Annotated in this window: 46 protein-coding genes (1 of these 46 running past the window's edge); 22 read left to right on the top strand and 24 right to left on the bottom strand. The window is 73.9% G+C overall.

Annotated elements, in window-relative coordinates; all coding sequences use genetic code 11:
- Positions 1–99: 99 nt before the first annotated feature.
- The 3 genes from fdhD (at position 100) to E0L36_RS15180 (ending at position 4,015) form a co-directional block, all read left to right on the top strand.
- Positions 100–981 carry a formate dehydrogenase accessory sulfurtransferase FdhD gene (fdhD, locus tag E0L36_RS15190; protein WP_180929555.1) on the top strand — a complete coding sequence of 294 codons (882 nt, stop codon included), beginning with the start codon at positions 100–102 and terminating at the stop codon, positions 979–981.
- A 256-nt stretch (positions 982–1,237) separates the two neighbouring features.
- Positions 1,238–3,073 carry a long-chain fatty acid--CoA ligase gene (locus E0L36_RS15185; protein ID WP_180929554.1) on the top strand — a complete coding sequence of 612 codons (1,836 nt, stop codon included), beginning with the start codon at positions 1,238–1,240 and terminating at the stop codon, positions 3,071–3,073.
- Positions 3,074–3,178: 105 nt separating this feature from the next.
- Positions 3,179–4,015 carry an aldo/keto reductase gene (locus E0L36_RS15180; protein WP_308416767.1) on the top strand — a complete coding sequence of 279 codons (837 nt, stop codon included), beginning with the start codon at positions 3,179–3,181 and terminating at the stop codon, positions 4,013–4,015.
- Between the two features lie 68 nt (positions 4,016–4,083).
- Here E0L36_RS15180 and E0L36_RS15175 read toward each other — a convergent pair whose 3' ends face one another.
- Positions 4,084–4,389, bottom strand: coding sequence for a 4a-hydroxytetrahydrobiopterin dehydratase (locus E0L36_RS15175; RefSeq protein WP_180929552.1), 306 nt, complete (start codon positions 4,387–4,389; stop codon positions 4,084–4,086).
- A 203-nt stretch (positions 4,390–4,592) separates the two neighbouring features.
- On the opposite strand from E0L36_RS15175, the gene E0L36_RS15170 reads away from it, so the two are divergent.
- Positions 4,593–4,922 carry a YrhK family protein gene (locus E0L36_RS15170; RefSeq protein ID WP_180929551.1) on the top strand — a complete coding sequence of 110 codons (330 nt, stop codon included), beginning with the start codon at positions 4,593–4,595 and terminating at the stop codon, positions 4,920–4,922.
- 337 nt (positions 4,923–5,259) lie between these two features.
- On the top strand, positions 5,260–6,306 hold the full coding sequence (locus tag E0L36_RS15165; RefSeq protein WP_180929550.1) for an acyl-CoA desaturase: 1,047 nt from the start codon (positions 5,260–5,262) through the stop codon (positions 6,304–6,306).
- Between the two features lie 56 nt (positions 6,307–6,362).
- Here the strand turns inward: E0L36_RS15165 and E0L36_RS15160 are convergent, their stop codons facing one another.
- Positions 6,363–8,510 carry a phage holin family protein gene (locus E0L36_RS15160; protein WP_258016171.1) on the bottom strand — a complete coding sequence of 716 codons (2,148 nt, stop codon included), beginning with the start codon at positions 8,508–8,510 and terminating at the stop codon, positions 6,363–6,365.
- 481 nt (positions 8,511–8,991) lie between these two features.
- On the opposite strand from E0L36_RS15160, the gene E0L36_RS15155 reads away from it, so the two are divergent.
- Entirely contained in the window at positions 8,992–9,768 is a 777-nt protein-coding gene (locus tag E0L36_RS15155; protein ID WP_180929549.1) for an MBL fold metallo-hydrolase, read from the top strand.
- A complete protein-coding gene (locus tag E0L36_RS15150) occupies positions 9,768–10,439 on the top strand; it encodes a DedA family protein (RefSeq protein ID WP_180929548.1) in 672 nt (223 codons plus the stop codon). Before E0L36_RS15155 ends, E0L36_RS15150 begins: the two co-directional genes overlap by 1 nt.
- Positions 10,440–10,465: 26 nt before the next feature.
- Here E0L36_RS15150 and E0L36_RS15145 read toward each other — a convergent pair whose 3' ends face one another.
- From E0L36_RS15145 to E0L36_RS15135, 3 genes are all read right to left on the bottom strand, one after another.
- The gene (locus E0L36_RS15145) at positions 10,466–11,635 is read right to left on the bottom strand and encodes an MBL fold metallo-hydrolase (protein ID WP_258016170.1); all 1,170 of its coding nucleotides are present in this window, start codon (positions 11,633–11,635) and stop codon (positions 10,466–10,468) included.
- Positions 11,632–12,813 carry an aminotransferase class I/II-fold pyridoxal phosphate-dependent enzyme gene (locus tag E0L36_RS15140; protein ID WP_180929547.1) on the bottom strand — a complete coding sequence of 394 codons (1,182 nt, stop codon included), beginning with the start codon at positions 12,811–12,813 and terminating at the stop codon, positions 11,632–11,634. The genes E0L36_RS15145 and E0L36_RS15140 overlap by 4 nt, the downstream gene beginning before the upstream one ends.
- 154 nt (positions 12,814–12,967) lie before the next feature.
- A complete protein-coding gene (locus E0L36_RS15135) occupies positions 12,968–13,870 on the bottom strand; it encodes a SigB/SigF/SigG family RNA polymerase sigma factor (protein ID WP_180929546.1) in 903 nt (300 codons plus the stop codon).
- A 401-nt stretch (positions 13,871–14,271) separates the two neighbouring features.
- Here E0L36_RS15135 and E0L36_RS15130 point away from each other — a divergent pair, with 401 nt between their 5' ends.
- Entirely contained in the window at positions 14,272–14,670 is a 399-nt protein-coding gene (locus E0L36_RS15130) for a DUF2795 domain-containing protein (protein ID WP_180929545.1), read from the top strand.
- A 150-nt stretch (positions 14,671–14,820) separates the two neighbouring features.
- Entirely contained in the window at positions 14,821–15,177 is a 357-nt protein-coding gene (locus tag E0L36_RS15125; RefSeq protein ID WP_180929544.1) for a VOC family protein, read from the top strand.
- 68 nt (positions 15,178–15,245) lie between these two features.
- Here E0L36_RS15125 and E0L36_RS15120 read toward each other — a convergent pair whose 3' ends face one another.
- The 8 genes from E0L36_RS15120 to E0L36_RS15085 all read right to left on the bottom strand — a co-directional run bounded on the left by E0L36_RS15120 (position 15,246) and on the right by E0L36_RS15085 (position 24,659).
- Entirely contained in the window at positions 15,246–16,235 is a 990-nt protein-coding gene (locus E0L36_RS15120) for a zinc-dependent alcohol dehydrogenase family protein (RefSeq protein ID WP_180929543.1), read from the bottom strand.
- Positions 16,232–17,164 carry a carbohydrate ABC transporter permease gene (locus E0L36_RS15115; protein ID WP_180929542.1) on the bottom strand — a complete coding sequence of 311 codons (933 nt, stop codon included), beginning with the start codon at positions 17,162–17,164 and terminating at the stop codon, positions 16,232–16,234. The genes E0L36_RS15120 and E0L36_RS15115 overlap by 4 nt, the downstream gene beginning before the upstream one ends.
- The gene (locus E0L36_RS15110; RefSeq protein ID WP_180929541.1) at positions 17,161–18,126 is read right to left on the bottom strand and encodes a carbohydrate ABC transporter permease; all 966 of its coding nucleotides are present in this window, start codon (positions 18,124–18,126) and stop codon (positions 17,161–17,163) included. The genes E0L36_RS15115 and E0L36_RS15110 overlap by 4 nt, the downstream gene beginning before the upstream one ends.
- Positions 18,123–19,478, bottom strand: coding sequence for a sugar ABC transporter substrate-binding protein (locus tag E0L36_RS15105; RefSeq protein WP_180929540.1), 1,356 nt, complete (start codon positions 19,476–19,478; stop codon positions 18,123–18,125). Before E0L36_RS15105 ends, E0L36_RS15110 begins: the two co-directional genes overlap by 4 nt.
- 367 nt (positions 19,479–19,845) lie before the next feature.
- Entirely contained in the window at positions 19,846–20,607 is a 762-nt protein-coding gene (locus E0L36_RS15100) for a DeoR/GlpR family DNA-binding transcription regulator (protein WP_180929539.1), read from the bottom strand.
- A gap of 322 nt (positions 20,608–20,929) precedes the next feature.
- The gene (locus E0L36_RS15095) at positions 20,930–22,924 is read right to left on the bottom strand and encodes a DUF5107 domain-containing protein (RefSeq protein WP_180929538.1); all 1,995 of its coding nucleotides are present in this window, start codon (positions 22,922–22,924) and stop codon (positions 20,930–20,932) included.
- 119 nt (positions 22,925–23,043) lie between these two features.
- Complete coding sequence (locus tag E0L36_RS15090; RefSeq protein WP_180929537.1) at positions 23,044–23,970, bottom strand: arginase family protein; 927 nt, start codon at positions 23,968–23,970, stop codon at positions 23,044–23,046.
- Positions 23,971–24,410: 440 nt separating this feature from the next.
- Positions 24,411–24,659 (bottom strand): DUF1049 domain-containing protein, encoded by a 249-nt coding sequence (locus tag E0L36_RS15085; RefSeq protein ID WP_180929536.1) that lies wholly within the window; start codon positions 24,657–24,659, stop codon positions 24,411–24,413.
- Positions 24,660–25,182: 523 nt separating this feature from the next.
- Between E0L36_RS15085 and E0L36_RS15080 the strand changes: the two genes are divergently transcribed.
- Positions 25,183–26,124 carry an aminoglycoside phosphotransferase family protein gene (locus tag E0L36_RS15080; protein ID WP_180929535.1) on the top strand — a complete coding sequence of 314 codons (942 nt, stop codon included), beginning with the start codon at positions 25,183–25,185 and terminating at the stop codon, positions 26,122–26,124.
- A gap of 180 nt (positions 26,125–26,304) precedes the next feature.
- Here the strand turns inward: E0L36_RS15080 and E0L36_RS15075 are convergent, their stop codons facing one another.
- From E0L36_RS15075 to E0L36_RS15055, 5 genes are all read right to left on the bottom strand, one after another.
- Positions 26,305–28,317, bottom strand: a complete 2,013-nt coding sequence (locus E0L36_RS15075; protein ID WP_180929534.1) for a prolyl oligopeptidase family serine peptidase — start codon at positions 28,315–28,317, stop codon at positions 26,305–26,307.
- Between the two features lie 30 nt (positions 28,318–28,347).
- Complete coding sequence (locus tag E0L36_RS15070; protein ID WP_180929533.1) at positions 28,348–29,685, bottom strand: M20/M25/M40 family metallo-hydrolase; 1,338 nt, start codon at positions 29,683–29,685, stop codon at positions 28,348–28,350.
- Positions 29,678–30,514 (bottom strand): M55 family metallopeptidase, encoded by an 837-nt coding sequence (locus E0L36_RS15065; RefSeq protein WP_180929532.1) that lies wholly within the window; start codon positions 30,512–30,514, stop codon positions 29,678–29,680. Before E0L36_RS15065 ends, E0L36_RS15070 begins: the two co-directional genes overlap by 8 nt.
- A 351-nt stretch (positions 30,515–30,865) precedes the next feature.
- On the bottom strand, positions 30,866–33,517 hold the full coding sequence (locus E0L36_RS15060) for an MFS transporter (protein WP_180929531.1): 2,652 nt from the start codon (positions 33,515–33,517) through the stop codon (positions 30,866–30,868).
- 566 nt (positions 33,518–34,083) lie between these two features.
- Entirely contained in the window at positions 34,084–34,530 is a 447-nt protein-coding gene (locus E0L36_RS15055; RefSeq protein ID WP_180929530.1) for an SRPBCC family protein, read from the bottom strand.
- A gap of 663 nt (positions 34,531–35,193) precedes the next feature.
- Here E0L36_RS15055 and E0L36_RS15050 point away from each other — a divergent pair.
- Entirely contained in the window at positions 35,194–36,270 is a 1,077-nt protein-coding gene (locus E0L36_RS15050) for an Rv2578c family radical SAM protein (RefSeq protein WP_180929529.1), read from the top strand.
- Positions 36,271–36,346: 76 nt separating this feature from the next.
- On the opposite strand, the gene E0L36_RS15045 is transcribed toward E0L36_RS15050, so the two are convergent.
- On the bottom strand, positions 36,347–36,859 hold the full coding sequence (locus E0L36_RS15045) for a pyridoxamine 5'-phosphate oxidase family protein (RefSeq protein ID WP_180929528.1): 513 nt from the start codon (positions 36,857–36,859) through the stop codon (positions 36,347–36,349).
- A 256-nt stretch (positions 36,860–37,115) separates the two neighbouring features.
- On the opposite strand from E0L36_RS15045, the gene E0L36_RS15040 reads away from it, so the two are divergent.
- Positions 37,116–37,772 (top strand): antibiotic biosynthesis monooxygenase, encoded by a 657-nt coding sequence (locus tag E0L36_RS15040; RefSeq protein WP_180929527.1) that lies wholly within the window; start codon positions 37,116–37,118, stop codon positions 37,770–37,772.
- 92 nt (positions 37,773–37,864) lie between these two features.
- On the opposite strand, the gene E0L36_RS15035 is transcribed toward E0L36_RS15040, so the two are convergent.
- Positions 37,865–38,449 carry a HEAT repeat domain-containing protein gene (locus tag E0L36_RS15035; RefSeq protein ID WP_180929526.1) on the bottom strand — a complete coding sequence of 195 codons (585 nt, stop codon included), beginning with the start codon at positions 38,447–38,449 and terminating at the stop codon, positions 37,865–37,867.
- Positions 38,450–38,784: 335 nt separating this feature from the next.
- Here E0L36_RS15035 and E0L36_RS15030 point away from each other — a divergent pair, with 335 nt between their 5' ends.
- From E0L36_RS15030 to pssA, 9 genes are all read left to right on the top strand, one after another.
- Entirely contained in the window at positions 38,785–40,569 is a 1,785-nt protein-coding gene (locus E0L36_RS15030) for a 3-hydroxyacyl-CoA dehydrogenase family protein (protein ID WP_180929525.1), read from the top strand.
- A gap of 104 nt (positions 40,570–40,673) precedes the next feature.
- Positions 40,674–41,468 carry a TetR family transcriptional regulator gene (locus E0L36_RS15025; protein WP_180929524.1) on the top strand — a complete coding sequence of 265 codons (795 nt, stop codon included), beginning with the start codon at positions 40,674–40,676 and terminating at the stop codon, positions 41,466–41,468.
- A 692-nt stretch (positions 41,469–42,160) separates the two neighbouring features.
- Complete coding sequence (gene ccrA / locus E0L36_RS15020) at positions 42,161–43,537, top strand: crotonyl-CoA carboxylase/reductase (protein ID WP_180929523.1); 1,377 nt, start codon at positions 42,161–42,163, stop codon at positions 43,535–43,537.
- Positions 43,534–45,576 (top strand): protein meaA, encoded by a 2,043-nt coding sequence (locus tag E0L36_RS15015; RefSeq protein ID WP_180929522.1) that lies wholly within the window; start codon positions 43,534–43,536, stop codon positions 45,574–45,576. The genes ccrA and E0L36_RS15015 overlap by 4 nt, the downstream gene beginning before the upstream one ends.
- Positions 45,573–46,544 carry a CoA ester lyase gene (locus E0L36_RS15010; protein ID WP_180929521.1) on the top strand — a complete coding sequence of 324 codons (972 nt, stop codon included), beginning with the start codon at positions 45,573–45,575 and terminating at the stop codon, positions 46,542–46,544. Before E0L36_RS15015 ends, E0L36_RS15010 begins: the two co-directional genes overlap by 4 nt.
- Before the next feature lie 5 nt (positions 46,545–46,549).
- On the top strand, positions 46,550–47,071 hold the full coding sequence (locus E0L36_RS15005) for a MaoC family dehydratase (RefSeq protein WP_180929520.1): 522 nt from the start codon (positions 46,550–46,552) through the stop codon (positions 47,069–47,071).
- A gap of 1 nt (position 47,072) precedes the next feature.
- The gene (locus E0L36_RS15000; protein ID WP_180929519.1) at positions 47,073–48,272 is read left to right on the top strand and encodes an acyl-CoA dehydrogenase family protein; all 1,200 of its coding nucleotides are present in this window, start codon (positions 47,073–47,075) and stop codon (positions 48,270–48,272) included.
- 168 nt (positions 48,273–48,440) lie between these two features.
- Entirely contained in the window at positions 48,441–49,109 is a 669-nt protein-coding gene (locus E0L36_RS14995; protein ID WP_180929518.1) for a phosphatidylserine decarboxylase, read from the top strand.
- Complete coding sequence (gene pssA, locus E0L36_RS14990; RefSeq protein WP_180929517.1) at positions 49,096–49,950, top strand: CDP-diacylglycerol--serine O-phosphatidyltransferase; 855 nt, start codon at positions 49,096–49,098, stop codon at positions 49,948–49,950. Before E0L36_RS14995 ends, pssA begins: the two co-directional genes overlap by 14 nt.
- Before the next feature lie 202 nt (positions 49,951–50,152).
- Here pssA and E0L36_RS14985 read toward each other — a convergent pair whose 3' ends face one another.
- Positions 50,153–51,289 carry a glycerate kinase gene (locus E0L36_RS14985; protein WP_180929516.1) on the bottom strand — a complete coding sequence of 379 codons (1,137 nt, stop codon included), beginning with the start codon at positions 51,287–51,289 and terminating at the stop codon, positions 50,153–50,155.
- 161 nt (positions 51,290–51,450) lie between these two features.
- Between E0L36_RS14985 and E0L36_RS14980 the strand changes: the two genes are divergently transcribed.
- Positions 51,451–53,169, top strand: a complete 1,719-nt coding sequence (locus tag E0L36_RS14980; protein WP_180929515.1) for a BCCT family transporter — start codon at positions 51,451–51,453, stop codon at positions 53,167–53,169.
- A 102-nt stretch (positions 53,170–53,271) separates the two neighbouring features.
- Here E0L36_RS14980 and E0L36_RS14975 read toward each other — a convergent pair whose 3' ends face one another.
- The 3 genes in view from E0L36_RS14975 to E0L36_RS14965 are tightly spaced (at most 50 nt apart) and all read right to left on the bottom strand, a layout consistent with a single transcriptional unit that may run on beyond the window.
- Entirely contained in the window at positions 53,272–54,702 is a 1,431-nt protein-coding gene (locus E0L36_RS14975) for an NAD(P)/FAD-dependent oxidoreductase (protein WP_180929514.1), read from the bottom strand.
- Positions 54,703–54,733: 31 nt separating this feature from the next.
- Complete coding sequence (locus E0L36_RS14970; protein WP_180929513.1) at positions 54,734–55,552, bottom strand: inositol monophosphatase family protein; 819 nt, start codon at positions 55,550–55,552, stop codon at positions 54,734–54,736.
- 50 nt (positions 55,553–55,602) lie between these two features.
- Positions 55,603–56,932, bottom strand: partial view of a gamma-glutamyltransferase family protein gene (locus tag E0L36_RS14965; protein ID WP_180929512.1) — the 3' portion only. The gene runs 473 nt beyond the window's last position; 1,330 of the gene's 1,803 nt are visible here — the last part of the coding sequence; its start codon lies beyond the right edge, outside the window; its stop codon occupies positions 55,603–55,605.

Raw genomic sequence — 56,932 nt, 5'->3', positions numbered from 1 at the left:
CTGGCCTGGGACGCTCACCGCGGTGCGGGAGAATGGTGGCAGGCCGGGACGGGCGCGGGCCGCCCCGGGCCCCGGCACACGGAGTGGGGAGTGAGGGCGATGGGACGGGTCACCGAGCGCCGGCGCGTCATCCGGCTGCGGAACGGCGTCGTGAGCGAGCGGCCGGACACCCTGGTCGCCGAGGAGCCGCTGGAGATCCGGCTAGACGGGAAGCCGCTGGCGGTCACCATGCGCACCCCGGGCGACGACTTCGCGCTCGCCGCCGGGTTCCTGGTCAGCGAGGGGGTGCTGGGCTCCCCCGCGGAGCTGAGCGGCATCACCTACTGCGACGGCGCCGACGAGGACGGCCGCAACACCTACAACATCGTGAACGTCCGGCTGGCGCCCGGCGTCCCGCTGCCCGACATCTCGCTGGAGCGCAGCGTCTACACCACCTCGTCCTGCGGGCTGTGCGGCAAGGCCAGCCTGGACGCGGTGCGCACCACGGCCCGCTGGCCCATGCCGGGGGCCGTCGAGGAGCGGGAGGCGGCGGAGCGGCCGGGCGCGCCGGGCGTCCGGCTCTCCCCCGAGGTGCTCTCCGGGCTGCCCGAGGCGCTGCGCACGGCGCAGCGGGTGTTCGACCGCACCGGGGGGCTGCACGCGGCCGGGCTGTTCACGCCCGAGGGCGAGCCGCTCGACGTCCGGGAGGACGTGGGGCGGCACAACGCGGTGGACAAGGTGGTCGGCCGGGCGCTCCAGGAGGGGCGGCTACCGCTGCGGGACACCGTGCTGATGGTGTCCGGACGGGCCTCCTTCGAGCTGGCCCAGAAGGCGGTGATGGCCGGTATCCCGGTGCTGGCGGCGGTGTCGGCGCCCTCGTCGCTCGCGGTGGACCTGGCGCTGGAGTCGGGGCTGACGCTGGTGGGGTTCCTGCGGGGCGACTCGATGAACGTCTACGCGGGCGCGCACCGGCTGGCGCTGCGGGACGCCGCCGGGGCCTGACGACGCGCCCCCGGCCCGCCCCGGGCACGCCCCCGGGGGTGCCCCGGGGGGTCCGCGACACGGAGTGCGGGGTTCCGTGAAGGGGGTTCGGTGAGGAAACCCCGCCGGAACTGCGACGGCCCCGCACCGTTCCCCTGACGACCCCGGCCGGGGCCCTATGAGCTGCGGTGATACCCCTCCCCCCACACGGCGTCATCGGATACGGTCACTCGCGCCGCCCCACGCGGTGGGGGCACGACGCCAAGGAGCACACCCATTGCGCGAGTTGACCGTCCCGGCCATGGTGACCGCGCCCGCCACCGGGGGCCTGGCGGACACCGTCTTCGAGCACGCAGCCCGGGTTCCCGACCATCCGGTACTGGCCCGTAAGGAGCACCGGGACGGCGAGAGCGTCTGGCGCGAGGTGACGGCGGCGGAGTTCGCGCGGCAGGTCACGGCGGTCGCCAAGGGCCTGCTGGCCGAGGGGATCCGGTTCGGCGACCGCGTCGCGATCATGTCAAGGACGCGGTACGAGTGGACGCTCCTGGACTTCGCGCTGTGGACGATCGGTGTCCAGTCCGTCCCCGTCTACCCGACCTCCTCGGCCGAGCAGGTGGGCTGGATCCTGCGGGACGCCGAGGTGACGGCGGCGATCGTCGAGCACGAGGGCCACGCCATGACGGTGGGCTCGGTCGTCGGCCAGCTGCCGAAGCTGCGGCGGCTCTGGCAGCTCGACGCGGACGCCGAGGCCCGGCTCTCCGCCGCCGGGGCGCACATCGAGGACGAGGTGGTGCACCGGCACCAGCTGGCGATCACCCCGGAGACGGTGGCGACCATCATCTACACCTCCGGCACCACCGGGCGGCCCAAGGGCTGTGTGATCACCCACGCCAACTTCATGGCCGAGGTCGACAACATCGTGGCCCAGTTCGAGCCGGTGTTCCGGAAGCGGGCGGGCGACCAGGCGTCCCTGCTGCTCTTCCTGCCGCTGGCGCACGTCTTCGGACGGATGGTGGAGGTGGCGGCGGTGCGCGGCAAGGTGACGCTGGCCCACCAGCCGGAGATGGCGGCCGAGACGCTCCTGCCCGACCTCGCCTCATTCCGTCCCACGTTCGTGCTGGCCGTCCCGCACCTCTTCGAGAAGATCTTCCGGGCCGCGCGGCGGAAGGCGGAGGCCGAGGGCACGCTGGGCCCCTTCGACAAGGCGGTGGAGGTCGCCGTCCGCTACGCGGAGGCCAGGGAGGAGCGGTCGTTCGGCACCGGCCCCGGGCCGAGCGCGGCGCTGCGGCTGCGGCACCGGTTCTTCGACCGGCTCGTCTACGCCAGGTTCCGCGCCGCGATGGGCGGCCGCTGCCGGTACGCGATGTCCGGTGGCTCCGCGCTGGAGCGGCGGCTGGGGCTGTTCTTCGACGGCGCGGGGATGCGGATCTTCGAGGGGTACGGGCTGACCGAGACGACCGCCGCCGCCGTGGCCAACCCCCCGGAGCGGCCACGGTTCGGCACCGTGGGACGGCCCGTTCCGGGCACGTCGGTCCGGATCGCGGAGGACGGCGAGATCTGGCTCCGCGGCGACCAGGTCTTCGGCGGCTACCACGGCGACCCCGAGGCGACCCGGAGCGTGCTGCGGGACGGCTGGCTGGCCACCGGCGACCTGGGCTCCCTCGACGGGGACGGCTACCTCAGCATCACCGGGCGGAAGAAGGAGATCCTGGTCACCGCCGGGGGCAAGAGCGTCTCCCCGCTCGCGCTGGAGGAGCGCGTCCGGGCGCACCCGCTGGTGGCGCAGTGCGTCGCGCTGGGCGACGACCGGCCGTACGTGGCGGCACTGGTGACGCTCGACCCGGACGCGGTCAGCCACTGGCTGATGATGCGTGAGAAGCCCGAGCTGGGCGCCTCGGACCTGGTGCGCGACCCGGATCTGGAGGCGGAGATCCGGCGGGCCGTGGTCGCGGCGAACACCCAGGTGTCCCAGGCGGAGTCGATCCGCACCTTCCGGATACTGGCCGCCCGGTTCACCGAGGAACAGGGGCTGCTGACCCCGTCGCTGAAGCTGAAGCGGCGCGCGATCGAGCGGGCCTACGCGACCGAGATCGACGCCCTGTACCAGGGCTGACGTGGGGCGGCGCGGGGGCCGGGAATGCGAGCCCGGCACAGATCGTCAAGGATGGTGGACGACCAGGACAACGCGTCCAGACGAACGAACGTGAGGACCGAACGCGTGAGCACCGTTCCCACCATCCAGCTCAACAACGGGATCTCCATGCCGCAGCTCGGCTTCGGGGTGTGGCAGGTCCCGGACGACGAGGCGGCCCGCGCGGTGGCCACCGCGCTGGAAGCGGGATACCGCAGCATCGACACCGCCGCCATATACGAGAACGAGGAGGGCACGGGACGGGCGATCGCCGCCTCGGGCGTCCCGCGCGAGGAACTGTTCGTCACAACCAAGCTGTGGAACAGCTCCCAGGGGTACGACGAGACGCTGCGCGCCTTCGACGCCTCGCTGGACCGGCTGGGGCTCGACCACGTCGACCTGTACCTCATCCACTGGCCGGTGCCCAGCCAGGACCGGTACGTCGACAGCTGGCGCGCCTTCGAGCGGATCCACTCCGAGGGCCGGGCCCGCGCCATCGGCGTCTCCAACTTCCAGCCCGCGCACCTCAAGCGGGTGCTGGACCTGGGCGGCACCGTCCCGGCGCTCAACCAGATCGAGCTGCACCCGCACCTCCAGCAGTCGATCCCGCGCGCCTTCCACGCCGACCACGGGATCGTCACCGAGGCGTGGTCGCCGCTCGGCCAGGGCGGGGACCTGCTCCGCGAGCCGGTGCTGGGCGAGATCGCGCGGAAGCACGGCAAGACCCCGGCGCAGGTGGTGCTGCGCTGGCACCTCCAGATCGGCAACGTGGTGATCCCCAAGTCGGTCACCCCGGCCCGGATCGCGGAGAACATCGACGTCCTCGACGTCGAGCTGGACGACTCCGACCTGGCGGCGATCGCGGGGCTGAACACCGACACCCGGCTGGGCCCCAACCCGGACGAGATGAACTGGCTGGGCTGACCGCCCCGGCGGCGGCTCCCGGGGCGGTGGGCGCGCGGCGGGTCTCCCCCGGCGCGCGCCCACCCGGGTCAGCCCGCGCCGTGCCCGGCGGCGATGGCCTCGATCCGGCGGGCCAGGGCGATGTCCAGCTCGGTGATCCGCCCGCCCACGCTGTGCGTGTTCACCGCCACGTCCACGGTGTTGTACCCCAGCGTGAGCGTGGCGTGGTGCCCCAGCTCCTCCTGGATCGCGGCGACGTGCGTCACCAGCGCGGCGGCCGGGAAGTGCCCGGGGAGCCGGTAGTGGCGGGCCACCCGCTCCTCCTCCACACTCCAGCCGGGCAGTTCGGCGAGCGCCTCCTGGACACGGGCGGGGCTCAGTGGCTCGGGGGGCATGCCGGTCTCCTCTCCTCGGGCCGGGGGCCGCCGCCAACCGGCGGTCCACAGGGGGTCATCCGGCCGGTTGTCAGCCTCGCACGGCCGCCCGGCTACCGCCGGGTCCGCGGGCGCCCCGTCGGATGGCGCGCCCGCCCGGGGCGGCGCGCCACGGCGGCGGCGCGGTGCCGGGCGGCGGTCGCCGCGTCCTCTACGGTGCGGCCATGGACCAGGAGAACGCGTCCACCGCGGCGTCCCGGCACCACGACGAGGCCCTCACCCTCCGCGTCGGGCGCGAGGAGCTGGTACTCCGTCAGCGGTACGAGGTCGTCAGCGTCGTCAACGATCTCCTCATCGCCGTCTGGTTCCTCGTCGGCAGCCTGCTCTTCCTCGCGCCGCACGGGACGCGGGCCGGGACCTGGTTCTTCGTGGCCGGCAGCCTCGAACTGATGGTCCGGCCGGTGATCCGGTTCAGCCGTCAGGTCCACCTGCGGCGGCTGCGCTCGCAGCTGCCGGACGGCGGCCCGCCCCGGGACGCCTCGCAGGACTACTGACCCCGCGGGGCCCGCCACGGCCCCGCCCGCTCCCGCCCGCTCCCCGTCTCGGCCCCCGCGGACCGTGTGGTTCCGCCCCGCCGCCGTCATATCCCGTTGCGCGGCGCGGGTTCCGGGCCGTAGAACGGCGGAGCGCGGCCGCACGGCGCCGGACCCGCGCCGGTCACGACACCGGGGGCAACCGGGGTCGCGCGGGGCGGCGGCCGGGGTCGGGCCGGGGGAAGGCCCGAGGCCCGGGGGTGTACCTGGGTACACCCCCGAGGGTGGGACACCCCCCGGGTCATACACCGGCTGAGCGGCTGTCGGCACCCAAGGGGCCGCTGCGAGGCTCACGGGCATGACGACAGTGATCGAGGCCCCACCCCACCTCGCCCGCCAGGGCAGCGACTTCGCACGGCTCGCCCAGCGGGTCTCCGAGGCCGGGCTGCTGCGGCGCAGGCCCGGCTACTACGCCCTCCGGCTCACCCTGGTGGGCCTCGCACTCGTCGCGGGCTGGACGGCGTTCCTCACCGTCGGTGACAGCTGGTGGCAGCTGGCGGTCGCCGTGGCCATGGGGCTGGTCTTCGGGCAGGTCGCGCTGGTCGCCCACGACCTGGCGCACCGTCAGGTCTTCCGGAAGCGCCGGGCCAGCCAGCTCTCCGGGCTGATCGCCGGGAACCTGGGGATCGGGATGTCCTACGGCTGGTGGATGAACAAGCACACCCGGCACCACGCCAACCCGAACCACGAGGAGCTGGACCCGGACGTGGCGCCGGACATCCTCATCTGGTCGACCCGGCAGGCGCGCGCGGCCCGGGGCCTGCCCCGCTTCATCGGGCGGCGGCAGGCCGGGCTGTTCTTCCCGCTGCTCACGCTGGAGGGCTTCAACCTGCACGTCTCCAGCGTCCGCGCGCTGCGCGCCCCGCACATGAAGCAGCGGTGGCTGGAGGGCACCCTGCTGGCGGCGCACCTGGTGGGCTACACCGTGCTGCTGTTCACGGTGCTGTCGCCCGGGCTGGCCCTCGCCTTCCTCTTCCTGCACCAGGCCGTCTTCGGGGTCTACCTGGGGTCGATCTTCGCGCCGAACCACAAGGGCATGCCGACGCTCACCGGTGAGGACCGGCCGGACTTCCTCCGCCGCCAGGTGCTCACCTCCCGCAACGTGCGCGGCGGCTGGTTCACCGACCTGGCGCTCGGCGGGCTCAACTACCAGATCGAGCACCACCTGTTCCCGAGCATGCCGAGCCCGCACCTGCGCCAGGCCCGCCCCATCGTGCGGCGGTACTGCGCGGAACTGGGCATCCCCTACCACGAGACCGGGCTGGTGCGCTCCTGGAGCGAGGCGCTGGGTCACCTGCGGGAGGTCGGCGCGCCGATCCGGGAGGCCGAGCGCGCCCGCGCCTGACGGTCCCTCCCACCCCTCCGTGCCGGGGAGCCCCGGCCGCGCGGACGCGGCCGGGGTCAGCGGCTGGGCACGGGCGGCAGGTCCCCGCCCGGGGCGCTGCCGAACTCGGCGGACCACCCGGCCGGTTCACCACCGGACTCGGCGAGCCAACGGCGCAGCACCGCGTGCACCCGCTCGGCGCCGACCAGCGGGCCACGGCCGTCGGCCTCCGGCGGGGACAGCTGGCGCGGGGACAGCAGGAACGCCTCTCCCTGCTCTCCCCCGAGCCCGCCGTGTGACCCGATCTGTTCCTCGAAGGCGTGCACCGCGCCCGTCGCGGGGTCGACCGCCGAGTTGACCATGATGTCGGCGACGTGCGGGAAGGAGGCGGTGCGGCGCACCGCCTCGGCCGCGCCCGGGCCGAAGGGGGCCAGCGGGTCGGGGCCGATCACCTCGCCTGTCTCCAGCCGGTGCTCCCCGCCGCCGGGGCCGAGCACGACCGGCCCGTGGCGCGCGCCGCGTACCAGGACGAACCCCACGCCCCGGTGGTCGGCGAGGACCCGGAGCAGCGCCGGGTGCCGCCGCTCGATCCGCTCCCGGGAGGCGCGGCCCGGCATGTCGGGGAACGAGACCAGGCCCAGATTGCCGGAGTTGAGCACCACCGGCTCGGCCCCGTGCGCCGGTTCTCCCGCCTCCGGCGGCGCGCCCCGCCCGGCGTCCTCGGCCCACGGTTCGCTCTCCTCGGGACGTCGCAGCGCGCTGCGCGCGGAGCCGCGCGCCTCCGAGCCGCTGGCGGAGCGGCGGGCCCGCCGGGAGACGGGCAGTCCGCAGCCCGCGCGCACCAGGTCCTCCAGGGAGAGCCCGTAGGCGCTGGCGAAGGTCTCCCCGGCGCTCTGGCCGTGGTCGGAGAGGAGCACCACGTGGTACGGGCGGGGGGCGCGCCGCGCCGCCTTGGTGATCAGCGCCACGGCGCGGTCGAGGCGGCGCAGCACCTGGCGGCTGTCCCGGCCCCGGGGCCCGGAGTGGTGGGCCACCTCGTCGTAGGCGACCAGGTCGGCGTAGACGGCGGTGCGCCCGCTGAACAGGTCACCGAGGACGGCGGCGACGACCACGTCCCGCTGGACGACGGTGGCGAAGGCCCGGATGAGCGGGTACAGCCCGCCGCGGGAGACCCGCGGCCCGTCCCGGCGGACCCGGGCGCGAAGGGACTGGCCGATCTCGCGGAGGACCTCCGCGACGAAGGAGGCCGCGGTGCGGGTGGCGTTGGCCGGATCGGAGAAGTAGGCGAAGTATCCGTCGCGGGAGCGGTTGTCCCGGCCGCGCCGTCCAGCGACGGACAGGACCAGCGCCGACTGCCCCGCGCCGCCGCTGAAGAGGTTGCCGCGGCTCGCGCCGTCCAGCGCCAGCAGCCCCCGGTCGCCGGTGGTGGCGACGGCGCGGCGCTGGAGTTCGGCGGCGCTGCTGGGGTGGTTGCTGACCATCACCCGCCGGGTCTCCTTCTCGTACCAGCGGAAGGCGGGCACGTCGGCGTTGCTGCCGTGCAGGATGCCGAGTTGGCTGGCGCCGGTCTGGCTGGGCCAGTCGGTGCGCCACGGGGTGAGCCGGTGGGTGGTGGCGGCCAGGTGGGCGACGGTCGGCATCACCGGCGGATCGTCCTCGCTCCCGGCGATCGCCTCGCGCAGGACCGCGTGGCCCACTCCGTCGAGCTGGAGGAAGAGGGTGCCGGGGGTGGCAGGCGCCCCGGCGGCTCCGGCGCGCCGGCGGTCCCGGTCAGCGAGCCGGGTCAGCCGGCGACGGTAGGCGTCGTCGTCCCGGACGGCGAGGAAGGTGCTGGTCGCCGAGGAGGCGGCGGACATCGCGGCGGCCACGACGACGGCGGTGGTCGGGTCGACGCTTCCCCGCCCGTAAGGGACGAGGTAGAGGGCCAGCCAGAGCAGCGAGCCGTTGAGGAAGAACACCAGCAGCCCGAGGACCAGCGCGGGCACGAGCAGCAGCGCCCGCACCAGCACGGGCCAGACCAGGGCGCTCAGCAGTCCGAAGGCGCCCGCGCCGACGGCCGCGGTGATGCCGACGACGGTGGCGCTGTCCCCGTCGGCCGACTGGAGCCGGAACTCGGGCAGCACCCCGGCCAGGCCCAGCATGGTGAGCGTGGTCACCAGCCACACGGCGCAGACCCGGAGGGCTCCGGAGCCGAGGCTCCGCCACGGTGGTACGCCCCGTCGCAACGCTCCCCCTCACCCCTCTCTGGTTCTCCGGCCCGGTGGACCATCCCCGGGTCCACCGGATTTCACCCACGTTCGCCGGGGTTTCGCCCGCCGCGTACCAGGGGTCCGGCTCTCCACGCCCCCGCACGCCCTGGGATACCTCGCCTACTTTTGCACAGTGCCGCGCCCCGTCCGGAGGCCACCCGTCCGGCCCGCGGGTGGCGCGGCCCGCGTCTCCGGCTGGTCTCCGGCGGGCTCCGGCGCGGCCTCGCGCACGGGCGCTCAACCCCGGACGCCGGTGCGCGGTCTCCCCTGTCGGCCGTGCCGCCGCGTCCGGGCCGGGTGGGCGGCGACCCGGTCCCGCCCGCCCTCCCCGGACGGGGGCGGCGAGTACGCTCGGGGGGCGCGGCGCCCGGGGCGGAGCCGGCGGCGGCGTTCCCCGTCGCGTACGGCCGTGGCGGGCGCGGGCACCGCGCGCCACCGAGAGCCGAGAGGAGCGGTCTTGCCGGTAGAGGTCACGTGGTGGGGCCACGCCACGACGGCGCTGCGGGACTCCGGAACCACGCTGCTCACCGATCCGCTGCTGGTCCGGCGGCTGGCGCACCTGCGCAGACGCCGGGGCGCGCTGCCCCCGGCCGGGGCCCTGAGCCCGGACGCCGTCCTCGTCTCCCATCTGCACGCCGACCACCTGCACGTGCGCTCGCTGGCGCGGCTTGCCACCGGCACCCGGACCGTGCTGCCGCGCGGCGCGGTGCGCTGGGTGCCGGGCCTGCGCCGGGTCGCTGACCAGCTGGACGTGGTCGAGGTCGGGCCGGGGGACGAGGTGCGGGTCGGGCCGCTGCGCGTCCGGGCGGTCCCGGCCGCGCACGACGGCCGCCGTCTGCCGTACGGTCCGCAGCGGGCGCCCGCCCTGGGGTACGTGGTGGAGGGCGCGGCCCGCACCTACTTCGCGGGGGACACCGGGCTGTTCGACGGCATGGCGGGCGAGGTCGGCCCGGTGGACGTGGCGCTGCTGCCGGTCGGCGGCTGGGGCCCCTTCCTCGGCGCGGGGCATCTGGACGCCCGGCGGGCCGCCGAGGCGCTGACCCGGCTGGCGCCGGGCTGTGCCGTTCCAGTGCACTACGGCACGTACTGGCCGATAGGGCTGGACGCGGTCCGGCCGCACGAGTTCCACGCCCCGGGCGAGGAGTTCGCGCGCCACGCGGCGCGGCTCGCCCCGCGGGTGCGGGTCCGCCCGCTGGGTCACGGGGAGACGGCCGCGCTGGGGGCCGAGCGGTGATGGAACCGATCACCCGGCTGGGCGACGTCGGGCGGTACCTGCTCGGTGTGGGCGAGACGGTCGTCGTGCCGGACGAGTCCACCCAGCACGCGCTGGGCTACCCCTCGCTCTTCCTGCTGGTGGTGCTGGGCTCGCTGGTGCCGGTGGTGCCGACCGGAGCCCTGGTGAGCAGCGCCGCCGTGGTCGCGCTGCACCAGAGCGTCCCGCCGCTCTCACTGCTGGTGGTCTGCCTGGTGGCGAGCACCGCCGCGTTCGCCGGGGACACCGCGCTGTTCTGGCTGGGCCGCCGCGGGGTGGGGTCGAGGAACGGCTCGCGCTGGCTGGAGAGGCTGCGGGAGCGCGCGGCGCCCGAGCGGCTGGCGCAGGCGCAGCGGCGGCTGCGCGAGCACGGGATCACGGTGCTGGTGGTGTCCCGGCTGGTGCCCGCCGGGCGTATCCCGGTGATGCTGGCCTGCCTGCTGGCGCGGATGCCGATGCGGGAGTTCGTCCGGGGGAACCTGCCGGCCGCGCTGGCCTGGGCGGTGACCTACCAGGTCGTCGGCGTGGTGGGCGGGTCGCTGTTCGCCGAGCCGTGGGAGGGCGTGGCGGCGGCGGTGGCGCTCGCCCTGGTGCTCGGCGGGGCTCCGGCGCTGTGGCGGCGGATGCGGCACGGCCGCGAGCGCCTCTCCTGAGCGGCGGGGCGGTCGTGTCCGGCGGGTCAGCCGAGGACGCGGGAGCCCCCCACCGGCAGGTCCCACAGCTCCGAGCGGGGGCGGCCGGTCGCGGCCCAGGCGGCGCGGACCCGGACGAGCGGCTCCAGCGGGTCCTCGGCGGAGAGCCGGAAGGTGGACCAGTGCATCGGCGCCATCGCGCGGGCGCCCAAGTCCCGGCAGGCGCGCACCGCCTCCTCCGGGTCGGTGTGCACCGGGCGCAGCATCCAGCGGGGCGCGTAGGCGCCGATGGGCAGCAGGGCCAGGCCGATTCCCGGATAGCGCTCACCGATCTCGGTGAACCAGTGGCCGTAGCCGGTGTCGCCCGCGAAGTACACCCGCTCGCCCCGGCTGTCGGTCAGCACCCAGCCGCCCCACAGTGAGCGGCAGGTGTCGGTGAGGGTGCGGCGGGACCAATGGTGCGAGGGGACGAAGTCGAAGCGCACCCGGGCGCCCCCGGGAGCGGGCAGCTCGGCCCCTTCCCACCAGTCGAGTTCGGTGACCCGGGTGAAGCCGCGCCGCCGGCACCAGGCGCCCACCCCGGCCGGGACGAAGAGCGGGGTGGCGTGCGGCAGCCGCCGCAGCGTGGGGGCGTCCAGGTGGTCGTAGTGGTTGTGCGAGATCACCACGGCGTCCACCGGCGGCAATTGGCTCCAGGCCACCCCGACGGGGGTGAGGCGGGCGGGGGTGCCGAGGATCCGGTGCGACCACACCGGGTCGGTGAGCACGGTGAGCCCGCCGACCCGCAGCACCCAGCTGGCGTGCCCGGCCCAGGTCGCGGCGACGCACTCCGGGCCGGGATCGGGCAACGGGCCCGGCTCGAAGGGGAGTTCCGGCAGACGGCCGCTGGCGGCGCCGGGGCGGGACCCACCCTCACGGGCGATCCGCGCCATGTCGCGTACCCCGGGCAGCGGCGCCGTCAGCCGGTCGGCGAAGGAGCGGGGCCACAGCCGTCGCGCCCCGAGCGGGTGCGGGGCGGTCAGCGGGGGCACGGCCGTGCTCCGGTCCGGCGCGGCCGCCGGTCCCTGGCGTGGGCGCCTCTCCCGTCCGGGGGCGATCCCGGGGCGGCCCGGCGGGACGGCGGGGACCGGTGGCCCGGACGGCGGCGAGGTGGCCGCCCCGGAGGGCCACGGGTCGTCGGAGACGTCCTCGGGGTGCTCGTCGGCACGTTCGGTCATCGCGGGGGGCTCCCATCCGTGAGGGCGGCCAGTACCGACTCCAGCGAGTTCAGCGCCTCCTCCACCCCCGGCTCGCCGAGCGAGCGGGGCTCCCCCGGCGAGCGGCCGCCCCGCCGCCCGCCCGGCGCGGCCAGAAGCCCGGTGTGCAGGCGCACCCGTAGGGCGTGCGGATCGTCACCGAACCGGTGGCCCCCCTCGGCGTACGGGCCGAGGTGCCGCACCAGTTCGGCCTCCAGCCCCGCCGCGTCCACCACCCCGCGTCCGGCCAGCCGGGGTCGCAGCGGTTCCAGGTCGGCGTAGACCGCGGACCCCAGACGCGGCGGGCGGCACAGCGCCCCGGCCGCCGTGGCCCGCTCGTACAGCGCCGTGGCCAGCTCGCCCCGGGTCCGTCCCGCGGCGGCGCGGCGCTCCCGGGCCGGACCGGCCTCGGCGAGCACCTCGGCCGCCGCGTCGGCGCAGGCGACGGGCACGGTGCCGCGCAGCGTGTCCAGTACCGCGCGCACCCGGGCGCCCAGCGACGGGCCGGGGTCCGCCGCCGGGGGGCAGCGGACGATCCCGACCGTGGGACCGCCCGGTTCCGGCTCCTCCCCGAGGTCGGCCAGGACCACGGCGGCGGACTCGTGCGGCCCGCCGTGCAGCATCTCCCCGGGCGAGACGATCAGCGTGTCGTGCGCGCCGTGCGAGGTGTCGCGCCAGGTCTCGTCGCTCACGACGAGAAGCCCCGCGTCGGTCGCCGCCTCGCACACCTCGTGCAGCAGCTCGGGCGGGGCCGCCGTCCCCGTGATGTCGTCCGCGACGGACAGCAGGAGCGCCCCGGGCTCGACGCCGCGTTCGGCCGCCCGGCGCACCGCCTCCGCCAGCGCCACCGGGTCGGGCACCCCGCCGCACTCGGCGGGGACCGGCACCGGCAGCACCGGGCGGCCGAGCAGCCGTGCGGGCGGCGCGTACCAGGCGGGGCAGGGACGGGGCAGCAGTACGCCGCCGCCGTTGCCCGGCAGGGGCCGGCCGGCGGCCTCCCGGGCGGCGGCGTCCGCGGCGAGCACCGCGAGCAGCAGGAGCGGCGCCCCGGGGGCGACGGCCACCTGGCCGGGGGCGGTCGGCATACCGCGCCGCTCCCAGTACCCGCAGGCGGCCAAAGCGACCGGACGGGTACGCCCGTCGTGCTCGGTGGCCCGCATCCGCTTCCCTGTCTCCGCCGTCTGCCGTGCCCGGAGACCCGGGCCCCGGATGATGTAGATCGGACAAACTGGTATCCGGAGCCACTCTGGCAGACGCGGCGGAGCCGCCCGGGGAAGACACGTTTCGGCTACCGCGTTCGTCCGAGCGATCCCGTCACGCGGCGGCGGGTGGGGGAACGGAACCGGCCGCGTCGCCGCCGTCCCCGGGGCGCTCCGCACCGCCGTACGGGCCGGGTCCCCGGGCGCCGGTCTCGCCCTCCACCTCCCGGTACAGCCGGTCGCAGCTGCGGCTGATCAGCCGCGAGACGTGCATCTGGGAGATGCCCAGCCGCTCCGCGATCCGGGTCTGGGTCATATCGCAGAAGAACCGGAGGTAGAGGATCCGCTGTTCGCGCTCCGGCAGTCGTCGCAGCCGGGGCTTGACCGCCTCCCGGTGGACGATCCGGTCGAAGCCCGGCTCGGAGTCGCCGAGGGTGTCCCGCAGCGCGTATCCGTCGTCGGCGCCGGGGAGTTCGGCCTCCAGGGACAGCGCGTTGTAGCTCTCCAGCGCCTCCATCCCGGTCCGGACCTCGTCCCGGGTGAGCCCGGTGTGCTCCGCGAGCCGGTCGACGCCGGGCCGTTCCCCGTCGAGCGTCAGGCTCAGCTCCCGCCAGCCCGTCCGCACGCGGTTGCGCAGCTCCTGCACCCGGCGCGGCACGTGCAGGTCCCACATGTGGTCGCGGAAGTGCCGCTTGATCTCCCCGGCGATGGTGGGCACGGCGAAGCTCTCGAAGGCGCTGCCCCGCTCCGGGTCGTACCGCTCCACCGCCTTGACCAGGCCGAGCGCCGCCACCTGCTGAAGGTCCTCCAGTGACTCGCCGCGGTCGCGGAACTGCCGGGCGAGCCGCTCCGCCATCGGTATCCAGGCGCGTACCACCTCCTCCCGCAGCCGCTCCCGGCGCGGCCCGTCGGGTAGCGCGGCGATCCGGCGGAGGTCGGCGTCGGTGTCGGGGGCGTCGTCGTGCGGGTGACGGGCACGCGGGGCACGGACTCGTCCGGTGATGGCGTGCGTGGTCATGTGCTGCGTCACTCCCCATACGTGGTGGACGGTTTCGGGGATCGACCGCGGGCGCGCGGCACGGTCTCGGCGATCCCGGCCGCCCGGTGAACCCGCGCGGCCGACACGGGACGCCGCTCCCGCGGACGTGCCTTCGCATCCGAAGCGCGGGGGCTCGGATGCCCGTACACACCCGCCCCAAACGTCGGCGCGGTGGGGCGTGCCGGGAGGCCGCCGCCCGCTCTCCCGGGCCGGGGACGGCCGCCGGCGCCCGCCGGTGTCAGCCGCCGGACGGCGGGTACTCGTAGCGCGCCGTACGGAGGAGGCCGGGGCCCCGGTCCCTCCGGTGGGGGGCGGGCGGCGGTCCGTCGCATGCCCGGCGGGTCCCGTCCGCGCCCGGCAAGAGCACGTGGAGGAGCGACATGCAACGTGGCAGCAACAGGTTGAGCCAGCAGCGCGACGACGAGGCGAAGCGGGAGCTGGAGGGCCATCTGCGCTCCGGTCACCCGACCCGCGCCGAGGAGTGGGACGACGTCGAGCCCGGCGCCGACGACGATCCGGAGCTGACCGAACGCCCGGTGCCCCCGGCGGGAGCGCCGACCCTCCAGGAGTCGGAGGACGAGGCGCTGCGGTCGGATCTCGCCCGGCAACTCGGCGGACGTCACGCGTTCCCGAGCGACCGGGAGGGGCTGGAACGCACCCTGCGGGACCGGTACGCGCCGGACCAGATGGTCGGCGTGGTCCACGAACTCCCCTCCGGGCACACCTACCAGAACGTCCAGGAGGTCATGGCGGCGCTGGGCCGCGAACCGCGCGCCTAGCGACGGGAGACCACGCAGAACACGGAGGGCGGAAAGCCCCGGGTCGCGGAGGGCGGAGACCGGGTCGCGGAGGGCCGTGGCCCGGTGTGGCGCGGCGTGATCCGGTGCCTCGTCTGACGGGGCGTCGGCCCGCCAACTAGGCTCGCCCCCATGGATATTCTGGGGACCTCACTGCGCGTCTGCGTCGACGACCTGGACGCCGCCGTACCGGTGTACGAGAAGCTGACGGGCGCCGCGGCGATGCGGTTCGAGAACGGCCCGGTGGAGGTCGCGGCGGTCGGCCCCTTCTTTCTGATGAGCGGGCCCGAGGGCCATCTGGAGGTGCTGCGGAAGATCACGGCGACGCTCGCGGTGCGGGACGTGGACGAGGCGGTGGCCGACCTCCAGGCCGTCGGCGCGCAGATCGTCGCGGGCCCGAAACCGACCGCCGCCGGGCGGAACGTGATCGCTCGTCATCCGGACGGCAGCGTCTTCGAGTACGTCGACCAGCGCGGCGCGGCGGGCTGAGCGGTGCGGGGAGCGCCCGGCACTCCCCGCACCCACCCCGGGGGCATCCCGCCTCAGGGGCCAGCGCCTCAGGGGACCACGACGATCTTGCGGCCCCGCCCGGCGGCGAACCGCTCCAGCGCCTCCGGGTAGTCGTCCAGCGGCAGCCGGTCCGAGATGAGGACCTCCGGGTCGAGGACGCCGCCGGCGAACAGTTCGGCAGCCCGCTCGTAGCTGTGCAGCACCGCCATCGAGCCGGTGATGGTGATCTCCTGGTTGTAGATCCGGTACGGCTCGATCGTCGCCCGCGTCGCGTAGTCGGCGACGCCGAACTGGAGGAAGGTTCCGGCCTTCGCGACCCGGGAGAGCCCGTCCTGGATGGCGGCGGCGTTGCCGGTGGCGTCGACCACCAGGTCCCAGCCGCGCGGCTGGTCCAGCTCCTCGGCGGTGGCGGCGGAGCGGGAGGCGCCCAGCGTGCGGGCGGTCGCCAGCCGTTCCGCGTTGAGGTCCAGGACGTCGACGCTCGCGGCGCCGGTCCGTTTGGCCAGCTCCAGCATCATCAGGCCCATGGTGCCGGAGCCGTAGATCAGTACCTGGGAGCCGAGTTGGCTGCGCAGTACGTCGTAGCCGCGTACCGCGCAGGAGAGCGGCTCGATGAGCGCCGCGTCCTGGGTGCGCACGTGCTCGGGCAGCCGGACGCAGTTCGCCGCGGGCGCCACCGCGAACTGCGCGGCGCCTCCGGCGGTGGTCACCCCGATCGCGGCCCAGCGGTCGCAGAGGTTGTTGTGGCCGGTCCGGCAGTAGCGGCAGGCGTAGCAGTACAGGGAGGGGTCGACGGCGACCGGGTCGCCGTCGGCGAACCCGGTGACCTCGCGCCCCCGGGCGACGATCCGCCCGGCGAACTCGTGGCCCGGCACGAGCGGCAGCGAGGGCGCGAACTCGCCCTGGAGGATGTGCAGATCGGTGCCGCACAGCCCGCAGGCGGCGACCTCCACCACCACCTCGTGGGGGCCGGGCGCCGGATCGGGGACGGTGGTCAGCGAGACGACGCCGGGTGACTCGACGAGGGCTGCCTTCATTTCACGGCTCCTAGCGACAGGCCCTGGACCAGTTTGTCCTGGGCGGCGAACCCCGCGGCCAGCACCGGCAGGGAGATGACGAGCGACGCGGCGCACACCTTCGCCAGGAACAGGCCCTGGCTGGTGATGAAGCCGGTCAGGAAGACCGGTGCGGTCTGGGCGACGACACCGGTCAGGACCCGCGCGAACAGCATCTCGTTCCAGCTGAAGATGAAGCAGATCAGCGCGGTCGCGGCGATGCCCGGCGCGATCACCGGGGCGATGACGCGGCGCAGGATGGTGGGCAGCCGCGCGCCGTCCAGCTGCGCCGCCTCGATCAGCGCGCGTGGCACCTCGGCGAGGAAGGAGTGCAGCATCCACACCGCGATCGGCAGGTTCATCGAGGTGTACAGGACGATCAGCAGCCAGATGTTGTCCAGGCCACCGGTGTGCTTCGCGAACAGGTACACCGGTAGCAGTCCGGCCACCACCGGCAGCATCTTGGTGGAGAGGAAGAAGAACAGCACGTCCCGCCACTTGCGGACCGGCCGGATGGCCAGCGCGTACGCGGCGGGCAGCGCCAGCAGCAGCACCGCCACCGTGGAGACCACCGAGGCGGCGGCGGAGTTGGCCAGCGCGGGCCACGGCCCCGCCCCGCCGTCCCCGCCGAAGAACTCGCGGTAGCCGTCGAGCGTCAGCGGGGCCGTGACCGAGGGCGGGTTGGTCGCCGCGTCCGGCTCCGAGTGGAAGGACGTCAGCGCCATCCAGCCGATCGGCAGCGCGAACAACAGACCGGCCGCCCAGGCCAGCAGTCCCAACGCGGCGTCGGCGGTGCGCCGTCGACGGGGCGGGCGCCCCCGGTCGGCGGGTCGGCGGCCGGACCCCGGCGCGGACGCGGGGGACTCGGGGGGCCCGGGGGCCGCGGGGGACCCGGACGCGGTGGCGCTCATCGGCCAGCCTCCTCACGGAACAGGGACGAGACCACCCGCAGCGCGAGGGTGGCGATGACCAGTGAGCCGATGACGACCAGCACCCCGGCGGCCGACGCCACCCCGTACTCCTGCCCCTGGTAGAAGGTCTGGTAGACGGCGTAGGGGAGGTTCGCGGTGCCGAGGCCGCCGGAGGTGATGGTGAACACCGCGTCGAAGTTCTGCACGATGTAGATCGAGCCGAGCAGCGCCCCCAGCTCCAGGTAGCGGCGCAGGTGCGGGAAGGTCAGGTAGCGGAAGACCTGCCAGGGGCCCGCCCCGTCGATCCGCGCCGCCTCCACCACGTCCGTCGGTCTGCTCTGGAGCCCGGCCAGCAGGATCAGCATCATGAACGGCGTCCACTGCCAGATCAGCGCCGCCTCCACCGCGAGCAGCGGCATCTCACCGATCCAGTCGGGCTGCGGTCCCTCCCCCGGCAGCCAGCTCAGCACTCCGTTGATCAGCCCGTACTCCGGGTTGTACAGCACGTGTTTCCACAGCAGCGCCGCGGCGACCGGAACCAGCAGGAACGGCGCGATCAGCATCGTGCGCACCACCCCGCGTCCGGCGAACCGGCGGTCCAGCAGCAGCGCCAGCGCGAGCCCCAGCACCAGGCTGGTCAGCACCACGGCGGCGGTGAGCACGGCCGTGGTCAGCACCGCCTCCCGCAGGTCCGCGTCGCCCAGCACCTCGCGGTAGTTGGCGAGACCGCCGAACTCGCGGGCGTCCGGGTAGAGCGCGTTCCAGTCGAAGAACGAGATGACCAGGGTGGCGACGAACGGCAGCTGCGTGACGACGATCAGGAAGACCAGCGCGGGCAGCAGCGGCGCCCGGGTCACCCAGGCCCGCAGCCGCCCGGGGGGAGCGCCCCGCTCCGCGCGCGGCCGGGGGCGGGCGGCGAGCGTGGTCCCGCCCCCCTCTCGGGATGTCCTGGTGGTGGTCATCGGCCCCGGTACTCCTCGGATATCTCCTCGGCCAGCTCCTGCGAGGCGCGCAGCGCCGACTCGACTGACTTGCGGCCCGCGATGGCCGCGCTGATCTCGTGCGACACCTTGGTACCGACCTCAGCGAACTCCGGGATGTCGACGAACTGCACGCCGATGGTGGGCCGTTTCTGCACGCCGGGGTCGCGGGGGTCGGCCCGGGTGATGGCCTCCCGGGTCACCTCGTGGAAGGCGCCCGCGGCCCGCCGGTAGCCGGGGTGCCGGTAGGTGGAGGCGCGTTTCCCGGCGGGGGCGTTGGCCCAGCCGCTGACCTTCCCCACCAGCCGTTCGTACCCCTTGCCGGAGGCCCAGGAGATGAACTCCCAGGCCCGGTCCGGGTTCGGGCTGGCCTGCTGGATCCCCCAGGCCCAGGTGTAGAGCCAGCCGGAGGACTCGGTGCGCTCGACCGGCGCGGGCACGTAGCCGACCTTGCCGCGGACCGGGGAGGAGGACGCCTCCAGCGAGCCCGCACCCGCCGTCGCGTCGTACCACATCGCGGTCTTGCCCTGCGTCATGTTGTTCAGGCACTCCGCGTAGCCGGACTGGGCGGCCCCGGACTGCCCGTGCTTCCGCACCAGTCCGACGTAGAACTTCACGGCCCGGGTGAACTCGGGACTGTCCAGCCGGGCGTTCCAGTCCTTGTCGAACCAGGTACCGCCGTAGGTGTTGACCACGGTGGTGAGCGGGGCGATCACCTCGCCCCAGCCCGGCAGCCCGCGCAGGCAGATGCCGCGCATGCCGCGCTCGGCGCCGTCGGCCCGCGCCGCGAGCCGGGCGACCTGCCGCCAGGTGGGCTTCTTGGGCATGTTCAGCCCGTGCTTGGCGAAGACGTCCTTCCGGTACATCAGGAAGGAGGACTCGCCGTAGAAGGGCTGGGCGTAGAGCTTCCCGTCGCTGCCGCTCAGGGACTGCCGGATGGAGGGGAGGACGTCCGCCTGGTCGAAGCCCCGGTCCCGCTTCGCGTACGAGTCCAGCTCGCGGAGCCAGCCGTTCTTGGCGTAGATCGGGGCCTCGTAGTTGCTGATGGTGGCCACGTCGTACTGGCCCGCCTGATTGGCGAAGTCCTGACTGATCTTGTCGCGGACCTCGTTCTCCGGGAGCAGCGTGAAGTTGACCTTGATGCCGGTCCTCGCGGTGAAGTGCTTCTGTGTCAGCTTTCGCAACTCCGTCATCTGCGGGTTGTTCACCATGAGGACGTTGATGGTGTCGCCGCCGGACCCGAGGGCCCCGAACCCGGCGCAGGACGCCAGCAGCACGGTGGCCAGGGCGGCGCCGACGGCCGCCCGCGTTCGGTGGCGGAACTGGCCGCGCATGGATGCCTCCTGCTCGTTGGGGACACGGCGGGCACCCGGCACACACCGGGCGGCACGGCCCGCGAGGCGGAACGGAGCGGCCGGGCGGGCCCGGCCGCCCCGGGAGGCCCGGTGTGAGCGGGAAGTCAGACAGCGGGGAACGGGAACCGGAAACGAAGCGGAACCGCGCGGACCCGGGAGGCCCGGGGCATCCCGGAGCGTCCCGGGAAGCTCCGGTGAACCCCCGGGATCTCGCGGGGAGTTGGGGGCGGCCCGGGGGTCCCGGGAGCGTTCCGCGAGAGGAGGGGGTGGCGCGGGGGTGAAGGGGTGGACACGGGGTGGGTGGGGTGGTCGCGGGACGGCGGGCCGGGCGACGCGCGCCGGGCGGTCAGACGCGGATCACCTGCGGGCCGCGCAGCGAGTAGCGCTGGGCCTCGGAGGCGGGCAGCCCGGTCGTGGTCACCACCGCCTCGAAGTCACCGACCTCCGCGAAGCGGCAGAAGCTCACCGCGCCGAACTTGGTGTGCAGTCCGGTGAAGACCCGCCGCCGGGACGCCCGGATCGCCTGCGCCTTCACCTCACTGACCGCCGGATCGGGGGTGGTGAGCCCGTGCTCCCGGGAGATGCCGTTCGCCCCGACGTACGCCAGGTCGATCACGAACCCGGCGAGCATCCGCGTCGTCCAGTGATCGACGGTGGCCAGGGTGCGGCCCCGCACCCGGCCGCCCAGCAGCAGCACCGTGGTGTTCTCCGCCTCGGCCAGTACCCCGGCGGTCGTCAACGAGGCGGTGACCACGGTCAGTGGGCGGTCCCTGGGCAGCGCCTCCGCCACCAGCTGCGGGGTGAAGCCCTCGTCCACGAAGACCGTCTCCGCCTCACCGAGCAACTCGGCCGCGGCGGCGGCGATCCGGCGCTTCTCCGGGACGTGCATGGTGGTGCGGAAGGCCAGCGAGGTCTCGAACCCGGCGCTCTCCACCGGATACGCGCCCCCGTGGGTGCGCCGTAACAGGCCGTGCGACTCCAGCACCCGCAGATCGCGCCGAACCGTTTCCTTCGCGACGCCCAACTCCACGGCGAGGTCCGCCACATCGACAGAACCCCTACGGCGGGCAGCCCCCACGATCTCCCGCTGACGTTCCTCAGCGCCCACGGCCCACCGCACCTCCCCTCCGTCCGGTCAGCCAACTGCCCGTTCGGGCCCGTGTGGAGAGTTCTACAGCGCCACCCCACCCCCCAACAGGACCGTGGCATCGACGATCACGCCCGTTTTTGCCCGCTTCCCCGGACGACCCTCGGCCGCCGAGGCCCCGCCTCTCGCCCGGAACCCGCCCTTCCGGCCAACACCCGCGCGAAGCCTGCCCGTTGATGCGCCCGGGCCTGCCCGTTTCGGCGCCCGCGCCCGCCTCGGGCACCTCCCGCCCCCACGCCGGTCCGGCCACGAGCGGTCCCGCCGAGGGCGGGCCGCGTCCCGATCAGGCGGGCCGCATCCGGAAGTCGTACCTCTCCGGCAGCGGCTCCGAGGACAGCGCCGCCCACGTCTCGCCCAGCGCCTCCTCGCCCTCCCGGAGATCGTCCACCTCGAAACCCTCCCCGAATATCTCCAGAGCGGCCTCCCGCTCCCCCAGCGCGGCCAGCACCCGCGCCCGCAACAGCCGGAACCGGCCCCGCCCGGCCACCTCCCGTGGCAGCCGCGCCAGTCCGTCCTCCCCCTCCAGCACCGCCCGCGCCTCCGCCGCGCGCCCCACCGCCAGCAGCCCCTCCACCGTCTCCCGCGCCAGCGCGGCCAGCGCCGCCGTCCACCGCTCCCCCGCCCGCCACTCCTCGCCCAGCCGCCGGTACGCGCTCAGCCAGCGCTCCGCCGCCCGCTCCGCGTCCCCCTCCCGCGCCGCCGCCACCGCCAGGCAGCGCTGCGCGGGCCAGTTCGGCGTGTGTCCCAGCGAACGCTCCCAACTCCGCACCGCCTGCGAGCGATCCCCGGCGTGCCACTGCGCCACCCCCAGGTGGTAGTCGAGGACGTACCGGGCGTAGGCGTCGGCGTCCGCCGCCTCCAGCACCTCCCGCCACTCCGGCGCCACCAGCGTCGGCCCCGGCGGCAGCTCCCGGTCCGGCACCGGAAGCACGCCGGTGTGCAACAGCCGCCGCCACGGCTCCTGTTCACCGCCCATCGTCTCCGCGCGGAAGGGCGTCCCCGGCAGCCGGTAGCCGCCCCGCTCCACCTCCAGCGCGCCCCACCCCGAACCGACGGCGAGCGGCGGACCCTCCGGATCGACCTCGGCCACACCCCGCCACGCCGCGTACGCCGCCTCCAACTCGGCCCGGCCCAGGGCCTCCTCCAGCCGCTCCGCCGCGTGCGCGCGCGCCGCCCGCCAGTCCGCGCCGTGTACCAGCTCCGGATCCGCGGCCAGCGGGCCGTACGCCTCCACCCAGGTCAGCTCCTCCCCCGCCGCCAGCGGCAGGTGCTCCAGCTGCGTGCGCGCCAGCCCCGCCTGGATCTCCGCGTACCCCGGGGTGCCCGGCTCCGTCAGCCACCGCTGCCAGCGGCGGCCACCCGGCCCGGACCCCCAGACGAACAGCTTCCGGCCCCGCAGCACGTCGGTGGACGTCTGCGCCAGCCCCCGCCCCGCGCCGTCCAGCGCGGCGATCCACCGGCGCTCCTCGACCGGCAGCTCGTGGAAGAAGTCGGCCGGGAAGGTGCCACGCGAGGGGTAACTCCGGTCCACGCCCTCCCACTCCGGCAACGGCATCCGGCGCAGCGTGCGGTCGTACCCGAAGTGCCAGGTCTCGTCCGCCGGGGCCAGCACCCGGGTGTCCTCCGTCTCCGGCACCGCGGTGTTGGACCACCAGTACACCGGGACCGTGCGGTCGTGCGGATTGCGCACCCGCACCCCCACGTGCAGGAAGTCACTCCCCTCCGGCAGCCAGAGGTCCACCTGGAACGGCGTGTTCCGCAGCCGCTCCCACTCCCACAACCGCAGCATCCGGCCACCGTCGGGCGCCGGGACAATCCCGGCGTGCACCGGCGCGCAGGACAGGGTGGAGTGGCCCGTGGTGCCGATGTTCCACTCGATACCGCCCGAGAACCACGCCCCGTTCAGCGCGAAGTTGGCGGGCTGCACCACCGGGTTCGAGTACAGCAGCTCCCGCTCGCTCGGCTTGTGGAAGAGGGACCACACCCGGCCGCCGAGCCCCGGCAGGACCGTCACCCGCAACCGGTCGCTCTCCAGCACCAGGGCGTCCAGTTCCGTCGGGACCCGGTGACGGCCGTAGCCGTCGAGCACCCGCGTGGGCAGCACGGTGGGGGGTGGCGCGTAGCCCGTCTGCCGGGCCATGTCCGGCGGCAGCTGCGCCCGCTGCCCGGCGTCCACGGTGTGGGTGCGAGCCAGCGGCAGTAGCGGAGGCAGCGGATTCTCCGCGCCGAGCGCCGCCACGGGCAGGGTCACAGTGCTGCGGCGTACGGTCGTGGCCACGGCAACCTCACTCTCTCGTATGGGTGCCGCCGCCTTCCCGGGACCCCCCGATGACCATGGAACACGGTGCACCGCCCGCTTGACCAGTGCTCACGGTGAGTGGGCGGGCGGCTTCGCCGTCAACTCCCCCAGCCATCCCCCAGCACCTCGCCGAGCAGCCCGGCCAGCAGCGCGGCGCACCTACCCTCGGGGTCCAGGTCCGGGTCGTAGATGGTCAGTTGGAACCCGGCGCAACGCGGTGAGCCCAGCAGCGGACGGAGCAGCGCCCGGGTCTCCTCCAGCGTGAGCCCGCCCGGCTCGTCGCTGTCCACCGCGGGCATCACCGTGGGATCCAGCACGTCGGCGTCCATGTGCACCCAGAATCCGTCCCGTTCGCCGTCCTCCAGCCGCCCCAGCGCCTCCCGCGCCACCACGTCCGCTCCGCGCCGCCTGATCTCGGCCACCGCGGTGTTCGCGATGCCGAGACCGGTCAGCTCCTCGGCGCAGCTCTCCGGTTCGTTCCACGGATCGCGCAGCCCGAGCAACCGCACGTCCTCGTCCCGGAGATAGGGCCGCAGTCCCTCCAGATCCGTCAGATCCTCCTGGCCACGGCCGGTCACCAGCGCGACGTCCTCACCGCCCGCCGCCCCGATCCGGGCCAGCGGCGCGTTTCCCGGGTGGCGGAAGTCGTCATGCCCGTCCAGATACGCCAGCCCGTACCGTCCGACCCGGCGCAGCGCGAGGGCGGTGCCGAGCATGATCGAGCAGTCCCCGCCCAGCACCACCACGAAGTCGCCCGCCCGGACGTGCCGTTCGAGCCGGTCCGCCAGCCGCCGGGTGTACGCGGCGATCGCCGCCGCGTTCGCCACCCCGTCCCCCGGCCGCCAGCCGGAGCGGTCGTAGCGCGGCGGCACCACCACCCCGCCGTCCACCGCCCCCAGGCGGCGCAGCAGCCCCTGGTCCCGCAGCGCCCCGGCGAGTTTGCAGCACCCCGGGACGCTGCCCGAAGTCGGTTGACGGAGACCAAGGTTGGACGGCGCGTCCAGCAACACGGTGTTGTTACGCATACCCGCATTCTCACGCGCCCCACTGACACCGCCCCGCCCGGCGGCACCCCCGCCCCGGGATGGGGTGAGACGGATCGGGCGGGGCGGGTTGAGGGGGGCGAGCCGGATCAGCGGGACGGCTCCGAGGCGGTGGGCGGCGGGGTGCCCGGGAGCGGTGGGCGCTGGGGCGCGGCGCGCCGGGGAGGACGGCGAGCGGACGGCCGTCCGGGGCCCGCCGCCCGGCGCCCGCTGACCCGTGCGACCTCCACGGTCCCCTCGGTCCCCTCGGTCCCGGCGCGCGGAGGTCCGACGGACCCCGCGGCGCCGCTACCGCGCGTGCGGTCGGCCGTCGGTGCGGGAGCGGCGACCGGTGCCGGACGTACGCGGGCACGCGGCCGCCCTCGTACGCCCGCCGGACGCCCCAGCCGTACCTCCGGACGGTGGGGCGTGCTCCGCCGGGCTCAGCGTTTGCGGCGCAGCGAGAGCGCCCCGCACAGCCAGCCGATAAAGCCCATCCCGAGGAGCGCCACCCACAGCGGCAGGGTGACCTCGGGGATGAGCAGCCGAATCCGGGTCCTTCCGGTGTTCTCGAAGACGAAGATCAGCGCGAGCACGGTGACCACGGCCACCGTGATCCGGCGGGGCGTCAGCAGACCCCCGTCACCGCGCTCCGCCACACCGATACGGGATCCGGAACGTCTCGGGTTCATGTCCCCACCATGACCAGCCACCGGCGTCCGCGCATCACCGGCACCGCCCGCCGGGTGATCCGCCGGGTGATCCGCGGGTGGCCCGCCCGGGGATCGGGCTCCACGCACCCGCACCCTCCCCTGGACCAACCGCACCGCACGTCCCGCCCCGGTCCGTGACCGCCACACCGGCCCACCCGCCCCCGGCGAACCACGGCCACGAACCCACGGGGCCACATGCCCGGGATCCACGGGCCCCCACCGGCCCACGGCCTCCGAGTCCACGGGCTCACCTGCTCACCGGCTCACCGGCTCACCGGCTCACCGGCCCCAGCGTCCATGGCTCACGCGCCCACCGGCCCCGAACCCACGGGCTCACCACATATCGGGGGGAACGCCGGGGCCGCGCCACGTAACCTCACCCACGTCAGCCCCCCCCGGCCCCTCGCACCCCTCCCCGTCTCCGCCCACCCCCTCGTCGCCCCACGCCTCGCCCCCGGCTCGCCCCGCCCCTCACCCACGGCCACCGCCCGGAGCCCCACCCATGCCAGAGCCCCTGCTCTTCCCCGCCACCCTGCCCGTGCTGACCGAAATGCGCCGGACGGCCAGCGGACGGGAATGGCTCCACCAGCTTCCGGACCTCGTCGACGAACTGCGGCGCCGCTGGAGGCTCCGGCTCAAACCGCCCTACCACGGCGGCAGTTGCTCCTGGGCGGCCCCCGTGGAGCGACCCGACGGCAGCCCCGCAGTCCTCAAGGTGACCTGGCCGCACCCCGAGGCGACGCACGAGGGGCGAGCGCTGGACCTCTGGGCCGGAAACGGCGCCGCCAGAGTGTACGACCACGACGCGGAGCGGTACGCGCTGCTGCTGGAGCGCTGCCAGCCCGGCACCGAACTCGGGACGGCCAACCAACTCCCCGCCGAACACCGGCTCCTGGCGGCGGCCCAGGTGCTACACCGGCTCTGGAGGGACGTCCCGGCCGCCAGCCCGTTCGACCCGCTGCGGCGGGTCACCGGCGAGTGGGCCGACCTCGCGGAACAGCGCGCCGCCCGCGAGTGGCCCCCGGAGCTGGATCAGGGGTTGTTCACCACGGCCGCCCGCCTGCTGCGGGAACTGCCCGCGACGGCCGACCGCGAGGTGCTGCTGCACGGCGACTTCAATCCGGGCAACATCCTCGCGGCCGAACGCGAACCCTGGCTGGCCATCGACGCCAAACCCGTGACAGGAGACCCGGCGTTCGACCCCTGGCCGCTGCTGGAGCAGGTGGACGACCCCTTCGCCCACCCCGACCCCCACCGGGTGCTGCGGCACCGTACCGCCCTCCTGGCCGACGCGCTCGACCTGGACGTGCACCGGCTCCGCGCGTGGACGGTCGCCCGTCACGTGGAGTACGTCCTCTGGAGCGTCGAGGAGGACGCCTCCCTCGACAACAGCGTCCGGATGATGCGGCAGGCCCGGATCCTGGCCGACGTGGCCGCCCTGTGACCACCGCGCCCCGGGTTCGTGCGCCGTGGCTCGCCCCCGGTCCACGCCCCCGGGTTCGCGTTCCGGTTCGCATCCCCCGGGTTCGCGTTCCGGGTTTTCATGCCCGGGGTTCGCGTCCCCGGGGGTCGCGTCCCCGGGTCCGGTGGCGCCCCCCTGGTTCGCCCCGCCTGGGGCGCCGGGTCAGCTCTCCAGCCCCAGCCGGGGGATGTCGTCCCGCGTTATGCCGAAGGACTGGACGTACAGGGAGAGTTCGGCCTCCACGGCGGTGACGATGGTGTCGGCTCGACGGAAGCCATGCCCCTCACCGGCGAAGGTGAGGCAGGCGTTGGGCACCCCGGTTCCCTTGGCGCGTTCCAGGAACCGTTCGCACTGGATGGGGAGGCAGATCACGTCGTCCAGGCCCTGGAGGATCAGGAACGGGGCGTCAACCTGGTGGGCCCGCAGCAGTGGTGAGCGTTCGCGGTACCGCTCGGGCACCTCCGCGTGCGGGCCGATCAGGGTTTCCAGGTAGCGGGACTCGAAGTCGTGTGTCTCGCCGTTCCCCCACGCCTCCAGGTCGAGCACCGGGAACTGGATGGTGCCGCAGGCGTAGAGCCCCGCCGTCCCGGGGTTGGTGAGCGAGGAGGCGGTGGTCCAGCCACCGGCGCTGCCGCCCCGGATGGCGAGGCGAGCGCGGTCGGCGGTGCCCTCCTCGGCCAGAGCGCGCGCGACGGTGGCGCAGTCCTCGACGTCCACCACACCCCACTGCTCCCGGAGACGGTCGCGGTAGTGGCGGCCGTACCCGGTGGAGCCGCCGTAGTTGACCTCGACGACACCGATCCCACGTGAGGTGAAGTAGGCGATCTCCAGATCGAGTACGAGCGGGGAGCGGCTGTTGGGGCCGCCGTGCGCCCAAACGACGTACGGCGGCAGCTCGCCGGGCGGGGCGGAGTACTCGGGGTGGCGCGGCGGGTAGACGTGGGCGTGTACCTCGCTGCCGTCCGGGCCGGTGAAGGAACGGACGCGCGGTTCGGGGTAGTGGGCCGGGTCGACGGGATCGTGGTGGTGGCCCGCGATGACCCGGCTGTGGCCGGTACAGGTGTCGAGTTCGACCACCTCGTAGCCGCTGTGCGGGCTGGCGGCGACGGAGACGACCCGGCTGCCGCTGACGGCCAGCGTTCCGGCCCACTCGGTCCAGGGGCCGGTGCCGTCCACCAGCTCGCCCGTCTCGGGGTCGAGGATGCCGAGCCGCATCGAGCCCCGGCCGTGGATGGTGGCGATGAGTCCGTTGGGAAGCGGGGCGAACCAGCGCTGGCCGATCTTCCAGATCCCGGCGCCGAACTCCTCCTCGCGGGGGCAGAGGGGGGTGGCCCGGGTCCCGGCGGAGAGGTCCGCCCGGTGGAGGTTCCACCAGCCGTCAGCGTCCGAGGTGTAGAGCAGGGTGCCGTCAGCCGCCCACTCCAGCTGGGCTACGGACTCCTTGGGGCCACCGGCGAGGGTGCGCGCGGAGGTGAGAACGCCCTCCGCCGACACGTCGGCGACGCGGGCGAAGCTGCTGTCCCACGGCATCGCGGGGTGGTCCCAGGCGATCCAGGCCACCCGCCGCCCGTCGGGTGAGACGCGTGGGCCGGTGACGAAGCGACTGCCGGTGGACTGGTCGGTGAGTTCCCGGACGCGGTCACGGTCCTCGGCGGCGGAGCCGTCGAGCGGGACGGCCACCAGCACGCGCCGCACCTCGATCTGCGACGGCCCGGTGAACTCCTCCAGCACACACCAGACTTCGCCCCGGTCGGGGAGGACCACGGGGTCGCACCAGCGCAGCCCACCCGGAACCACCCGGGAGATGGGGGTGAGCGGCCGCGGCTCGGCCGCGGGGGCGTCCGGCTCGACGGCGTAGAGGCGCTGGTCGCCGAAGTGGGTGAAGACGACGAGCGGCCCGCCCTCTGCCCGGGGGGCGCCCGCCCACGGCTGTCCGCCGTACTCGATGACGCGGTTGCGGACGTTCCAGGGTGGCGGCAGGACGGAGACGGCCTCGCCACCGGTGTCGGACAGGCGCATCAGGGCGCGGCGCCCGCCTTCCTCGGGGCGGGGTTCCGTCCACCAGATCTCGGTTCCGACGGCGTTGAGGTACTCGGGGCGTCCGTCGTGCGCGGCGACCAGGCGGGCGTCGATCGGGGACGGCCAGGAGCCGTAGGGGGCCTGGAGAGTCGCCATGGGGGGTCAGTCTCCTGTGGGTTCCGGGCGCTAGAGCGCGAGCAGGGTGCGGTCGAGTACGCGGACGCCGAAGTGCAGCGCGTCCGTCGGGACACGCTCGTCCACGCCGTGGAAGAGGGCCTGGTAGTCGAAGCCCTCGGGGAGGCGGAGGGGGGAGAAGCCGTATCCCGTGATGCCGAGCCGGGAGAACTGCTTCGCGTCGGTCCCGCCGGACATGCAGTACGGCACGACGTGCGCGTCCGGGTCGAAGTGCAGCAGCGCCTCGCGCATCGCGGCGAACGTGGGCCCGTCGACGGGGGCTTGGAGCGGCACCTCGCGGTGCTGGAAGTCCCAGTGGACGTCCGGGCCGGTGAGGGCGTCGAGGGTGCTGTGGAACTCCTCCTCGCCGCCCGGGAGCATCCGGCCGTCGACGGCGGCGGTCGCGCTGCCGGGGATGACGTTGACCTTGTACCCGGCCTGGAGCATGGTCGGGTTGGCGCTGTTGCGCACGGTGGGCTCGACGAGCGCCGCGGCCGGGCCGAGTTGGGCGAGGAGGGAGTCGACCTCCGCGTCGGTCGGCTGGGGGCCGGGGGGTGTGAGCCCGTGCAGGAGGGCGAGTTCGGTGAGGGCGGCGTGCACGGTCGGGGTGAGACGCACCGGCCACTGGTGGGCGCCGATTCTGCTGACGGCGTCGGCGACCCTGCTGACGGCGTTGGCGCGGTTGACCTTCGAACCGTGCCCCGCGGTGCCCTGGGCGGTGAGGTTGAGCCAGGCGGTGCCGCGCTCCCCGGCGGCCACGGGGTAGATGCGCAGGCCGTTGCCGGGGTGGAAGGTGAAGGCGCCGGACTCGCTGAAGCCCTCGGTACAGCCCTCGAAGAGGTCGGGGTGGGCGTCGGCGAGGTACTCGGAGCCGAACTCGGCGCTGTCCTCCTCGTCGGCGGTGAAGGCGAGCACGACGTCCCGGCGCGGGCGGATCCCGGCACGGGCCCAGGCACGGACGACGGTGAGGATCATCGCGTCCATGTTCTTCATGTCGATCGCACCGCGACCCCAGATCACGTCGTCCCGGATCTCCCCGGAGAAGGGGTGGACGCTCCAGTCGGCGGGTTCGGCGGGGACCACGTCGAGGTGGCCGTGGAGGAGCAGGGCGTCCGCCGAGGGGTCGCTGCCGGGGACGCGGGCGACGACGTTCGTCCGCTCGGGCGCCTTCTCCAGCATGACGGGTTCGATACCGACGTCCGCCAGGCGGTCCGCGACGTACTCGGCGGCCTGGCGCTCCGAACCCTCGCCGTGGCCACGGTTGGTGGTGTCCATCCGGATGAGGTCGGAGGTGGCCGTGACGACCTCGTCCAGCGCGATCTGGTCGATGTGCGGTGCTCGCTCAGCCATACGCTTCCTCCACCGCCGCCGAGACGACCGTGGTGACGGCCTTGAAGCAGCGGATCGCTTCGTACATCGAGGGGGTTGTGTAGGAGACGCGGCGCTCGGCCACGCGCTCGACTCCGGGGACGACGGTGGCGGCGCCCCCGAGGTGCTCGGCGTCGAACTCAAGCTCGACGGTGTGGGGGCGGGGACTCGGTGGTGGGGTGGTGCGCCCGGCCAGGGCGACGGCGCGGGCCGCCGCGGCCTCGATGTCGGCCGCGCTGCGGGCGGGAGTGCGGCAGACGGCGGCGTACCGGGAGACGTAGTCCTTGACGGCGACGGTCTCGGCGTGGGGGGCGTACCCCCGGGCGTCCTCGGCGGTGCGGTCGTCGCCCGTGATGAGGATGACGGGGACGCCGAACTCCTCGGCGACGAGGGAGTTGAGGAATCCCTCGCTGGCGCGGACGCCGTCGGCCCAGACTCCGGTGATGGAGTTGGCGAGGTAGGTGTGGGCGAGGACCCCCTCGGCACCCGCGCCGGTGTGGTAGCCGACGAAGGCGACGCCGTCGACGTCTCCGTGCTGGATGCCTTCGAGCATGCTGAGGTCCTTGTGGCGGCCGGTCAGCATCTGGGCGCGGTCATCGAGCTGTTCGAGCAGCAGGTTGCGCATGGTCCAGTGGGCCTCGTTGACCAGCACCTCCTCGGCGCCCCCGGCGTGGAATCCGGCGATGGCGGCGTTCACGTCCGAGGTGAACAGCGGGCGGCAGCGCTCCCATTGGGGGGTGCCGGGCAGCACGTCGGCGGGCCAGGTCACCCCCGTGGCGCCTTCCATGTCGGCACTGATCAGGATCTTCATGAGCGGCACGTTACGCGGTCGCCTGACGGGGCGACACCCCTGTGGATAACTCGGGGACGGGGTGGCCGAGACATCATCCTTTCCGCCCATTGACCAGCCATTCAGCGGGCGGTGTCCGAGGTTTCCGCCGGGTTTCGCAGCGGTCGGACCGATGTGGCCGGTTCCGGCGCCGAGTGCGGCGCGGGAGCGGTCGAAGCGGGATGGACGGGACAGAAGAGGCCGGTGAGGGGTGCGGGTAGCGCGCTGTCGGGACGGTCTCCGCGCCCGTTCCGGTGCGGCCGCCCCGGCTCCGGAGACCGGGGACGGCTTCCGGTACGGCGTCCGGGGCGGTGCGCTGTCAGCGCGTACCCGTCAGGAGTCGTGGCCGAGGTGGAGGTCCTGTTCGGTGCGGCCTCCCCCGTCGACGCGCAGCGCGGTGGCGACCGGGGGATAGCCCGAGGCGATCACGGTGTACTCGCCCGCGGAGAGATCGACGAAGCGGAAGGCGCCGTCCGGGCCGGTCGTCGCCGTGTCGACGACGTTGCCCGCCGCGTCCACCAGGGTCACCCGGGCGTCGGTGACGGTCTGGCCGCCGTCGGCCCGGACGGCGCCGCGCAGCACCGAGCCACCGGCGAGTTCGAGGTCCTGCCGGGTCTCGTGCGCCGCGCGCACCGACACCGGCAGCGCGGCCGGACGGTAGGCGGAGGCGCTGGCCGCGAGGGTGTACTCACCGGCGACGAGCCCGGCCATGAGGTAGCCGCCGTCCCGCGCGGTGCGCGCCGAGGCGACGACCTCACCGCAGGCGTCCGTCAGGGTGACGGCGGCCTCCCGCACGGGGTGCCCGTCCGCCGTGCACACCGAGCCGGACAGGCTCCCGGCGCCGCCGAGCACCACGTCGAGGTCGACGGGCCGCCCGCGCACGGTGACGGTGACGGCCCGCGGCTGGTGCCCGTCGGCGGCGGCGATGAGGACGTAGCTGCCCTCGCCTGGGGTGCCCAGCGCGTACCGGCCGTCTTCGCCCGTACCGCCCCGGCCGACCTGCCGTCCCGAGCCGTCGACGAGGGTCAGCGCGGCTCGCGCCACACCGGAGCCGTCGGGGTGCCGGACACTGCCGCAGACGGGGGCACCGGAGCGGTTCCGCGCGGCCGGGGCCTCGGCGGCGACCGGCGCCGTGGGGGCGTCCGGGTCCGAGGGGGCGGGCGGGGGCTGGGCGCCGTTGTCAGAGGGACGCGGCGAGGGCACGGAGGCGTTCTGGGACAACAGGGGACTCTCCTTGAGGGCGAGGGCGATCAGGAGCGCGAGCAGCAGTACGGGCGCGAGGTAGCGGAAGACGCCGGGCATGGCCTCGGCGTAGAGGGGGGCGTGGGAGTCCGGTACGACGGTGGGGAGTTGGGTCACCAGCTGCGGCGTCAGGAACTCGCTCCCGGGGAGCCCGCTGGCGTCCGGCGGCGGTTCCCGGTCGGATCCGGCGGCGAGCCGGTGGCTCAGCAGGCCGCAGAGCAGGGCCGCGCCCGCGCTGCCGCCGATCTGCCGGAAGTAGGTGTGCGCGCCGGTGGTGACGCCGAGGTCGCTCGTCGGAACCGCGTTCTGCGCGGCGACGATCAGGGCGGGCAGCACAAGGCCGACGCCGATCCCGAGAAGCGCGGTCCACAGCGCGTAGCCGTGCCGGGGAGCGTCGGGCTCCAGCCGGGACAGCAGCCACATCCCCGCCGTGGCGCAGGCGCAGCCGAGCACCAGGAGGGACCGGTAGCGGCCGGTGCGGGAGATGAGCAGCCCGGACGCCACCGAGGCGAGGGCCAGCCCGGCCGCCATGGGAAGCATCAGCAGGCCGGACCGGGTGGCGCTGACGCCCTCGACCATCCGGAGGAGGCCGGGCAGGTAGCTGGTCGCGCCGAACAGGGCGGCCCCGACGAGGACCGCGAGCACGCTGGTGAGGGCGACCGTGCGGTCGCGGAACAGACGTGGTGGCAGGAGGGGTTCGGCGGCGCGGCGCTCGGCGAGGAGGAAGAGCGGCAGGGCGAGCAGCGCACCACCGGCGAGGCCGAGGATGACGGGATCGTGCCAGGCGTACTCGCCACCGCCCCAGGTGGCGAGGAGTACCAGGCAGGTGGAGAGGGCGGCGAGGAGCAGCGCGCCGGGCACGTCCAGCCGTCGGCGGACGCGGGGGCGCGGGAGGTGCGGCACGCCTCCGATCACCAGAAGGGTGAGCAGCCCGGCGGGGACGTTGACGATGAAGCACCAGCGCCAGGAGAGGGTGTCGGTGAACCAGCCGCCGAGGAGCGGTCCCGCGACGGCCGCGACGCCGAACGCCGCGCCGAACAGGCCGAGATAGCGGGCGCGGGAACGGGGTGGGGCGAGATCGGCGATGATCGCCTGAGCGCCGACCACCAGGCCCCCGGCGCCCGCGCCCTGCACGGCCCGGAAGACGATCAGCTCCTCCATGGTGCGCGACCAGCCCGCGAGTCCGGAGCCGAGGGAGAACACAGCTACGGCGCAGAGGAAGACGCCCTTGCGGCCGAGCAGGTCACCGAGTTTCCCGTGGACCGGCATCACCACCGCCGCCGCGAGCAGGTAGGCGGTGACGACCCAGGGCGGGGAGTGGACGCCGCCCAGCTCTCCGGCGATCTCCGGCAGGGCGGTCGCGACGACGGTCTGATCGAGGGTGGCGAGCAGCGTGGTGAGCATCAGCGCGGCGGCCACCACCCGCCCCCGGCCCGGGCCGGGGGCGTCGCGCGGTGGGTGGCACGGCGATGGGCCGCTGCCTGGGGGCGGGGTGGCCGCGGGTGAACCGGCCGTCGGCGGGCGGGCCTTCGGCACGCTGGTCCTCGGCGGGTAGGCCTGCGGTGCGGGTGGGGCGGCCGCGGGCGGGCCGAGCGGAGGGGCGTCCCAGGCGGCTGGGGCGTGCCGGGGGTGGGGGGCGGCCGGGCCCGGGGGTTCGGTGGGGTGCGGTCGCGCGGGGAGATCGATGGTGGGGTCGACGGTCGCGGAGCCGCGCTGGTTCTGGTTGAGGGCGGGGTGACCCATCGCGCTCCCTCGTCGTACTGACTGTTCGAGGGGCATTTCTCGCACTGGCGACATGGGAGAGCAAGTCTCGTTCGCCGGGTACGTACCCGGTGGCCACGCCGTCCAACTCCCCGATGCGGAGCAGCTGTTCCGGGCTCACCAGCGGTGTTGGCGGGAGCCCGGCCTTCGGCGGGCTCGCTGGGACCACCGGGGACATCACCCGAAACGGTGAGTGGGCACGGGAGCGGTGACGGAGCGCGGCGGAGGTACGGCGCGCGGGCGCACGGTCGCCGCACCCGTCGTCCACGCGGGGCGCACGGAGTCGGGTCCCGTGCTCCGGGGTGGGGCGGCGGACGGAGGGGGTGAGGAGCGCCCCGTCGGCGGGGACCGACGGGGCGGGGCGCACGACGGGCGGCGCTCCGGCGGCCGCGACGGCGGCCCACGGACCGGGAATCGCGCTTCCGGCCGCGTCCCGGGCCTCGCGGCCCCCGGGGCCGAGGTCCCGGGTGGGGCGACGCCGCCACTCCCGCCGGTGAACCGCTCGGACCGCCGGGGGCGCACGGTTCCGGGGGGTCGTGGCCGCCGGGTTACTTCTCCATGTGGGCGGCGAGCGCCGTGAGCACCTCGTCGTGGATCCGGGCGAGCCCCTTGGGCGCGAAGGTCTTCTCGAAGAAGCCGCCGATGCCACCGGCGCCGTTCCACACCGTGGTCACGGTGACGCGGGAGGTACCGGCGCGGCTGCCCGGCGTGACCGTCCAGGTCGTGACCATCGAGGAGTTGCGGTCCTTCTCCACCAGTTCGCCGTCGGCGGGTTCGGTGACGTCGATCAGGCAGTCCCGCACGCGCCTGCTGGTCGCCTGGAGCTTCCAGTGCACGACGGTGCCCTCGCCGTCGCCGCCCTCCCGCACCTCGTACTCGCTGTACTGCCCCGGAAGCAGTGTGCCGCGAGTCTCGCCGTAGTCGGCGATGGTGTCGAACACGTCGTCCGGTTTCGCCGCGATCTCGCGTTGGGTGACCGACTCGACCTGCGCCATGGCTCCTCCTGTACTGGTGCCTGTCTGACGGGACGCCCGTCTGTGGCTCCGCTCGTGGCGTGCCAGCCAATCACCCCGGGGGCGACGGCCCAAATCGGGGTTCCCGGCGGTGGGTTCGCAGGCCACGGCGGAGACCGGGGTCCGCGCGGCCGGGTGGCGGGCCACGCGGGAACGCGTCTTCCCACGCTCCCCGTCGCGGGACACTCACCCGCGACCCACGGCGGCCTCCGGCGGTTGGTTCTGACATGAACACCAGTCGAGACTCCGCGGCCGGGCGGCCCCGCCCGGCAACCACCGTTCCGGATCCGCGTCGGGCGGAACCGACCCCGGTCTACGACCGGCTGCTCGCCGAGTGGCAGGCGTCGGGGGCGGCGTGGCCGGAATCCGGGGATCCGTCCGGGGATCCCGCACCGCCGCCGGACACCCCGGACTGACGGCTCAGCCATGTACGCCCCCGCGCCGGGGTGTTCGGACGCCGCCACACGCGGGTCGCGCGCCGTGAGGACGGGCGGGCGATCCGCGCGGGGGCGCTGTCGGGCGCGGGGCGAGGTCCGGGTGGGTCCGTCGCCATGTCCACCCCCGGGGGGATCCGGGTTGACAGCAGGTAAAGGAACAGATGTTCTATTCCATGTACGAGGCAGCGACCCGGTAGGAGGCGGCGCCATGCGCTGGGACGAGATGAGCGGAGACGGACCGGCCGGCACCCCCGGCCTGTTCGGCACCGACGCGGTGACCCGCACCTTCGACACCCCTGAGTTCCGGGGCGTCACCTTCCACGAGGTGCGCGCCCGCTCGCTGATCAACCGGGTCCCCGGCGCCTCCCGGATGCCGTTCGAGTGGACGGTCAACCCCTACCGCGGCTGCACCCACGCCTGTGTGTACTGCTTCGCGCGCAACACCCACCGCTACCTCGACTTGGACACCGGCGCGGGTTTCGACTCACAGGTCGTCGTGAAGGTCAACGCCCCCGAACTGGTCCGCAAGGAGCTGGGCTCCCGGCGCTGGGGCGGCCAGCACATCGCGATGGGCACCAACGTCGACTGCTACCAACGGGCCGAGGGACGCTACCGGTTGATGCCGGGCATCCTCACGGCGCTCCGCGACTACGCGAACCCCTTCTCCATCCTCACCAAGGGCACGCTCATCCTCCGCGACCTCGACCTGCTGCGCTCCGCCGCGGCCGTCTGCGACGTGGGGGTCTCGGTCTCCGTGGGGTTCACCGACGAGGAGCTGTGGCGCACGGTCGAGCCGGGCACGCCCGCCCCGGAGCGGCGGCTGGACGTGGTGCGCACGCTCGTCGCGCACGGTATCCCCTGCGGGGTGCTGATGGCGCCGGTGATCCCGTTCCTCAGCGACTCGCCGGCCCAACTCCGCACGACGGTACGGGCGATCGCCGCGGCGGGCGCCAGCTCGGTCACCCCGCTGGCGCTCCATCTGCGCCCCGGCGCGCGCGAGTGGTACCTGGCGTGGCTGGCCGAGCACCACCCCGGGCTGGTCCAGCACTACCGGGCGCTGTACGCGGACAGCGCCTACGCGCCCACCTGGTACCAGCGCCGTGTCACCCGGCAGGTACACGAGCTGGCGGCCGAGTACGGCATGGGCCCGGCCGACCGGGGCGCCGCCCGGCGCATCGAGAGGGAGCGCCGGGAGCGGGAGACCGCCCCCGGCCGACGCCCGGTCGAGGCGGCGTGGGACGCGGCCCCCGAGGAGGGGGACGGTGTCCAGCTGACGCTGTTGTAGCCCCCGGCCCGCCACCGTTCCGCGCCCACGCACGGGCCGGAGGCGGGCGGCGGCCGGGGCCACGGGGCCGGGCTGCTCAGCGGTCCTCGCGCGGTGGCGAGGCGTCGTTGCCACGGCGGCGTCTGCGCAGTCCCCCCTCTGGCCGCCAGCTCTCCACGACGATGTCGGGGACCTCGATGGTGACCCGGGTCACCTCCGTCACCTCGGCCCGGAACAGGTGGAAGACCTCCGGCGCGGCGCCCTCCCGCAGCCCCGCCGCGTAGCGCGCGACCTCCGCGGGGTCCGTCACCTCGGCCGCGCGGCCGGCGACGCGCACGTCGTCGAGGCTCTCCGGCTCCACGTCGCCGCCCGGGTTGGCGAAGAGCGCGAAGCGCGGATCGCGCCGCAGGTCCAGCGCCTTGCGGGAGTTGGGCATCATGCCGAGCCACAGCTCGTCCTCCCGGAAGTCGGCCTCCAGACCGGTCAGGCGGGGCGAACCGTCGGCGGTGAGGGTGCCGAGCACGTGGTGGGTGAAGCGCCGGAAGCGACGCTCCACGAGGTCGGCGAAGGTCGGTTCGGCGGCCCGTACGGCCGCCCAGGTGTAGGTCATCGCCCCACTGTGACGGGCCAACCCGACACCCCCTGTCGGGATTTCACCCGAAGGTGTGGGCAGCCCCTCGGAGCCGCGCGGCTCCCCGGACACCGGCCGCCGGATCTCCACACCGGTCAGCGGGGCGAGGGCCCCGCGACCCCCGTGGTGCTGACGCGCGACGGGAGGGGAGGACGCCCAGATAAGCACTTGCCGGGCCGAAACCGGCCTCCCACCATGGTCCTCACCCCCGCCCGACCGCACGGAGGATTCCAGCATGCCCGCCGCCACCCCGACCCGCTCGCTGGCCTTCCCCACCGTCACACGGCCCGGGGTCGGCACCATCGAGATCAACCCGCACTTCACCGGGGCGGCCGCACGCCAGGCCGAGGTGGGTGAGGCGCTGCTCGGGCAGTGGGAACGGGAGCCGCTGCCGGAGGGGTTCGTCTCCTGGAGCGTGTTCGCGAGCACCGACGGCGAGGCCCTGCTGGCCTACGGGCAGTGGGTGAACGACGAGAGCCGCCGTCGCTGCGGTGTGCGGCGGCCGGAGACCGAGGGTGTGTGGGCGGCCGAACCCGTGTACTACCGGGTCTACCGCAGCCTGGACGGCTCGGACGGTTCCGAGGAGCCGGGCTGTCTGATCACGGCGACCTTCGACACCGACGGCCCGGAACGGCAGCGGTACTTCGTTGACGCCCTGATCGCCGCCCAGCCCTCGGACGCGCGCACCCCCGGGGCGCTGGGAGCCCACTTCCACCTGAGCACGGACGGGACCCGGGTGCTGCTCTACTCGCTGTGGACGAGTCAGCGGGCGCACGCCGAGGCCGCCGAGGCCGGAGCGCACGACTCGGGACACGGGATATTCACCGAGACGCCCGGGGTACGGCCCACCTACGGACGCTGCTACTCGCTGCTGGGCTCGCTCGTCCGCTGAGGCGACGGCTCGGGCTGGCGGCTGGGTCGACCGCGGGGTCTCCGGCGCTCACGGGAGGGGCGGGCCGCCGGGTCCGCGTCAACGGCCCGCCGTCAGTAGGGAATTCGGGCCCGGGCGGCCAGCGCCGAGGGGCAGAGCCGGTGGTGTTCGGCGGCGGCGTCCAGCACGGGAATCGCCCGCCGGTCCCCCAGCGCGCCCAGCCCCTGCACGCAGGCCTCCGCGATCGGCCAGTAGTGCACCGGACCGATGAGCAGCCGTTGCAGCACCTTGATCAGGGTGGGCACCGACTCGGGGGCACGCAGCGCGGTCAGCAGCCGCACCGGGTAGAGGGCGTAGGCGGTGCGCAGTTCGTTGGTGGCGAGCGCGGCGGCCGCCCGGGCGGTCCGCGGATCGCGCAGGAGTTCCAGGGCCTGGGCCGCCGTGGCACAGCAGACCGGGTCCCGGTAGTTCAGGAGGAAGACGAGCGTCTCGAAGGCTCTGCGGTCCCCCGCGCTGCCCAGGGCGAACGCGGCGACCTCCCGTGCCCACAGCGGCTGTTGGGGCTCGACCAGCACGGTGGCCAATCGGTCCCGGGCCTCCGGGGTGCGCTGTCGAGCGAGCTTGACCAGTCGCGAGTACTCAACCGGGTCAGCCTCGGTCCGTACGCGATCGATCAACGATCGGAATGCATCGCCCACTCCGGCCTCCCCCACGTGGTCCGAACCACAGTTCTGGAAGTGCTTCTACCCTTGGCTTCCTGGTTACCCACGAGTTAGCCTGCCGGACAGAGCGGCACCCCCGCTCGGCGGCCTGGTGACGCGGCCGCCGTGAGTGCGGTCGGTTCGGCGGGGGTCCGGGCGTCGCCCGGATCGCGCGGCTCGGATACGGAGCGGCCCCGGGACAGGGCCGGTCTCCGGAGAGTCCGGTAAGCCAACTCCGTTGCCGTGCGCACCCGTACGGGCTTCACGCCCCGTCGCGCACAGCGGTGCGGACCAGCACACCCTCATCAGTCGTCACCCTCTGGAGTCCCGTGATGGACCGTCCACCCCTGAACACCATCGCCGTCGTCGGCCTCGGCACCATGGGCACCGGCATAGCCGACGTTCTCGCCCGTGCGGGGCGCGAGGTCATCGGCATCGACACGAGTGACGCAGCGGCGGCCCGCGCCGTCGCGGCGCTGGAGTGCTCGACCGCCCGTGCCGTGGAGCGCGGTCACCTCACCGAGGCCGAGCGCGCGGACGCCCTCGCCCGCTTCCGGACCTTCCCCGAACTGGACGCCGCCGCCGAGGCGGACCTCGTCATCGAGGTGGTCCCGGAGGACTACGACACCAAGTGCCAGGTCTTCGCGGCGCTCGACGGCGTCGTGAAGCCGGACACGATCCTCGCGACGGGCACCAACGCCCTCTCGGTGACCCGGCTCGCGGCCGACTCCGACCGTCCCGAACGCGTCCTGGGGCTGCACTTCTTCAACCCGGCGCCCGCGATGCGGCTCGTCGAGGTGGTCTCCTCGGTACTGACCGCTCCCGACGCGGTGGCGGCCGTCACCCAGCTCGCCCGCGAGCTGGGCAAGGACCCGATCGCGGTGGGCGACCGGCCCGGATTCGTCGCCGACGGGCTGCTGTTCGGCTACCTCAACCAGGCGGCGGCGATGTACGAGTCCCGCTACGCCACCCGGGAGGACATCGACTCCGCGATGCGGCTCGGCTGCGGCCTGCCCATGGGCCCGCTCGCCCTGCTGGACCTCATCGGGATCGACACGGCACGCACCGTGCTGGACGCCATGTACGCCGCCTCGCACGACCGGCTGCACGCCCCGGCCCCCATCCTGCGGCAGCTCAGCGACGCCGGTCTCACCGGCCGGAAGGCGGCGCGCGGCTTCTACACCTACGCGGCGCCCGGCAGCGGGCAGCTCGTCCCCGACGCCGAGACCCCGGACCCGTCAGCCGCGACCGCCCCGGGCCGCCCCGTGACCACCGTCGGTGTCGTCGGCTCCGGCACCATGGCCGCGGGCATCACCGAGGTCTTCGCGACGTCCGGGTACCCGGTGGTGCTGGCCGCGCGGAGCGCCGAGAAGGCGGACACGGCGAAGGAGCGGGTCGCGGCCTCCCTGGGCCGGTCGGTGGCGCGGGGCCGGATGGACGAGGAGGACCGGGAGCGGGCGCTGGCCCGGATCACCCCCGCGGGCTCGCTGGACGCGCTGGCCGAGGTGGATCTGGTGGTCGAGGCGGTGGCCGAGGATCTGGCGGTCAAGCGGGAGCTGTTCGGCGCGCTCGACGCGGTGTGCCGGGAGGGCGCGGTGCTGGCCACCACCACCTCCTCGCTGCCCGTGGTGGCCTGCGCCCGGGCCACCTCCCGTCCACGGGACGTGGTCGGGATGCACTTCTTCAACCCGGCGCCCGCGATGCGGCTCGTCGAGGTGGTGCGCACGGTGCTCACCGCCGACGACGCCCTCGCCACGGTGCGCGAGGTCTGCGCCGCCGTGCGCAAGCACCCCGTGGACTGCGGGGACCGGGCCGGTTTCATCGTGAACGCGCTGCTGTTCCCGTACCTGAACAACGCGGTGAAGATGGTGGAGGAGCACTACGCGACGCCGGACGACATCGACGCCGCGATGAAGCTCGGCGGCGGCTACCCCATGGGCCCCTTCGAACTGCTCGACGTGGTCGGGCTCGACGTGTCCCTCGCCATCGAGCAGGTGCTGCACCGCGAGTTCCGCGACCCCGGGCTGGCCCCGGCCCCGCTGCTGGAACACCTGGTCGCCGCCGGATGTCTCGGGCGGAAGACCGGCCGGGGCTTCCGCGAGTACGCGCGGCGGTGACCGGAACCCCGCGGGCTCCCGGCGCCCCGGCCGGCTGGGGTGGGTTGCTGGAGCCCTCCGGCGCCCCACCCCCGGAGTCCATCACGGCGTGTAACGTTCACCACATGCCTCAGTCCGTGAAGCCCTCCCGTTCGGCCGCCCCGCGCACCAGCGCGGCGGCCACTCAGCGCCTCAAGATGCGCCGTGAACTGGCCGCGGCGGCCATGGAGCTGTTCGCGACGAAGGGCTACGAGGCCACGACGGTGGACGAGATCGCGGCGACCGCCGGAGTCGCCCGGCGCACCTTCTTCCGGCACTTCCGCTCCAAGGAAGAGGCGATCTTCCCGGACCACGACGAGACCCTGGTGCGCGCCCAGGCGGTCCTGGAGGCGGCTCCCGCGCACGAGAACCCGCTCGACACCGTCTGCCGGGGGATCAAGGAGGTCATCCGGATGTACGCGGCCTCCCCCCGCGGCAGCGTCGAGCGGTACAAGCTGACCCGGGACGTACCCGCGCTGCGCGAGCGGGAGATCGCCTCCGTCGCCCGCTACGAGCGACTGTTCACCCGCTACCTGCTGGGCCACTTCGACGAGTCGGCGCACCGCGACGGCGACGACGACCCCCTGCTGGCGGAGGTCGCCGCCTCGGCCGTGGTCTCCGCGCACAACCACGTGCTACGGCGCTGGCTGCGCGGCGGCGCGGTCGGGGACGTCGAGGCCCAGCTCGACCACGCCTTCGCGATCGTCCGCAAGACCTTCGGCACCGGGTTCGGCGCGAACCGTCCGGCCGCCGGGGACGCGGAGCGCGAGGGGGCCGCGGAGACGGAGCGGCGCGGCGAGGTCCTGGTGACGGTGGCTCGGGTGGACGCCCCGCTGAGCGAGATCATGCGCACCATCGAGTCCGCGCTCCAGGGGGACTGAGCGGGCGGCGCCCGGCCCACCGGGCGCCGCCCCGTCCGCCCCGCCGCCCTCCGACGTTCCCCCGCTCCACGCGCCCGCCCAGCGGAGCACCGGCGCCCGCCCGCCGACGGTCACACGTCCTGCGGCATGCGGCTCCCCCGGCGCGCCCCTCCCCTCCTCTCCACGGCCCCGGCCCCACGGCCGGTCGTCCGCGCTGACCGTCGGGGCCCCGCCAACTCCGGTGCCTGTCCAGCCCGTTCGGCGCCCCGACCCGTCCGGGAGGCCCTCGCCCCGGCGGTCGGCACCGCTCGGCGCCGCTTCGCGCCGCGCGGCCGCGTCCGGCACGGCTGGCCCCCTGGGGTGCCGCGTCGACAGAGCGATCAGGCGCCCCATCGACAGCGCGACAGATCGACGTGCCGGGGCCCGTGACGGCGAGATCGATCGATCATCGCTCAACTGAGCCACCCCCTTCACATCAGAGAGAAATTTCTGGCACCGAGTGTCTTGTGCGCTGGCACTGGGTGTCATACGTTGGCGTCGGCCGGGCACAGTCCCGACGGCACACGCCGTGCGCCCGGCCCCGCGTCACAGGCAATCTCCCGCGCTCACCAGCGCTGCCACAGCAGGGCCACACCGCCGAACCGACGGCACTGCCTCACACCCGACGTCCCCTCAAGCGTTCTCCCGAACAAACGCTTCGCCGGAGGCACACCGTGAACACGATCCTCGACGCGATACTCGCGTCCGACACCACAGCCGACGACTTCGCACACCTGCCCGTCCCCGAGTCCTACCGGGCGGTCACCGTCCACAAGGACGAGGCCGGGATGTTCGAAGGACTGGAGAGCCGGGACAAGGACCCCCGCAAGTCGCTCCACCTGGAGGAGGTGCCGGTTCCCGAACTGGGGCCGGGCGAGGCCCTGGTGGCCGTGATGGCCTCCTCCGTGAACTACAACTCCGTCTGGACATCGATCTTCGAGCCGCTGCCCACCTTCGGGTTCCTGGAGCGCTACGGGCGCACCTCCCCGCTGGCGAAGCGGCACGACCTGCCGTACCACGTGATCGGCTCGGACCTGGCGGGCGTCGTACTGCGGACCGGTGCCGGGGTGAACGCCTGGCGCCCGGGCGACGAGGTGGTGGCGCACTGCCTGTCGGTGGAGCTGGAGAGCGCCGACGGGCACAACGACACGATGCTCGACCCGGAGCAGCGGATCTGGGGGTTCGAGACCAACTTCGGCGGCCTGGCGGAGCTGGCGCTCGTCAAGTCGAACCAGCTGATGCCCAAGCCAGCGCACCTGACCTGGGAGGAGGCGGCGGCGCCGGGGCTGGTCAACTCGACGGCCTACCGGCAGCTGGTCTCCTCCAACGGGGCGGGGATGAAGCAGGGCGACAACGTGCTGATCTGGGGAGCCAGCGGCGGACTCGGCTCCTACGCCACGCAGTTCGCGCTGGCGGGCGGGGCGAACCCGGTGTGCGTGGTCTCCAGTGAGGACAAGGCCCGCATCTGCCGCCGGATGGGCGCCGAGGCGATCATCGACCGCAGGGCGGAGGACTTCCGCTTCTGGAAGGACGAGCACGAGCAGGACCCGCGCGAGTGGAAGCGGTTCGGCAAGCGCATCCGGGAGCTGACCGACGGCGAGGACGTGGACATCGTCTTCGAGCACCCGGGCCGGGAGACCTTCGGGGCGAGCGTCTACGTCACCCGTAAGGGCGGCACCATCGTCACCTGCGCCTCGACCTCCGGGTACCAGCACCAGTACGACAACCGGTACCTGTGGATGTCCCTGAAGCGCATCGTGGGCTCGCACTTCGCCAACTACCGCGAGGCGTGGGAGGCCAACCGGCTGATCGCCAAGGGGAGGATCCACCCCACGCTCTCCCGCAGCTACCCGCTGGAGCACACCGGTCAGGCCGCCTACGACGTGCACCGGAACCTCCACCAGGGCAAGGTCGGGGTGCTGGCCCTGGCGCCCGAGGAGGGTCTGGGCGTGCGCGACACCGCCAAGCGTGCCCAGCACCTCGACGCCATCAACCTCTTCCGGGACGCCGAGGGCGCTCCGGCACGGGAGAAGGGCGACACCGCGCGATGACGCAGAAAGACCGCCCGTGGCTGATGCGGACGTACGCGGGGCACTCCACGGCTGAGGCGTCCAACGCGCTGTACCGGCGCAATCTCGCCAAGGGCCAGACCGGACTCTCGGTCGCCTTCGACCTCCCCACCCAGACCGGGTACGACCCGGACCACGTCCTCGCGCGCGGTGAGGTCGGCCGGGTCGGGGTGCCGGTCTCCCATGTGGGCGACATGCGGCGGCTGTTCCAGGACATCCCGCTGGAACGCACCAACACCTCGATGACGATCAACGCCACCGCGATGTGGCTGCTGGCGCTCTACCAGGTCGTCGCCGAGGAACAGGGCGCCGACATCGCGGAACTCCAGGGCACCACGCAGAACGACATCGTCAAGGAGTACCTCTCCCGCGGGACGCACGTCTTCCCGCCCGGCCCCTCGCTCCGGCTGACCACCGACATGATCACGTACACGGTCAACCGGATCCCCAAGTGGAACCCGATCAACATCTGTAGCTACCACCTCCAGGAGGCGGGGGCCACCCCCGTCCAGGAGATCGCCTACGCGATGTCCACCGCGATCGCGGTGCTGGACGCGGTGCGCGACTCGGGGCAGGTGCCGCCCGAACGGATGGCGGACGTGGTCGGCCGGATCTCGTTCTTCGTCAACGCGGGCGTGCGGTTCGTCGAGGAGATGTGCAAGATGCGCGCCTTCACGCACATCTGGGACCGCCTCACCCGCGAGCGCTACGGCGTCCAGGACCCCAAGCGGCGGCGCTTCCGCTACGGCGTGCAGGTCAACTCGCTGGGACTGACCGAGGCGCAGCCGGAGAACAACGTCCAGCGGATCGTGCTGGAGATGCTGGCCGTGACGCTCTCCAAGGACGCCCGGGCCCGCGCGGTCCAGCTGCCCGCCTGGAACGAGGCGCTGGGGCTGCCCCGCCCCTGGGACCAGCAGTGGTCGCTCCGGATCCAGCAGGTCCTCGCGCACGAGAGCGACCTGCTGGAGCACGGGGACATCTTCGCGGGCTCCCACGTGGTCGAGGCCCGGGTCGCGGCCCTGGTCACCGAGGCGGAGGCGGAGATCGAGCGGATCTCGGAGATGGGCGGCGCGATGGCCGCCGTCGAGTCCGGCTACCTCAAGTCGCGGCTGGTGGCCTCGCACGCCGAACGGCGCGCCCGGATCGAGTCGGGCGAGGAGCGGATCGTCGGCGTCAACTGCTACGAGTCGACCGAGCCCAGCCCGCTCACGGCCGACCTCGACACCGCGATCCACACCGTCGACCCGGCCAACGAGACGGCCGTCGTCGAGGCGCTGCGGCGCTGGCGCGCCACCCGTACGGAGTCCGTCTCCGGCGACTCGGCCGAGCAGGCGCTCAAGGCGCTGAAGGAGAGCGCGCGTTCGGACGCGAACCTGATGGAGGCGAGTCTGGAGTGTGCCCGCGCCGGGGTGACGACGGGCGAGTGGACCGAGGCGCTGCGCGAGGTCTTCGGTGAGTTCCGGGCGCCGACCGGAGTGGGCGGGGCACCGGTCGCCGTGCCCGCCGAGGAGGGCTCGGCGCTCGGCGCGGTACGCCGCCGCGTCGACGCCACCGCCCGCGAACTGGGGGTGGGCAGGCTGCGGTTGCTGGTCGGCAAGCCCGGGCTGGACGGGCACAGCAACGGTGCCGAGCAGATCGCGGTGCGCGCCCGGGACGCCGGGTTCGAGGTGGTCTACCAGGGCATCCGGCTGACCCCGCGGCAGATCGCCGCGGCCGCCGTCGCGGAGGACGTGCACTGCGTCGGCCTGTCGATCCTCTCCGGCGCGCACGCCGAACTCGTGCCGGAGGTACTGGAGTTGATCCGCCAGGCGGATGCTCCGGCAGCCGGTGGCGCGGCGGGGTCGCCGATCCCCGTCGTGGTCGGTGGCATCATCCCGTCCGCGGACGCGGAGGCACTGCGTGCCGCTGGGGTGGCCGCCGTGTTCACCCCCAAGGACTTCGGCATCACGGAGATCATCGACCGCGTCGTCGACGAGATCCGTACCGCGAACCAGCTAGACCCCCTGGAGGTCCCCGCATGACCAGCGCCAACCGGCAGCGGCCGGTCCGCCCCCGCCGCTCCTGCCTCGCCGTTCCCGGCAGCAATCCGCGGTTCCTGGAGAAGGCCCAGGGCCTCCCGGCGGACCAGGTCTTCCTCGACCTGGAAGACGCCTGCGCTCCCCTGGCCAAGGAGGGCGCCCGGCACACCATCGTGAAGTTCCTCAACGAGGGGGACTGGTCCGGGAAGACGCGGGTGGTGCGCGTCAACGACTGGACCACGCACTGGACCTACCGCGACGTGATCACCGTCGTGGAGGGCGCGGGAGCCAACCTGGACTGCCTGATGCTGCCGAAGGTGCAGGACGCGCAGCAGATTCAGGCGCTCGACCTGCTGCTCACGCAGATCGAGCGGACGGTCGGCCTGGAGGTGGGCCGGATCGGCATCGAGGCGCAGATCGAGAACGCCAAGGGCCTGGTGAACGTCGACGAGATCGCGGCGGCCTCGCCCCGCGTGGAGGCGATCATTTTCGGCCCCGCTGACTTCATGGCGTCGATCAACATGAAGTCGCTGGTGGTGGGCGAACAGCCGCCCGGCTACCCGGCGGACGCCTACCACTACATCCTGATGCGGATCCTGATGGCCGCCAGGACCCACGACCTCCAGGCGATCGACGGGCCGTACCTCCAGATCCGGAACGTGGACGGCTACCGCGAGGTCGCGGCCCGCGCCGCGGCGCTCGGCTTCGACGGCAAGTGGGTGCTGCACCCGGGGCAGGTGGAGGCGTCAAACGAGATCTTCTCGCCGTCCCAGGAGGACTACGACCACGCCGAGATGATCCTGGACGCCTACGACTACTGCACCTCCGAGGCCGGCGGGAAGAAGGGCTCGGCGATGCTCGGCGACGAGATGATCGACGAGGCGAGCCGGAAGATGGCGCTCGTCATCTCCGGCAAGGGTCGCGCGGCCGGGATGCGCCGCACCACCACCTTCGAGCCCCCGGAGGCCTGAGAACCATGCAGTTCGGCCGCACCTACGAGGAGTTCACCGTCGGTGACACCTACCGGCACTGGCCCGGCAAGACCGTCACCGAGTACGACGACCACCTGTTCTGCCTGCTCACCATGAACCACCACCCGCTCCACCTGGACTCGCACTACGCGGAGCACACCACGGACTTCGGGAGGAACGTGGTGGTGGGCAACTACGTGTACTCGCTGCTCCTGGGCATGTCCGTGCCGGACGTCTCTGGGAAGGCGATCGCCAACCTGGAGATCGAGTCCCTGCGGCACGTGGCGCCGACCTTCCACGGGGACACGATCTACGGCGAGACCACGGTGCTGGACAAGATCCCCTCCCGCTCCAAGAGCGACCGGGGCATCGTGCACGTGGAGACCAGGGGCTACAAACAGGACGGCACCGAGGTCTGCGTCTTCCGGCGCAAGGTGATGGTCCCCACCGAGACCTACGTCACCGAGCGTGGCGGCGAGCAGCCGGGCCGGCCCGAGCCGCGCGAGCGGCGCCAGGGGGGAGAGTGACATGGGACGCCTCGCGCAGACCGAGGGACTGACGGACGTCCAGCGGGAGATCGTCGCCACCGTCCGGGGATTTGTCGACAAGGAAATCATCCCGGTGGCCACCGAGCTGGAACACCGGGACGAGTACCCGACCGAGATCGTCGAGGGCCTGAAGGACCTCGGCGTCTTCGGGCTGATGATCCCCGAGGAGTACGGCGGCCTCGGTGAGTCACTGCTCACCTACGCGCTGTGCGTGGAGGAGATAGCCCGGGGCTGGATGAGCGTCTCGGGCATCATCAACACGCACTTCATCGTCGCGTACATGCTCCAGCGACACGGCACCGATGAGCAGCGGAGCCACTTCCTCCCGAGGATGGCGACCGGCGAGGTCCGGGGCGCGTTCTCGATGTCCGAACCGGCGCTGGGCTCCGACGTGTCGGCCATCACCTCCCGTGGCGTCCGGGACGGCGCGGAGTACGTGCTCGACGGCCAGAAGATGTGGCTGACGAACGGCGGTTCCTCCACTCTGGTCGCGGTGCTCTGCCGGACCGACGAGGGCCTGCCCGAGGACACCCCGCCGCACCGGTCTATGACCACCTTCCTGGTGGAGAAGGAGCCGGGCTTCGGCGAGGTCCGGCCCGGCCTGACCATCCCCGGCAAGATCGACAAGATGGGCTACAAGGGCGTCGACACCACCGAGTTGATCATGGATGGCCTGCGGATCCCCGCGGACCGGGTCCTCGGCGGGGAGACCGGCCGCGGCTTCTACCAGATGATGGACGGCGTCGAGGTGGGCCGGGTCAACGTCGCGGCGCGTGGCTGTGGCGTCGCGCAGCGCGCCTTCGAGCTGGGCATCGCCTACGCGCAGCAGCGGGAGACCTTCGGCAAGCCGATCGCCAGGCACCAGGCCATCCAGTTCAAGCTCGCGGAGATGGCCACCAAGGTGGAGGCGGCGCACGCGCTGATGGTCGGAGCGGCGCGGAAGAAGGACTCCGGAGAGCGGAACGACCTGGAGGCCGGAATGGCCAAATACCTCGCCTCCGAGTACTGCAAGGAGGTCGTGGAAGACGCCTTTCGCATCCACGGCGGGTACGGTTTCAGCAAGGAGTACGAAATCGAGCGGCTCTACCGGGAGGCGCCGATGCTCCTCATCGGCGAGGGAACCGCCGAAATCCAGAAAATGATCGTGGGCCGCCGCCTGCTGGAGGAGTACCGCGCCTAGCCGAATGCCCCGTTCCGGGCGTTTTCTCGATCGCGAGATCACGCCCGGTGGGGGGCCGGTGTACTGACTGGCGCTCTGGCTTGCCCAGTTGCCACCGAAAACCGGTAGCATCCCGGAAAGCCGCCGTCCCCCTCAACGGTGCGGCTCCCTCCGCTACGAAGGTCTTTCATGCCCCACAGCTCATCCTCCGCACCGGACGGCCAACCCTTCACCACCGGCGGCCGGATCCGCCTGGCGCGCGGAGCGTCACCGTGGCTTCTGCCGACCGTGGCGACCGCCGCCGTCAGCCTCCTGCGGGCCCGCCGGTCCGGGAAGGCGGCGGCGGTCGCCGTTCCCGCCACGGCGCTCGCCGCGGGGATGCTGTGGTTCTTCCGGGACCCGGAGCGCGAGATCACCCAGGGCAGGGTCATCTCGCCCGCCGACGGCGTGGTGCAGAGCATCATGCCCTGGAAGGACGGCCGGACCCGCGTCGCGATCTTCATGAGCCCGCTCAACGTGCACGTCAACCGGGCGCCGATGGCGGGCACCGTCACCTCGGTCGAGCACGTCCCGGGTGGCTTCGTCCCGGCCTTCAACAAGGAGAGCGAGAACAACGAACGGGTCGTCTGGCACTTCGACACCGAGCTGGGCGACGTCGAGATGGTCCAGATCGCCGGCGCGGTGGCGCGGCGCATCGTCCCGTACGTGCCGCAGGGCACCAAGGTCGAGCAGGGCGAGCGCATCGGGCTGATCCGGTTCGGGTCCCGGGTGGACCTCTACCTCCCGGAGGGGACAGAACCAGCCGTTGAGGTCGGTCAGGCCACAACAGCGGGGGTGACTCGCATTGACCGTGATTGATCCCGAAGCCCGGACGGACTCGTCCTGGGTCCCGGAGGACCAGGAGGACGACGACGAGATGCCGCTCTCCACGCGGCTCTCCATAGCGGACACGCTGACGCTCGGCAACGCCACCTGCGGTTTCCTTGCGGTCTACTTCACCACCACCGGCATCCTCATCCCCCACCTCACGGGTGAGGAGTACGGCGGCATGGCGCGGCACAGCGCCGCCACCGCCGTCCTGCTGATGCTGCTGGCCTCGGTCTTCGACCTGTTCGACGGGCTGGTCGCCCGGAAACTCCGCAGCTCGGCGATGGGCGCGGAACTCGACAACCTCTCCGACCTGATCAGCTTCGGACTGGCGCCCGCCTACTTCGTGGTCGTCTGGGGCATGGTCGCCAACGACGCGCACCAGCGGGTCTCGGTGGTCGCCGCCGTGGTGGTGCTGCTGGCGGTGGTGCTGCGCCTCGCGAGATTCTCCTGCGTGCCGATGCGGGACGGCGTCTTCCAGGGCATGCCCGGGCCGTTCGGCGCGCTGACCGTGGTCTCGATCGTGTTGCTGGAACTCCCCTTCGTGCCGACGCTGCTCGCGATCATCGGGGTGGCGTGGCTGATGGTCAGCCGGGTCGAGTACCCGAAGCCGCGCGGCCGTCTGGCACTGGCGATGCTCAGCTGGATCGTGCTCAGCATGGGACTGCTGACCGCCTGGGCCTTCGAGTCCCCCGCCGGGGAGCTGATGCTCCAGACCGGCTGCGCGCTCCAGCTGGTGCTGGGCGCGGTCATCCCGCTCTTCGCCACCGCGCGCCGGGTGCACACCTTCCGTGACAACCGGCGCGAGGCGCGGACGGCGACGCACGGCTAGCCCACGCGCGAGCGCCGGGCGCCGCGCACGAGCCCAGGACGAGGGGCCGGAGGATCTTCCTCCGGCCCCTCGTCGTGTTTGTCCCCGGCCCCTCGTCGCGGGCCCCTCCTCGCGTCCGCCCGCTCCGCGCGTTCCCGTCGTCACGGGAGCGGGGTTCCCGGGGCACGGCGGGGATCCCGGGTCGTGCCCCGGTGGGTCCGGGTCAGAGGCGGTCGGCCGCCAGACGCTCGGCCGTCTCCTCCAGCAGCGCGCCCGCGTTGGCCATACAGCGCTCCGGGTCGGGTTCGATCTCCGTGAGGGCGTAGGCGCGTTCGATGCCCGCGCCGCGCAGCTCCCGGTCGTCGATCTCCACCCGCCCGCACACCGCCACCACCGGCTTGCCCGCGGCGCGGGCGGCGGCCGCGACCCCTGCGGGCGCCTTGCCGTGCAGGGTCTGGGCGTCCAGCGAGCCCTCCCCGGTGACGACCAGGTCGGCGCGCTCCAGCGCCTCCGGGAAGCCGAGCACCTCCAGCAGTACCTCGATGCCGGGCCGGAACGTGGCGTTCAGGCCGACCAGCGCGCCGTAGCCGATGCCACCTGCCGCGCCCGCGCCCGCCGCCTCCGCCGCCTCCGCCGCCCGGGGGCCGAGCGCCTCGGTCAGCACGCCGACGTAGTGGCTGAGGCCGGTGTCGAGCACCGCGATGTCCTCGTCGCTGGCGCCCTTCTGCGGGCCGTAGACGGCGGGGGCGCCCTTCGGGCCGGTGAGCGGGTTGTCCACGTCGCTGGCGAGCACGATCCGCACCTCGGCCAGCCGGGCGTCCAGGCTGGAGAGGTCGGCGCTGGCCAGCTCGCGGAGCGGGCCGCCGCCGTGCGGCACCGGGTCGCCGTCCTCGTCGAGGAAGCGGGCGCCGAGTGCCTCCAGCATGCCCGCGCCGCCGTCCGTGGTGGCCGAGCCGCCCACGCCGAAGACGATGGTGGTGGCACCCGCGTCGACGGCGGCGAGCAGGAGTTCGCCGGTGCCGTAGGTGGTGGCCGTGAGCGGGGCGAAGGCCCCGGGCGGCAGCAGTTGGAGTCCGGACGCCTCGGCCATCTCGACGACGGCGGTCTCCCCGCGCAGCGCGAAGGCGGCCGTGACCGGCGCGCCGAGCGGACCGGTGACCTCCACCTCGTGCCGTTCGAAGCCGTCCGCCACCGCGGCGGCCACGGTGCCGTCCCCGCCGTCGGCGACGGGCAGGGCGTCCACCTCGACGCCGCCCCGTGCCCGCTGGATTCCCGTACGGACGCGCTCGGCGACCTCGACGGCCGTCAGCGATCCCTTGAACTTGTCCGCGGCGATCAGCACCCGCGCCGTCGTGGTCATGGCTAGTGCCTCTGGCTCTCTCTCGCGTTCAAACAGGCTTCGCGCCGGGGCGACACTATCCGCCACAGGTGCCCGGCGACCATGGGCCGCCGTGGCCGGTCGCGTCGGCGTCCGGCGTGCCCGCGCCCGAATTCGCCCGCTAGCGCCGCATAGTGGGCGCCATGAGCACCGACGCCGAGCCTCCATCGGGCGGGTCCCCCGGACCGGAGACCGCCACGGACCAGGAGGAGCCGCCGGCGGAACCGGGACCGGACGTCACCGTCGTCACCCTCGGCGCGACGGGGATCCTCGCGGTCGTGGCGTGGGCGGTGCTCGGCCGGGGCTCCTTCGACACGTTCTCCTCCGCGGCGCTGAACTGGGTGCTGGAGAACTTCAGTTGGCTGTTCATGGTCGGCGCCAACGTGTTCCTGGTGCTCTGTGTGCTGCTCGCGCTCAGTCGGTTCGGGGCGATCCGGCTCGGGGAACCGGACGCGGAACCGGAGTTCGGCGGACTCACCTGGATCGCGATGATGTTCAGCGCCGGGATGGGCATCGGCCTGATGTTCTACGGTGTCGGCGAACCGCTCCAGCACTATGTCGACCCGCCGCCGTTCGGCGGGGTGCGGTCCCAGTCCGGGCCGTCCGCCCAACTGGCGCTGGAGTACTCGCTGTTCCACTGGACGCTGCACCCCTGGGCGATCTACGCCATGGCGGGGCTGGCACTCGCCTACGTCACCTTCCGCAAGGGGCGCGGCAACCGGATCAGCGCCGTCTTCGTCCCGCTGATCGGGGAGCGGGCGGCGAACGGCCGCGCGGGACAGCTGATCGACCTGCTGGCCGTCTTCGCCACGGTGTTCGGCACCGCGACGAGCCTCGGGCTGGGGGCGCTCCAGGTGTCCCGGGGGCTGGACCTGACGACCGGGATCGACGACTCGACCACGCTCCAGCTGCTGGTGATCGTCGTGCTCGGAGCCGCGTTCGTGGCCTCCGCCTTCTCCGGTCTGCACCGCGGGGTGAAGTGGCTCAGCAGCGTCAACCTGGTGCTGGCGGCCTGTCTGATGCTGTTCGTGTTCCTGGTCGGCCCGACCGTGTACGTGCTCAACACCATTCCGGCCTCGGTCGGTCCGTACCTCCAGAACCTGCTGACGCTCTCCTCGCGCACCGGCGCCTTCGGCAGCGAGGACTGGCTGGGCGCCTGGACGATCTTCTACTGGGCCTGGTGGCTGTCCTGGGCCCCGTTCGTGGGGACCTTCCTGGCACGGATCTCGCACGGCAGGACCGTCCGGGAGTTCCTGTGGGGGGTGCTGCTGGTGCCGAGCGGGGCGTCCATGGTGTGGTTCTGCGTGCTGGGCGGGACCGCGATCCGGCTGGACGCCACCGGGGAACGGGACCTCTCGCGACAGGCGGACGACGTGGAGCAGTCGCTCTTCTCGATGCTGGACGCCCTGCCGCTGGCCGCCGTGACCTCCGTCATCGCGATGCTCCTGGTGATGATGTACTTCATCACCAGCGCCGACTCCGCCTCGCTGGTGATGGGTTCGCTCACCAGCCGGGGCGCCCTGCATCCCCGCACCTGGCTGGTGGTCACCTGGGGCGTGCTGATGTCGGCGGTGGCGGCGGTGCTCCTCCTCGCCGGGGGGCTGGAGTCGCTGAAGTCCGGCACGATCCTGGTGGCGCTGCCCTTCGTGCTGGTCATGCTCGGGCTGTGCTGGGCGCTGCTGCGGGAGTTGCGCACCGACCCGGGCGCGGGCCCCACCCGGCACCAGCGGCTGCACGGGATGCGGGACGCCGTCCGGCTGATGGTCGGCGACGAGTTGGTGGAACGGCGGCGCGAGCGGCGCCACCCACGGCTGCGCCGTGCGGCGGAGTCCCGGCGCGCGGACGGCGAGGAGCGGCCGTAGGCGTACTCCGCCACGAACGGGCCGCGGGGAGCGGCGCGTTGCGGCGGAACCGGCGGGCGTGAGAACGGAACCGGCGGGCGTGGGTCAGCGGCCGGACGGTGGTCAGGCGGCGTGGCGCAGCCGCCGCCAGACGGCGCGGGCGGCGTGGTGGCCCGGCATGCCGTGGACTCCGGGGCCGGGCGGGGTGGCGGCGGAGCAGAGGAAGACGGAGGGGTGGGCCGTCTCGTACGGGACGCGGCGCAGCTTCGGCCGGATGACCAGCTGGAGGTGGGTGGCCGCGCCGCAGCCGATGTCGCCGCCGACGTAGTTGGCGTTGCGGGCGGCGAGTTCGGGTGGGCCGGCGGTGGCGCGGGCGAGCACCAGATCGCGGAACCCGGGGGCGAAGCGCTCCAGTTGGCGCTCGATGGCCTCGGTGGCGTCGCCGTCCCAGCGGGCGGGCACGTGGCCGTAGGCCCAGAAGACGTGCTTGCCGCCGGGGGCCCGGGTGGGGTCGACGAGGCTGGGCTGGGCGGTGATCAGGAAGGGCCACTCGGGGGGCTCGCCGCCGACGGCGGAGCGCGTCGCGAGGTCGATGTCGCCGCTGGTCGGGCCGATGTGCACGGTCCCGGCGCGGCGGGCGGGCTCGGCGGTCCACGGGACCGGGCCGTCCAGCGCGTAGTCGATCTTGAACAGGCTGGCGCCGTACCGGAATCCGTCGTAGGCGCGGCCGAGTCCGGCGATCCGCGCGAGGGAGGCGGGTGAGGTGTCGAAGACGTAGGCGCGGGCCGGGGGGAGTTCGTCGAGCCGCCGGACCTCGACGCCGGTGTGGATCACGCCGCCGAGGGTGGCGAGGTAGCCGGCGAGGGCGTCGGAGATGGCCTGCGAGCCGCCCCGGGGCACCGGCCAGCCCCGCGCGTGCGCGGCGAGCGCGAACACCAGGGCGGGCGAGGCGGTGGCGGGGCTGTTGAGCGGGGCCGTGACGTGCGCGGCGAGCCCGGCCATCAGCGCCTTCGCGCGGGGTTCGCGGAAGCGGAGGTTCATCCAGGAGACCGGGAGCAGTCCGGCGGCGAGGCCGAACCGGGCGAGGAGCACGGGATCGCTCGGCCAGCGGCCGTTCAGCAGCGAGCCGACGCCCATGAAGTCCGCGGCCAGCGCGTCCCATCGGCCGAGGAAGGGGGCGACGAGACGCTCGTAGGCGCGGCCGTCCCGGGGGCCGAGCGACCGGGCGGTCTCGCGCACGGAGTGGGCGAGCAACACGGCGGTGCCGTCCGGAAACGGGTGGGCCATGGGGAGTTCGGCGTGCAGCCACTCCAGGCCGTGGTCGCCGAGCGGCATGGTGCCGAAGGCCGGTGATCCGGCGCCAGTGGGGTGGACCGCCGAGCACGGGTCGTGCCGGAAGCCGGGGAGAGTCAGCTCCTCGGTGCGGGCGCCACCACCGATGCCGTCCCGCGCCTCGAAGACCTCGACGGACAGGCCGCGCCGGGCGAGTTCCACCGCCGCCGTCAGCCCGTTGGGGCCCGCACCGACGATCACCGCATCACGGATGGTTGGCACTCCAGGCTCTCCCCTCGCTTCCGCGGGGCGCTCAGCCGCCCTCGCGCAGCAGCTCCACCATACGCCGGGCGGTGGGCTCGTCCCGCGCCGCGGTGAACGGCAGGTCGTTGTCCCCGGCGAGCCGGAACGGCTGCCCGGCGACGGTCGCGTTGACGCCGCCCGCCTCGGAGACCAGCAGCAGTCCCGCCGCGTGGTCCCAGGCGGCCTCCCAGCTGTAGACGACGGCGTCGAGCTGGCCGCGCGCGACCGCCAGGTACTCCAGCCCGGCGGAGCCGGTGGGGCGGTCGGTGACGCCCTCGACGGACAGTGCCCGCAGCGCCCTCCGCTGTTCCACGGTGGTGAAGTCCGGGTGGGAGGTGGCCACTTCGAGGGCCGCGCCGGGGGCCGGTGAACCGGCCGTCAGGGGCTCGCCGTTGAGGTGGGCGCCGCCCCGCAGCCGGGCCACGGCGAGTTGTTCGCGGGCGGGCGCGTAGGTCCAGGAGGCGAGCACCTGTCCGTGGTGGGCGAGGGCGAGCAGGGTGCAGAAGCCGTCCTCGCCACGGACGAACTGGCGGGTGCCGTCGATCGGGTCGATGATCCAGACGGGGGCCTCGCCGCGCAGCGCCTCGTAGGTGGCGGGGCGGGTGTGCACGGTCTCCTCACCGACCACGACGGAACCGGGCAGCAGCGCGGGCAGCTCCCTGCTGAGGTACTCCTCCGCGCGCTGGTCGGCGACGGTGACGAGGTCGTGCGGCCCGCTCTTGCGGGTCACGTCGTGCTCGGCGAGGTGACGCCAGCGCGGCAGCACCTCGCGCGCCACCGCCTCCCGTACCGCCTGTTCGGCCGCCGTGGCCAGCGCGTCATCGATCATGCCTCCATGGAAGCACGGCGGCCGGGCGCGCGGGTTCCGGCGGCGGGAGGTCAGCGGCCGGCCGCGTAGCCCTGCGCGCCGCGCGGGTTGGCGCCCGCGCTGAGCACTCCGGTCTCCGGGTCCCGCGCGACCGCGCACAGCCGCCCCTCGGACCACGGCGGCGCCACCGTCACCCGGTGGCCGCGCTGCCGCAGGCCGCGCAGGACGTCCTCGCCGAAACGGGCCTCGGCCGTCACCGCGCCCGGGTCCGTCGCGCGCGGGTGGAAGGAGCTGGGGAAGCTGTCGGTGTGCCAGGCGGGCGCGTCGATCGCGCCCTGGAGGTCCGGGCCGCCACGGACGGGGGCGCGCAGCGCGACGTCGAGGAAGAAGCGCAGCTGCCACTGGTCCTGGCTGTCGCCGCCCGGGGTGCCGAAGGCGAGCACCGCTTCGTCGCCGCGCAACGCCAGGGAGGGGCTGAGGGTGGTGCGGGGGCGGCGGCCGGGGGTGAGGGTGGCGGGCAGGCCGGGTTCCAGCCAGGTCATCTGGAGGCGGGTGCCGAGCGGGAAGCCCAGCTCGGGGATGACCGGGTTGGAGTGCAGCCAGCCGCCGCTGGGGGTGGCGCTGACCATGTTCCCCCAGCGGTCCACCACGTCGAGGTGGCAGGTGTCGCCGGGGCGTTCGCCGAGTCGGCCGAGGGTGGGCTCGCCGGTGCCGGGAGCGGGGGGATCGGCGAGCCCCGCCGTGACCCCGGCGGCCAGCCGGGGGACACGGCCGCCGGGGCTACCGGGCCGCAGCGCGTACGAGGCGGTGGGTCCGACGAGGGCGCGGCGGGCGGCGCTGTATCCGTCGGCGAGCAGGTCGGCCAGCGGCGCCCGGGGCGCGCCGTCCGCGTCGCCGTACCACGCCTCCCGGTCGGCCAGCGCCAGTTTGGCGCCCTCGACGAGCCGGTGCAGGCCCTCCGCGCTCTCCAGGACCGCCGCGCCCTCCGCCGCGAACCCGTCCGGCAGCAGGGCGAGTTGCTGGAGGAAGGCGGGGCCCTGGGTCCAGTGGCCGGGTTTGGCGACGGTCCAGCCGTTCCACCGGTAGGTCACGGGCTCCTCGTACCGGGCCTCCCAGCCGGTGAGGTCGTCTCCGGTGAGCGTGGACACGTGCCGCTCCCCCGAGCTGTCCAGAGTGGGGGTGTGGGCCGCCGCGAGCAGCGCCTCCGCGACGAAGCCCTCCCGCCACACGCGCCGGGCCGCCTCGATCCGCCGCTCCCGGCCGGGCCCGGCGGCCGCCGCCTCGGCGAGCAGCCGCCGCCAGGTCGCGGCCAGCGCGGGGTTGCGCAGCAGGGCGCCGGGCGCCGGTGGGCGCCCGCCGGGGAGGTACAGCCGGGCGGACGCGGTCCACTCGCGCTCCAGC

Origin of the sequence: Streptomyces sp. AJS327 (assembly GCF_013450295.1) — a bacterium.
Classification (GTDB): domain Bacteria; phylum Actinomycetota; class Actinomycetes; order Streptomycetales; family Streptomycetaceae; genus Streptomyces.
Note: the sequence above shows the minus strand (reverse complement) of the source record. Positions and strands in the feature narration are given on the sequence as shown.

What these genes read in the sequence shown, in the direction of transcription:
- fdhD (WP_180929555.1), top strand. Translation starts at nt 100, where the DNA reads ATGGGACGGGTCACCGAGCGCCGGCGCGTCATCCGGCTGCGGAACGGC.
- E0L36_RS15175 (WP_180929552.1), bottom strand. Translation starts at nt 4,389, where the DNA reads ATGCCCCCCGAGCCACTGAGCCCCGCCCGTGTCCAGGAGGCGCTCGCC.
- E0L36_RS15170 (WP_180929551.1), top strand. Translation starts at nt 4,593, where the DNA reads ATGGACCAGGAGAACGCGTCCACCGCGGCGTCCCGGCACCACGACGAG.
- E0L36_RS15165 (WP_180929550.1), top strand. Translation starts at nt 5,260, where the DNA reads ATGACGACAGTGATCGAGGCCCCACCCCACCTCGCCCGCCAGGGCAGC.
- E0L36_RS15150 (WP_180929548.1), top strand. Translation starts at nt 9,768, where the DNA reads ATGGAACCGATCACCCGGCTGGGCGACGTCGGGCGGTACCTGCTCGGT.
- E0L36_RS15145 (WP_258016170.1), bottom strand. Translation starts at nt 11,635, where the DNA reads ATGACCGAACGTGCCGACGAGCACCCCGAGGACGTCTCCGACGACCCG.
- E0L36_RS15140 (WP_180929547.1), bottom strand. Translation starts at nt 12,813, where the DNA reads ATGCGGGCCACCGAGCACGACGGGCGTACCCGTCCGGTCGCTTTGGCC.
- E0L36_RS15135 (WP_180929546.1), bottom strand. Translation starts at nt 13,870, where the DNA reads ATGACCACGCACGCCATCACCGGACGAGTCCGTGCCCCGCGTGCCCGT.
- E0L36_RS15130 (WP_180929545.1), top strand. Translation starts at nt 14,272, where the DNA reads ATGCAACGTGGCAGCAACAGGTTGAGCCAGCAGCGCGACGACGAGGCG.
- E0L36_RS15125 (WP_180929544.1), top strand. Translation starts at nt 14,821, where the DNA reads ATGGATATTCTGGGGACCTCACTGCGCGTCTGCGTCGACGACCTGGAC.
- E0L36_RS15120 (WP_180929543.1), bottom strand. Translation starts at nt 16,235, where the DNA reads ATGAAGGCAGCCCTCGTCGAGTCACCCGGCGTCGTCTCGCTGACCACC.
- E0L36_RS15115 (WP_180929542.1), bottom strand. Translation starts at nt 17,164, where the DNA reads ATGAGCGCCACCGCGTCCGGGTCCCCCGCGGCCCCCGGGCCCCCCGAG.
- E0L36_RS15110 (WP_180929541.1), bottom strand. Translation starts at nt 18,126, where the DNA reads ATGACCACCACCAGGACATCCCGAGAGGGGGGCGGGACCACGCTCGCC.
- E0L36_RS15105 (WP_180929540.1), bottom strand. Translation starts at nt 19,478, where the DNA reads ATGCGCGGCCAGTTCCGCCACCGAACGCGGGCGGCCGTCGGCGCCGCC.
- E0L36_RS15090 (WP_180929537.1), bottom strand. Translation starts at nt 23,970, where the DNA reads ATGCGTAACAACACCGTGTTGCTGGACGCGCCGTCCAACCTTGGTCTC.
- E0L36_RS15085 (WP_180929536.1), bottom strand. Translation starts at nt 24,659, where the DNA reads ATGAACCCGAGACGTTCCGGATCCCGTATCGGTGTGGCGGAGCGCGGT.
- E0L36_RS15080 (WP_180929535.1), top strand. Translation starts at nt 25,183, where the DNA reads ATGCCAGAGCCCCTGCTCTTCCCCGCCACCCTGCCCGTGCTGACCGAA.
- E0L36_RS15075 (WP_180929534.1), bottom strand. Translation starts at nt 28,317, where the DNA reads ATGGCGACTCTCCAGGCCCCCTACGGCTCCTGGCCGTCCCCGATCGAC.
- E0L36_RS15070 (WP_180929533.1), bottom strand. Translation starts at nt 29,685, where the DNA reads ATGGCTGAGCGAGCACCGCACATCGACCAGATCGCGCTGGACGAGGTC.
- E0L36_RS15065 (WP_180929532.1), bottom strand. Translation starts at nt 30,514, where the DNA reads ATGAAGATCCTGATCAGTGCCGACATGGAAGGCGCCACGGGGGTGACC.
- E0L36_RS15060 (WP_180929531.1), bottom strand. Translation starts at nt 33,517, where the DNA reads ATGGGTCACCCCGCCCTCAACCAGAACCAGCGCGGCTCCGCGACCGTC.
- E0L36_RS15055 (WP_180929530.1), bottom strand. Translation starts at nt 34,530, where the DNA reads ATGGCGCAGGTCGAGTCGGTCACCCAACGCGAGATCGCGGCGAAACCG.
- E0L36_RS15050 (WP_180929529.1), top strand. Translation starts at nt 35,194, where the DNA reads ATGCGCTGGGACGAGATGAGCGGAGACGGACCGGCCGGCACCCCCGGC.
- E0L36_RS15045 (WP_180929528.1), bottom strand. Translation starts at nt 36,859, where the DNA reads ATGACCTACACCTGGGCGGCCGTACGGGCCGCCGAACCGACCTTCGCC.
- E0L36_RS15040 (WP_180929527.1), top strand. Translation starts at nt 37,116, where the DNA reads ATGCCCGCCGCCACCCCGACCCGCTCGCTGGCCTTCCCCACCGTCACA.
- E0L36_RS15030 (WP_180929525.1), top strand. Translation starts at nt 38,785, where the DNA reads ATGGACCGTCCACCCCTGAACACCATCGCCGTCGTCGGCCTCGGCACC.
- E0L36_RS15025 (WP_180929524.1), top strand. Translation starts at nt 40,674, where the DNA reads ATGCCTCAGTCCGTGAAGCCCTCCCGTTCGGCCGCCCCGCGCACCAGC.
- E0L36_RS15015 (WP_180929522.1), top strand. Translation starts at nt 43,534, where the DNA reads ATGACGCAGAAAGACCGCCCGTGGCTGATGCGGACGTACGCGGGGCAC.
- E0L36_RS15010 (WP_180929521.1), top strand. Translation starts at nt 45,573, where the DNA reads ATGACCAGCGCCAACCGGCAGCGGCCGGTCCGCCCCCGCCGCTCCTGC.
- E0L36_RS15005 (WP_180929520.1), top strand. Translation starts at nt 46,550, where the DNA reads ATGCAGTTCGGCCGCACCTACGAGGAGTTCACCGTCGGTGACACCTAC.
- E0L36_RS15000 (WP_180929519.1), top strand. Translation starts at nt 47,073, where the DNA reads ATGGGACGCCTCGCGCAGACCGAGGGACTGACGGACGTCCAGCGGGAG.
- E0L36_RS14995 (WP_180929518.1), top strand. Translation starts at nt 48,441, where the DNA reads ATGCCCCACAGCTCATCCTCCGCACCGGACGGCCAACCCTTCACCACC.
- E0L36_RS14985 (WP_180929516.1), bottom strand. Translation starts at nt 51,289, where the DNA reads ATGACCACGACGGCGCGGGTGCTGATCGCCGCGGACAAGTTCAAGGGA.
- E0L36_RS14980 (WP_180929515.1), top strand. Translation starts at nt 51,451, where the DNA reads ATGAGCACCGACGCCGAGCCTCCATCGGGCGGGTCCCCCGGACCGGAG.
- E0L36_RS14970 (WP_180929513.1), bottom strand. Translation starts at nt 55,552, where the DNA reads ATGATCGATGACGCGCTGGCCACGGCGGCCGAACAGGCGGTACGGGAG.